Source organism: Sphaerotilus uruguayifluvii, from assembly GCF_013294065.1.
In the GTDB taxonomy this organism is placed as follows: domain Bacteria; phylum Pseudomonadota; class Gammaproteobacteria; order Burkholderiales; family Burkholderiaceae_C; genus Sphaerotilus; species Sphaerotilus uruguayifluvii.
This window is the reverse complement of sequence record NZ_JABSNM010000026.1, coordinates 1-52162: the sequence shown is the minus strand read 5'-3', so window position 1 is coordinate 52162 and position 52162 is coordinate 1. Positions and strand designations below refer to the sequence as shown.

Genomic DNA, 52162 nt, shown 5'->3' with positions numbered 1-52162 from the left:
CGCAAGCTCGTGACCATGCTCAACGCCATGGTCAAAACCAACAAACCTTGGGACACATCGCTTCACGGCGCTTGACTCGAAAGACGGTTACTCAGTCGCAACGGCCTGCACCAGCTGCTCGACGAGCGGCTCGAGCCCGCGGCCGGCGTGGCCGAAGCCGATTCCGGCGCCCAGGCCGCCGAGCCGGCGCTGGCGGTGCTGTTCATCGATCTCGACAACTTCAAGTCGGTCAACGACAGCCTCGGCCACGGGCTCGGCGACGAGCTGCTGCGCCAGGCGGCCGACCGGCTCGAGGGCTGCGCGCCGGTGCGCTCGCCGGTGGCGCGGCCCGGCGGCGACGAGTTCGTCATCGTGCTGCCGGGGGCCGGGGCCGAGCAGGCCGTCGAGGTGGCGGCGGCGGTGTGCCGGCGCATGGCGGTGCCCTTCCAGGTCGGCGGGCGCGAGCATTTCCTCGGCGCCAGCGTCGGCATCGCGCTGGCGCCCGAGCACGGCCGCAGCCGCAGCGCGCTGCTGCGCCATGCCGACATGGCGATGTACATCGCCAAGGAGGGCGGCCGCGGTCGCCACGTGATGTTCGAGGCGCCGCTCGACGCACGGCTGAGCGAGCGCAGCGCGCTGCTGGCCGACCTGCGCCAGGCGGTGGCGCGCGACGAGCTGGTGCTGCACTTCCAGCCGCGGGTCGGCGTCCACGCCGGCCGCATCGTCTCGGCCGAGGCGCTGGTGCGCTGGCAGCATCCGGTGCGCGGGCTGGTGCCGCCGGGCGTGTTCATCCCGCTGGCGGAGGAGTCGGACCTGATCGCGGCGATCGGCCTGTGGGTGCTCGATCGCACCTGCGCGCAGCTGGCGCGCTGGCGCCGCGACGGGCTGGCGATCCAGCGGGTGTCGGTGAACGTCTCGCCGCGCCAGCTGCAGTCGGGCCGGCTGGTCGAGGAGGTCGAGGCGGCGCTGGTGCGCCACGGCGTGCCGTGGCAGCAGCTCGAGCTGGAGGTGACCGAGAGCCTGCTGGTCGGCGACGCACGCCAGGCCAGCGCGCAGCTGACCGAGCTGCGCCAGCGCGGCGTGCTGGTCGCGCTGGACGACTTCGGCACCGGCTACTCGTCGATGGCGACGCTGCGCGACCTGCCGGTCGACGTGATGAAGGTCGACCGCGCCTTCGTGCGCGACCTGGGCAGCGACGCCTCGGCGCTGGCGATCACCCGGGCGATCCTGACGCTGGCGCAGTCGCTGGGCAAGCACACGGTCGCCGAGGGCATCGAGGTGCCGGCGCAGGCCGAGGCGCTGCAGCGCCTCGGCTGCGACGAGCTGCAGGGCTATCTGTTCGGGCGACCGATGCCGGCGGCGGAGTTCGAGCGGCTGTGCCGCGCCGGCCTGGGCGCGCCGGCTTCGATCCGGCCGGCGACCGACGCCGCGCTGCCGGCCTGAGCGCCGCTGCGTCGTGCGGCGGCAGGGCCGCGGGCTGTGGGCTTGTGGGCTGCAGCATGTGCTTGATGTTTCTCAATTCCGGCTGCGCCGGCTGCCCCGATGCTGTCTGCGGTCAGCGGGGTCGCTGACCGACCCGCCCCTGCCGGAGAGAACCGCCGATGCCCCCGTTGCTGCCTGATCCCGCCGATGCTCCGCCCGCCTGGCATGCGCTGCCGCCCGACGAGGTGCTGAGGCGGCTGCAGGTGGATGCCGACCGTGGCCTGGACGAGGCGGAGGTCGCGCGCCGGCGCGCCCGCCACGGCGACAACCGCCTGCCCCAGCCGGCGCCGTCGCCGGCCTGGCGGCGCTGGCTGCGGCCCTTCGCCAGTCCGCTGGTGCTGATCCTGGTCGCGGCGGCCGCGCTGGCGCTGCTGCTCGGCCACCGCGGCGACGCCGGCGTCATCGCGCTGGTCATCGTCGTCAATGCGCTGATCGGCCAGCTGCAGGAGGGGCGCGCCGAGCGCTCGATGGCCGCGCTGCGCCGGCTCTCGGCGCTGCAGGCGAGCGTGCTGCGCGACGGCCGGGCGCAGTCGGTCGCGGCCGCGGCGCTGGTGCCCGGCGACATCCTGCTGCTGGCCGCCGGCGATGCGGTCGGGGCCGATGCGCGGCTGCTCGAGGCGGTGCGGCTGCAGGCGGCCGAGGCGGCGCTGACCGGCGAGTCGGTGCCGGTGGCCAAGTCGGTGCTGGCGGTGGCGGCCGAGGCGGCGCCTGCCGAGCGGGCGTCGATGCTGCATTCGGGCACGCACCTGAGCGCGGGGCGGGCCCGCGCGGTGGTGGTGGCCACCGGCGCGGCCACCGAGGTCGGCCGGATCGCCGGGCTGACCGCCGCGGCGGTCGAGCCGGCCACGCCGCTGGAGCGGCGCATCGCGCGCTTCGGCCGTGCGCTGGCCTGGGCGGCGCTGGGGCTGTTCCTGCTGGTGCTGGCGCTGGGGCTGCTGCGCGGCCTGCCGGCGGGCGAGCTGCTGATGGTGGCGGTCAGCCAGATGGTGTCGATGGTGCCCGAGGGCCTGCCGGTCGCGGTCACGCTGGCGCTGGCGGCGGGCATGCAGCGCATGGCGGCCCAGGGCGCGATCATCCGCCGGCTGTCGGCGGTCGAGACGCTGGGCGCGACCACGGTGATCTGCACCGACAAGACCGGCACGCTGACCCGCAACGAGATGACGGTGCAGGCGCTGTGGTGCGCGCCGCAGCCGGACGGGGCGGCGCTCGCGCCCCGGGATCTGCTCGAGGCGGCGGTGCTGTGCAGCGATGCCGAGGCGGCCAGCGGCGACCCGACCGAGGTGGCGCTGGTCGTCGCCGCGGCGCGGCAGGGCCTGGAGGCGCAGGCGCTGCGCCGGCAGTGGCCGCGTCTGGCCGAGCAGCCCTTCGACGCGCAGGTCCAGCGCATGGCGACGCTGCACCGGCCGCTGGCTCCCGGGGAGGGGGCGCGGCTGATCGTCAAGGGCGCGCCGGAGGCGGTGCTCGCGCGCTGCCGCCCGGGGCCGGCGCTGCACGCCGCCCGCGCGCAGGCCGAGGCGATGGCCGCGCAGGCGCTGCGGGTGCTGGCGGTGGCCGAGCGCAGGCTGGCGCCCGACGAGGCCGCCGCCGGCCTGCCGGCCGAGCCCGCGGACCTGGGGCTGCTCGGTCTGGTCGGCCAGATCGATCCGCCGCGCGAGGAGGCGCGCGACGCGGTCGCCGCCTGCCGCGCCGCCGGCATCCGCACGGTGATGATCACCGGCGACCACGCGCTGACCGGGCTGGCGATCGCGCGCCGGCTCGACATCGCCCGCGACGGCGACCAGGTGATGGACGGCGCGGCGCTGGAACGGCTCGACGCGGCGGGGCTGCGCGAGGCGCTGCCGCGGGTGGCGGTGTTCGCGCGGGTGCAGCCGGCGCAGAAGCTGCGGATCGTCGAGGCGCTGCAGGCCGGCGGCGAGGTGGTCGCGATGACCGGCGACGGCGTCAACGACGCGCCGGCGCTGGCGCAGGCCGATGTCGGCGTGGCCATGGGGCGCACCGGCACCGAGGTCGCCAAGGGCGCCGCGAAGGTGGTGCTGACCGACGACCGCTTCACGACGCTGGTCGAGGCGGTGCGTCAGGGCCGGGCGGTGAGCGCGAACCTGAAGAAGGTGATCCTGTTCCTGTTCGCGACCTCGCTCGACGAGGTGGCGCTGCTGCTGCTGGCGCTGCTGGCGGGCTGGCCGATGCCGCTGGACGCGGTGCAGATCCTGTGGATCAACCTGGTCACCGAGGCGACGCTGACGCTGGCGCTGGTGCTCGATCCGCCCGAGGCGGCGCTGATGCGGCGCCCGCCGCGACCACGCGACGATGCGCTGGTCGGCCGCGAGGCGATCGGGCGCATCGCGCTGATGGCGCTGGCGACCGTCTGCCTGTGCACCGGCTGGATGGCCTGGCGCCAGGCGCAGGGCGTGCCGGCCGGGGTGCTGCGCACCGAGGTCTTCACGCTGCTGGTGCTGTGCCAGTGGTTCAACCTGCTGAACTGCCGCTCGGCGCAGGCCAGCGCGCTGAGCGGGCTGACGGGCGCCGCGGGCAACCGCTGGCTGCTGGCCGGACTGGGCCTGAGCGTGGTGCTGCAGGCGCTGGTGCTGGCGTGGCCGCCGCTGGCGGCGATGTTCCACACCGTGCCGCTGCCGGCCGGCACGCTGGCGGCGCTGACCGGGCTGGCCGCCGGCGTGATGCTGGTCGAGGAGCTCCGCAAGGCCCGGGTGCGCCGGCGCGCCCGCGGGCCCCGCCGAGCCGGCGGCTGATCAGCCCTCGACGACCGGGATCTTGCCGATCCTGGCCTGCCAGACCTTCGGCCCCTCGATGTGGGCCGAGGTGCCGCCGGCGTCCACCGCCACCGTCACCGGCATGTCGACGACGTCGAACTCGTAGATCGCTTCCATGCCCAGGTCGGCGAAGCCGACGACCTTGGCCGCCTTGATCGCCTTCGACACCAGGTAGGCCGAGCCGCCGACGGCCATCAGGTAGGCGCTCTTGGCGTCCTTGATGGCCTCGATGGCGACCGGGCCGCGCTCGGCCTTGCCCACCATCGCGATCAGGCCGGTCTTCTCCAGCATCATGCGGGTGAACTTGTCCATGCGGGTGGCGGTGGTCGGGCCGGCCGGGCCGACGACCTCGTCGCGCACCGGATCGACCGGGCCGACGTAGTAGATGACGCGGTTGGTGAAGTCGACCGGCAGCTCCTCGCCCTTGGCCAGCATGTCCTGGATGCGCTTGTGCGCGGCGTCGCGGCCGGTGAGCATCTTGCCGTTGAGCAGCAGCGTGTCGCCCGGCTTCCAGCTGGCGACCTCGGCGGGCGTGAGCGTGTTCAGGTCGACGCGCTTGCTCTTGTTGTAGTCCGGCGCCCAGTTGACGTTCGGCCACAGGTCCAGGCTCGGCGGGTCCATGTAGACCGGGCCCGAGCCGTCCATCACGAAGTGCGCGTGGCGGGTGGCGGCGCAGTTCGGGATCATCGCGATCGGCTTGGAGGCGGCGTGCGTCGGGTAGGTCTTGATCTTGACGTCCAGCACGGTCGTCAGGCCGCCCAGGCCTTGAGCGCCGATGCCCAGCGCGTTGACCTTCTCGTACAGCTCGATGCGCAGCTCTTCGAGCTTGTTCTGCGGGCCGCGCTCGAGCAGCTCGTACATGTCGATGTCGTCCATCAGCGCTTCCTTGGCCAGCAGCGCGGCCTTCTCCGCGGTGCCGCCGACGCCGATGCCCAGCATGCCCGGCGGGCACCAGCCCGCGCCCATCGTCGGCACGGTCTTCAGCACCCAGTCGACGATGTTGTCCGAGGGGTTGAGCATGTAGACCTTGGACTTGTTCTCCGAGCCGCCGCCCTTGGCCGCGACCGTGATGTCGAGCTTGTCGCCCGGCACGACCTCCATGAAGACCACCGCCGGCGTGTTGTCCTTGGTGTTCTTGCGCTCGAAGATCGGGTCGGAGAGCACCGAGGCGCGCAGCTTGTTGTCGGGGTTGTTGTAGCCGCGGCGCACGCCTTCGTCGATCGCGTCCTGGATCGAGCCGGTGAAGCCCTGCCACTTCACGTCCATGCCGATCTTCAGGAACACGTTGACGATGCCGGTGTCCTGGCAGATCGGGCGGCGGCCCTCGGCGCACATGCGCGAGTTGGTCAGGATCTGCGCGATCGCGTCCTTGGCGGCCGGGCTTTCCTCGCGCTCGTAGGCGCGCGCCAGATGGGCGATGTAGTCGGCCGGGTGGTAGTAGCTGATGTACTGGAGTGCGGCGGCGACCGATTCGATCAGGTCGTCCTGGCGGATGATGGTCATGGCGGGCTGGGGCTTTCGAGGGTCGATGACGCTTCGCCCTGAGGCGAAGTCGTCGGGGTCGCGATGGTGCGCCGGCCGACTTGCATCAATCTGGCACAGCCGGCTCGGCGCTGCCGACAGAGCGGCGAGTGTACCGAAGGCGCTCCGTGGCGGCGCCTGTCGGGCCGAAGGCGCGATATTGCGCGTCTGCCTGTGCTGAAGCCTGTCTTTCGGGGGGTTCTTCAGCCCCTGGTCCCGAAGGGTATTCAGTTAAGCTCGACTCGCGTGTCCTGGTTCACGGATTGCGCGGAGCGGGGCTCTTGTCCCGGTAACAGTTTTGTGAAAGCACAGGTCGGGCCGACATGAATCCTGGCGACGACAACTCCCATCCTTCCACGAACGAGGCCGGCCCGGCGCCGGCGCCCGAGGCGGGAGCCACCGCCGCGGCGCCCGCCCCCGCGGCGGCGCCGGCGCCGAGGCGCTGGCCGGGCATCCTGGCGCGCTGGGGCACCGCCGCGGTGGTGCTCGCCGGCCTGACGCATGTGGCGATGTGGGAGATGCGCACCTCGACGCTGCAGGCGCGCTTCTTCGCCGAATGGTCGGCGAAGCTGCGCCACGAGACCCGTCCTGGGCCGGCCACCGCGAGCCGCTATCCGAAGACCGGCCCGAGCGACATCCGCATGGGCTACACCCGCATTCCCGAGTTCCTCGCGTCGCTGCAGCCGCGCGGCTACGCGGTGACCTCGCAGGCGCAGCAGTCGCCGGCGCTGCAGGAGTTCATGGACCGCGGCTTCTTCCCGCCGTATCCGGAGCGGGTGCAGGCGGGCCTGCGGGTGCTGGACTGCCGCGGCGAGCCGCTGTTCCGCTCGCGCTTTCCGCTGCACACCTACGCGACCGAGGAGGAGGTGCCGCCGGTGGTGGCGCGCATGCTCGGCTTCATCGAGAACCGCGAGGTGCTCGACACCGCCGAGCCGCTGCACAACCCGGCCATCGAGTGGACGCGCCTGGGCAAGGCGGTGGTCGACCAGGTCGTCGCGCTCGCCGACGACGACCATGCCGCCGCCGGCGGCAGCACGCTGGCGACGCAGACCGAGAAGTTCCGCCATTCGCCCGAAGGGCGCACCGCTTCGGCGCATGACAAGTACCTGCAGATGGTCTCGGCCTCGGTGCGTGCCTACCGCGACGGCGAGAACACGGTGGCGGCGCGCCGGCGCATCCTGCTCGACTACCTCAACAGCCTGCCGCTGGGCGCGCAGCGCGGCTGGGGCGAGGTGCACGGCGTCAACGACGGCCTGCAGGCCTGGTACGGCGCGGACGTCGCGGCCAGCAACCGGCTGCTGGTCCAGCCCTCCGATCAGGCCGAGGGCCTGGCCGAGCGCGGCCTGGCGCTGCGGCGCGTGCTCAGCCTGCTGATCGCGCAGCGCCGCCCGGCGCACTTCTTCGGGCCGGGCCACGAGCAGCTGATGGGCATGACCGCCAGCTACCTGCGCCTGCTCGCCGCCGAGGGCGTCATCGGGCCGGCCCTGCGCGACGCGGCGCTGGCCGCGCCGCTGGACGTGCGCCCGGCCCATGCCGGCGCCATCCCGAACCTGGACTTCGGCGAGCACAACGCCGCCTCGCTGCTGCGGGTGCAGCTGTCGTCGCTGCTGAGCACGCCCCGCCTGTACGAGCTCGACCGCTTCGACCTGAGCGCGTCGAGCCCGCTCGACGGCCGGCTGCAGCGCGAGATCACCGCGCTGCTGCACCGGCTGCGCGATCCGGCCGCCGCGCGCGAGGCCGGGCTGATCGGCTTCCAGCTGCTCGAGAAGGGCGACCCGTCGAAGCTGCTCTACAGCTTCACGCTCTACGAGCGCGGCGAGGGCGCCAACCTGGTCCGGGTGCAGACGGACAACATGGACCAGCCCTTCGACATCAACGGCGGCGCCAAGCTCGAGCTGGGCTCGACCGCCAAGCTGCGCACGCTGGCGACCTATCTCGACATCGTCGCCGGGCTGCACCGCCAGCACGCCGGCATGAGCCGTGCGCAGCTCGCCGCGGTCGAGGTCGGCTCGAAGGACCGGCTGACGCGCTGGGCGATCGACTGGCTGTCGGCCCCGGGCGACCATTCGCTCGAGGCGATGCTGGACGCGGCGATGCAGCGCCGCTACTCGGCCAGCCCCGGCGAGAGCTTCTTCACCGGCGGCGGCGCGCATGTCTTCGCCAACTTCCACTCGGCCGACAACGGCCGGCTGCCGACGATGTACGAGTCGCTGCGCGACTCGCTGAACCTGCCGTTCATCCGGCTGATGCGCGACATCGTCTACCACCACATGTACCACGCCTCGAGCGATGCCAGCGACATCCTCGAGGGCGACGACGACAACCCGCGCCGCCAGGAACTGCTCAAGCTCTTCATCAACAAGGAAGGGCGGCAGTTCATGCGCAAGTTCTACCAGCGCCACCACGGCAAGGAGCCGGCCGAGGTGCTCGACCGGCTGGCCGAGAGCGTCAACCGCACCGCGCCGCGGCTGGCGGTGATCTACCGCTCGGTCGAGCCGGAGGGCTCGCAGGCCGACTTCTCCGCCTACGTCCGCCGCCACCTGCCAGGCGCGGCGCTGGCCGACGATTACCTCGAGACGCTCTACAAGCGCCATGCGCCGGGCAACTACTCGCTGGCCGACCGCGGCTACCTGGCGCGGCTGCATCCGCTGGAGCTGTGGGTCGCGGCCTATCTGCGCCAGCATCCGGAGGCGCCGCTGGAGAAGGTGCTCGACGCCGGCGCGACCGAGCGCGAGCAGTCCTACGCCTGGCTGATGCGCAGCAAGGCCAGGCGGGGCCAGAACAGCCGCATCCTGCAGCTGCTCGAGGTCGAGGCCTTCGCGAAGATCCACACGCAGTGGAAGAAGGTCGGCTTCCCGTTCGAGACGCTGGTGCCGTCCTACGCGACGGCCATCGGCAGCTCCGGCGACCGGCCGGCGGCGCTGGCCGAGCTGATGGGCATCATCGTCAACGACGGCCGCCGGCTGCCGACCGTGCAGGTCGACCGCCTGCACTTCGCGGCGGGCTCGCCCTACGAGGTGGGCCTGCGGCGCATGCCGGCCGAGGGCGAGCAGGCGATGGCGCCCGAGGTCGCCACGACGCTGCGCAAGGCGCTGGGCCTGGTGGTCAGCGAGGGCACCGCGCGGCGCCTGAAGGGCGTGCTCGACGCGCCGGGGCAGGAGCCTCTCGTCATCGGCGGCAAGACCGGCACCGGCGACAACCGCCTCAACACCTATGCCCGCGGCGGCGGCCTGGCCGGCTCGAAGGTCACCAGCCGCACCGCGACCTTCGTGTTCTATCTCGGACCGCGCCATTTCGGCACGCTCACCGCCTTCGTGCTGGGGCCCGAGGCGGCCGAGTACAAGTTCACCAGCGCGCTGCCGACGCAGATCCTGAAGTCGATGGTGCCGCTGCTGAAGCCGGTGCTGACCGCCGGCGGCGATGCGCACTGCCCGGCGGGCCAGCGTCCGGAGCTGACCGCGGCGACCGCGGTGGCCCCGGCGCAGCAGTCGCACTGAGGCGCGGCGTCTCAGTGGCCGGCGTCGCCGGCCGGCGCGGCCGGGTGGATCAGCCGGTCGGTCGCCGCGATGGCCATCGCCGAGGCGAGAAAGGCGACGTGGATGATCGTCTGCCACAGCAGCGTCTTGTCGCTGTAGTTCTCGGCGTTGATGAAGGTCTTGAGCAGGTGGATCGAGCTGATGCCGATGATCGCCATGCCCAGCTTGACCTTCAGCACCGAGGCGTTGACATGGTCGAGCCACTCGGGCTGATCCGGGTGGCCTTCCAGGTTCAGCCGCGACACGAAGGTCTCGTAGCCGCCGACGATCACCATGATCAGCAGGTTGGAGATCATCACCACGTCGATCAGCCCGAGCACCACCAGCATGATGACGGTCTCGTTGAGCGCGGTGATCGGCGTCGTGCTCTTGTAGCCGATGCTCTGCACCAGGATCTCGAGCGCATGCTGGTCGCCCAGCGCCGCCTCGATCAGGTGGACCAGCTCCTTCCAGAACTGCAGCACGTAGACGCCCTGCGCAAGGATCAGGCCGAGGTAGAGCGGCAGCTGCAGCCAGCGGCTGGCGAAGATCAGGCGCGACAGCACCGGGGCGGACGAGGCGCCGGACGTGCGGCCAGGGGTATTGCGAGATTCCATGAGCGAGCGTTCTGGTGAATGAATGTGACGGGGAGATGAAGGCGGCATCCTGGCGGGTCAGGTCCGCGGATCAGGGTTTTCCATTATCTTTTCCGAAAAGGATTGTTGCAGCGCAATTGTCCATGGCTGCGGCATGCGAACGACGATCAAGGGAAAACCAGCGGATGACAGCGTTTGCAGCGTGTCAGGATGAAGCGTGTGTCGGGCCGGATACGGTTTGCACGACCGGGAACGGAATTTGCGAAGTAAGGGCTTCGTAAGAGCCCCTGCCTACTGTCAGGTCCGGCACTTTTCCACCGCAGGAGACACGCGTGACCCAAGCCGAGAATACCCCCGATACCAAGCTCTATATGCCTTCCGAGGCCTTCATGGCCAATGCAGCGGTTTCCGGCATGGCGGCCTACGAGGCGCTGTGCGCCAAGGCCGAAGCGGATTACGAAGGTTACTGGGCGGATCTCGCCCGCGAGCTGATCAGCTGGAAGACGCCGTTCACCAAGACGCTGAACCAGTCCGAGGCACCGTTCTTCAAGTGGTTCGAGGACGGCACGCTCAACGCCTCCTACAACTGCCTGGATCGCAACGTCGAGCGCGGCCTGGGCGACAAGACCGCCATCATCTTCGAGGCCGACGGCGGCGAGGTCACCAAGGTCACCTACAGCGAGCTGCTGGCCAAGACCTGCCAGATCGCCAACGGCCTGAAGAGCCTGGGCATCGGCAAGGGCGACCGCGTCATCATCTACATCGCGATGTCGATCGACGGCGTGGCGGCGATGCAGGCCTGCGCCCGCATCGGCGCGACGCACTCGGTGGTGTTCGGCGGCTTCTCGGCGCAGTCGCTGCGCGACCGCATCGAGGACACCGGCGCCAAGGCCGTCATCACCGCCGACTGCCAGGTCCGCGGCGGCAAGAAGCTGCCGCTGAAGGCGATCGTCGACGAGGCGCTGGCGATGCCGGGCTGCGAGAAGATCGAGAAGGTGCTGGTGGTCAACCGCGCCGACGCCGCCGTCACGATGAAGGAAGGCCGCGACGTCTGGATGGCCGACGTCACGGCAGGCCAGCCCGACACCTGCGAGCCGGAATGGGTCGGTGCCGAGCACCCGCTGTTCCTGCTCTACACCTCGGGCTCGACCGGCAAGCCCAAGGGCGTGCAGCACTGCACCGGCGGCTACCTGCTGCACGCTGCGCTGACCTGCAAGTGGACCTTCGACCTGAAGCAGGACGATGTCTTCTGGTGCACCGCCGACATCGGCTGGGTCACCGGCCACACCTACATCACCTACGGCCCGCTGGCGCTGGGCGGCACCGAGATCGTGTTCGAGGGCGTGCCGACCTACCCGGACGCCGGCCGCTTCTGGAAGATGATCCAGGACCACAAGGTCTCGATCTTCTACACCGCGCCGACCGCGATCCGCTCGCTGATCAAGGCAGCCGAGTCGAACGACGCGGTGCATCCGAAGAGCTACGACCTGTCGTCGCTGCGTCTGCTGGGCTCGGTGGGCGAGCCGATCAACCCGGCCGCCTGGGAGTGGTACTACCAGCACGTCGGCGGCAGCCGCTGCCCGATCGTCGACACCTTCTGGCAGACCGAGACCGGCGGCCACATGATCACCCCGCTGCCGGGCGCCACGCCGATGGTGCCGGGTTCGTGCACGCTGCCGTTCCCGGGCATCCAGTTCGCCGTCGTCGACGAGACCGGCACCGAGCTGCCGTGGGGCAAGGGCGGCATCCTGGTCTGCAAGAAGCCGTGGCCGTCGATGATCCGCACGATCTGGGGCGACCCGGAGCGATTCAAGAAGTCCTACTACCCCGAGGACTTCAAGGGCCAGCTGTATCTCGCCGGCGACGGCGCGATCCGTGACGCCAAGACCGGCTACTTCACCATCACCGGCCGCATCGACGACGTGCTGAACGTCTCCGGCCACCGCATGGGCACGATGGAGATCGAGTCGGCGCTGGTGAGCTGCACCGACCTGGTCGCCGAGGCCGCGGTCGTCGGTCGTCCGGACGAGACCACCGGCGAGGCCGTCTGCGCCTTCGTCGTGCTGAAGCGTCCGCTGCCGGCAGGCGACGAGGCCAAGGCCATCGCCAAGCAGCTGCGCGATCACGTCGGTCGCGAGATCGGCCCGATCGCCAAGCCCAAGGACATCCGCTTCGGCGAGAACCTGCCCAAGACCCGCTCGGGCAAGATCATGCGCCGCCTGCTGCGCTCGATCGCCAAGGGCGAGGACATCACGCAGGACACCTCGACGCTGGAGAACCCGGCGATCCTGGGTCAGCTGGGCCAGGCCTACTGATCCCGGACGGTGTCTGTCCGGCCCGCGTGATGCGGGCCGGAAAGAACGAAGCCCCGCGGTGCGGGGCTTTTTTCTTGTCGGGTGGCCGCTGCGTCAGCGCGTCGGTCCGACCCGCGATCCGGCGAGTCCGCCGGACGCCATCACTTCTGGCTCAGCACCCAGGCGACCAGCGTCTTGGCTTCTTCCGGCGTGACGTTGTTGGCCGGCATCGGCACCGGGCCCCAGACGCCGGAGCCGCCCTTGACGACCTTGTCGGCCAGCTTGGCCGCGACTTCCTGGTAGGCCGGGCCGACCAGCTTCTTGTCGATGGCGTGGCAGGCCAGGCAGCCCTTCTTGGAGGCCAGGTCGGCGGGCGCGTCGGCGGCGAAGGCCGGGGCGGCCAGCGTGGCGGCGGCGGTCAGGGCGGCGAGTGCGAGCAGGGATTTCATCGCGTGGACTTCCGTTGCGGTGGGTTGAGGAAACATGCAGTGCAACGATTGTAGGAGCCGGCGCGTTGACCTTCCTTGATGCAGACACGCCCCGCACCGGCCAGGGCGGGTTATGCTCTTCGGGGACTGGACAGACAGGGCCGGAGGCACCGGCCGCGCAAGGGGGATTCGCGATGGGACTCGTCGTGCTGGGGCTGCTGGGCATCGTGCTGAAGGCGGCCGGAATCGGGGCGGTGGCGAACTGGAGCTGGTGGGTGGTGCTGCTGCCGCTGGCGCTGGCGCCGCTGTGGTGGCATCTGTCGGACCTGACCGGGCGCACCCGGCGCCTGCAGGAGGCGCGCCACGACGCGCGCCGCCGCGAGCGCCGTCGCGCCACGATCGACGCGCTCGGCCGCCGCGCACCGCCGCGCTGAACGCCGCGGCGCGGGATCGGCGGGATGCAAGGCGGCGGGCAGGGCCGCCCCTTATCATCCGCTCCCATGCTGATCCATCCCCAGTTCGATCCGGTCGCGCTTGCGCTCGGCCCCGTCCAGGTCCACTGGTACGGTCTGACCTATCTGGCCGCCTTCGGCCTGTTCTACTGGCTGGCCACCCGCCGCATCCTGCAGCCGGTCTATGCCGCGCGCGGCTGGACGCCGCGCGAGGTCGAGGACCTGCTGTTCTACGGCATCGTCGGCGTCATCCTGGGCGGGCGTCTGGGCTATGTGCTGTTCTACAAGCCGGCCTACTACCTGGCCCATCCGGCCGAGATCGTCGCGGTCTGGAAGGGCGGCATGGCCTTCCACGGCGGGCTGCTGGGCGTGATCGTGGCGCTGGCGGTGTTCGCCTGGGTGCGCAAGCGCCGCTTTCTCGAGGTGACCGATCTGGTCGCCCCCTGCGTGCCCACCGGCCTGGCCTGCGGGCGCGTCGGCAACTTCATCAACGGCGAGCTCTGGGGCCGGGCGGCCGACGCGTCGCTGCCCTGGGCGATGGTCTTCCCGCAGTCGGGCACCGACCTGCCGCGCCACCCCTCGCAGGTCTACCAGTTCCTGATGGAGGGGCTGCTGCTCTTCGCCATCCTGTGGCTGTACGGCCGCAGCCGCGGCGCCCATCACCGCGCCGACGGCACGGTGGTCTGGGGTCGCGTCTCGGGCCTGTTCCTCGTCGGCTACGGGATGTTCCGCTTCATCGCCGAGTATTTCCGCGAGCCTGACAGCTTCCTGGGCCTGCTGGCGCTGAACCTCAGCATGGGCCAGTGGCTTTGCGTGCCGATGGTCGTCGCCGGCGCCCTGATCTGGGTCTGGGCCGGGAGGCGCGCATGAGCACGGCTCCGCTTCGCGTGCTGGGCATCGAGTCCTCCTGCGACGAGACCGGCGTGGCGCTGGTCGAGCTGCCCGAGGGGGCGGCCGGCGCGGCCGCGCCGCGGCTGCTGGCGCATGCGCTGCACAGCCAGATCGACATGCACCAGGCCTACGGCGGCGTGGTGCCGGAGCTGGCCTCGCGCGACCACATCCGCCGCGTCGTGCCGCTGCTGCGCGAGACGCTGGCCGGCGCCGGCCTGGGGCTGGAGGCGGTCGATGTCGTCGCGCACACCCGCGGGCCCGGCCTGGCCGGGGCGCTGCTGGTGGGCGCCGGCGCGGCCTGCGCGCTGGCGATGGCGCTGGACCGGCCGGTGCTGGGCGTGCATCACCTCGAGGGTCACCTGCTGTCGCCCTTCCTCTCGGCCGATCCGCCGGAGTTTCCCTTCGTCGCGCTGCTGGTCTCGGGCGGGCACACCCAGCTGATGCGGGTCGACGGCGTCGGCCGCTACCAGCTGCTCGGCGAGACCATCGACGACGCGGCCGGCGAGGCCTTCGACAAGTCGGCCAAGATGCTCGGCCTGGGCTATCCGGGCGGGCCGGCGCTGGCGCGGCTGGCCGAGCAGGGCAATCCGCAGGCCTACCGGCTGCCGCGGCCGCTGCTGCGCGGCGATCTGCTCGACTTCTCCTTCGCCGGGCTGAAGACGGCCGTGTGGACCCAGCTGGCGAAGATCGACGCCGGCGAGGACATGGCCGGCGACGGCCATGCGCAGGAACGCGCCGATCTGGCCGCCTCGACCCAGGCGGCGATCGTCGAGGTGCTGGTGGCCAAGTCGATGCTGGCGCTGAAGCAGACCGGGCTGAAGCGCCTGGTGGTGGCCGGCGGCGTCGGCGCCAACCGCCAGCTGCGCGCCGATCTGGACGCGCAGTGCCGCCGCCGCGGCGTGCGGGTGCACTATCCCGAGCTGCACCTGTGCACCGACAACGGCGCGATGATCGCGCTGGCCGCGGCGATGCGGCTGCAGTCCGGCCAGGCCGAGGCGCGGCGCCAGTACGACTTCGATGTCCGCCCGCGCTGGGATCTGGCCAGCGTCTGATCCGCATCCGAGGTCCGAGATGAACTTCCGTCTGAATGTCGTCGCGCGCGCCGCTCTGGCCGGTGCGCTGCTCGGCCTGTGTGCTGCGGCCCAGGCCGCCGAGCCGGTGCGGCTGGCGCTGATCGAGGGCCTGTCGGGCCCGTTCGCCAACGCCGGCGAGGCGGTGGCGCGCAACCTGGGCTGGGCGATCGAGCGGGTCAATGCCCGCGGCGGCGTGAAGCTGCCCGGCGGCGCGCGCCCGCTCGAGCTGGTGCGCATGGACAGCAAGGGCTCGACCGAGGAGGCGCTGGCGCTGCTGCGCGCGGCCACCGACCAGGCCGTGCCGGTGGTGATGCAGGGCAACAGCTCGGCGGTGGCGGCCGCGCTGGTCGAGGCGCTCAACCGCCACAACGCCCGCGAGCCGCAGCGCCGCGCGCTGTTCCTGAACTACTCGGCGGTCGATCCGGTGCTGACGAACGAGAAATGCAGTCCGTGGCATTTCCGCTTCGACGCGCATGCCGACATGCGCCTGTCGGCGCTGGTCGACGTGCTGCAGCAGGACAGCGCGCTGCGCCGGGTCTATCTGATCGGCCAGGACTACAGCTTCGGCCAGCATGTGCTGAAGAAGGGGCGCGAGATGATCGCTGCGCGCCGGCCCGACATCCAGATCGTCGGCGAGGAACTGCATCCGGTCGGCCGCATCAAGGACTTCCTGCCCTACGCGACCAAGATCCGGGCCAGCGGCGCGCAGGCGGTGCTGACCGGCAACTGGGGCAACGACCTGACGCTGCTGATCAAGGCGGCGCGCGAGGTCGGCTTCGAGGGGCGCTTCTACACCTTCTACGGCAACGCGCTGGGCGTGCCGGCCACGCTGGGCGAGAGCGGGGTGGGGCGGGTGGTCGCGGTGGCCGAATGGCATCCGAACGTCGGCGACAAGGCCTCCGACGCGCTGGTGCGCGCTTTCCACCAGCGCTTCCCGAAGCCCGAGGACGACTACCTGCACCTGCGCATGCAGGTGATGGTCGAGATGCTGGCGCAGGCGATCGAGCGCGCGGGCTCGCTGGACGCGACCGCGATCGGCAAGGCACTGGCGGGCGCGCGCTTCGACGGCCGCTCGCTGGGCGGCCTGGGCGCGGGTCAGATGCGCGCCGCCGACCACCAGTTCATCCAGCCGCTCTACGTCAGCACGATGCAGAAGGCCGGCAGCGAGGGCGTGCGCTTCGATGTCGAGGGCAGCGGCTACGGCTTCCGCACCGTGCGCTACCTCGCGCCGGAGCAGACGGCGCAGCCGCATTCGTGCAAGATGGCCTCTTGGTGAAATTGCCAGAACGGGAGCCCTGATGCGCGCGCTGATCGCCGACCTTCCCGCCTCGCGCATCCGCGAGGTCGCCGACGCGGCGATGGGCCGCAGCGACGTGCTGGCCTTCTGGTTCGGCGAGAGCGACGAGATCACGCCGATGGCGGTGCGCGACGCCGCCGTCACCTCGATCGAGGCCGGCGAGACCTTCTACTCGCCCAACCTCGGCCTGCCGGAGCTGCGCTCGGCGCTGGCCGCGCAGGTCTCGCGGCTGCACGCGCCGCCGGCGCCGATCGGGCCGGAGCGGGTCGCGGTGACGTCGTCGGGCGTCAGCGCGCTGATGCTGGCGCAGCAGGCGCTGGTCGAGGCCGGCGACGAGGTGGTGGTGGTCGTGCCGGTCTGGCCCAATCTGGCCGCGCAGCCGGCGATCCTGGGCGCGCGGGTGCGCCGGGTGAGCCTGCGGCCGGGCGCGGGCGGCGTCTGGTCGCTCGATCTGGACGAATTGCTCGCCGCCGTCACGCCGGCCACGCGGGTGCTGATCGTCAACGCGCCGAACAACCCGACCGGCTGGACGATGAGCCGGGCCGATCAGCAGACGCTGCTGGCGCACTGCCGCCGCACCGGCACCTGGATCGTCGCCGACGAGGTCTACGAGCGGCTCTACTACCCGCAGGATCCGCCGCCCGCTGGCTCGACCGAGGCGGCGCGGCTGTGCGCGCCGAGCTTTCTCGACATCGCCGCGCCCGACGACCGGCTTATCGTCATCCACAGCTTCTCGAAGAGCTTCCTGATGACCGGCTGGCGCCTGGGCAGCCTGATCGCGCCCGAGGCGCTGATGCCGCACGTCGCCAAGCTGATCGAGTTCAACACCTCCTGCGCCCCGGTCTTCGTGCAGCGCGCCGGGCTGGCGGCGCTGGCGGCCGCGCCCGAGGCGGTGCCGGCGCTGCAGTCGCGGCTGCGGCTGTGCCGCGACACGCTGGTCGACGCGCTGCAGGCGCTGCCGCGCGTCGAGGTCGCCCGGCCCGAGGGGGCGATGTATGCCTTCCTGCGCATCGAGGGCGAGCCCGACTCGCTGGCGCTGGCGCGCCGCCTGGTCGCCGAGCACGGACTGGGCCTGGCGCCGGGCTCGGCCTTCGGGGCGGAGGGTGAAGGCTGGCTGAGATGGTGCTTCGCGTCACGCCAGCCGCAGCGGCTGCTGGCCGGGGTCGATCGGCTCGCGCGTGCCTTGACGCTATAATGGCGGGCTTCGCCGGTTCCAGACTGGCGGGGACCACACGGCGCGGATCGGTTCCATTCGCGACCGCAAGTCAAACCATCAATCCGGAACCGAAGGAAACGCACATGTCCGAGATCAACAAGGCCGAGATCGTCGCCTCCAACGCCCGTGGCGTCGCCGACACCGGTTCTCCTGAAGTCCAGGTCGCGCTGCTGACCGCGCGCATCAACCACCTGACCCCGCACTTCAAGGCCAACAAGAAGGACCACCACGGTCGTCGCGGCCTGCTGCGCATGGTCAGCCGCCGCCGCAAGCTGCTGGACTACCTGAAGGCCAAGGACGCCGACCGCTACGTCGCGCTGATCCAGAAGCTGGGCCTGCGCAAGTAATCTGCGCATGCATGCGAAGAGCCTGTCTGGATCGGCCAGCACAGGCTCTTTGTCTTTCTGAATTCCTCTTCCTCCCTTTCGGTCGCGCGTGGGCGCTGCTGTGTCATTCCACCGGGGTCGCGCCAGCGGCTGGCGGTCCCGGTGGAATGGCATCCCAGCCGCGGTGACCGGGACGAACACACGGAGCATCCATCCATGAGCCTGTTCAACAAGATCACCAAGACCTTCCAGTGGGGCCAGAACACCGTTCGCCTCGAGACCGGCGAGATCTCGCGCCAGGCCTCCGGCGCGGTCGTCGTCGACATCGACGGCACCGTGGTGCTGGCCACCGTCGTCGGCGCCAAGAGCGCCAAGCCGGGCCAGGACTTCTTCCCGCTGACCGTCGACTACATCGAGAAGGCCTACGCCGCCGGCAAGATCCCGGGCAGCTTCTTCAAGCGCGAGGCCAAGCCCTCCGAGCTGGAAGTGCTGACCAGCCGCCTGATCGACCGCCCGCTGCGCCCGCTGTTCCCGGAAGGCTTCTACAACGACGTGCACGTGGTCATCCACCTGCTGTCGCTGAACCCGGAAGCCCCGGCCGACATCGCCGCGCTGATCGGCTCGTCGGCCGCGCTGGCCATCTCGGGCATTCCGTTCAACGGCCCGGTCGGCGCCGCGCGCGTGGGCTATGTCAACGGCGAGTACGTGCTGAACCCCGGCCCGACGCAGCTGAAGTCCTCCAAGCTGGACCTGGTCGTCGCCGGCACCGAAGCGGCCGTGCTGATGGTCGAGTCCGAGGCCGACCAGCTGTCGGAAGAGGTGATGCTGGGCGGCGTGAGCTTCGGTCACGAGCAGGCCCGCGTCGCCATCGCCGCGATCAACGAGCTGGTGCGTGACGCCGGCAAGCCCGACTGGGTCGAGGCCGGCCTGTGGACGCCGCCGACCAAGAACGAGCCGCTGATCGCCAAGGTCGAGGAATTCGGTCTGGCCAAGATCCAGGCGGCCTACCAGATCCGCTCCAAGCAGGCCCGCACCCAGGCCTGCCGCACCGCCTACGCCGAGACCAAGGCCGCGCTGGCCGAGGCGGGCGTCGAGTTCGACGGCGTCGAGGTCGACAACCTGCTGTTCGAGCTGGAAGCCAAGACCGTCCGTGGCCAGATCCTGGCCGGCGAGCCGCGCATCGACGGCCGCGACACCCGCACCGTGCGCCCGATCGAGATCCGCACCGGCGTGCTGCCGCGCACCCACGGCTCGGCGCTGTTCACCCGCGGCGAGACGCAGGCGCTGGTCGTCGCCACCCTGGGCACCGACCAGGACGCGCAGCGCATCGACGCGCTGGCCGGCGAGTTCCAGGACAAGTTCCTGTTCCACTACAACATGCCCCCGTTCGCCACCGGCGAAGTGGGCCGCATGGGCTCGACCAAGCGCCGCGAGACCGGCCACGGTCGTCTGGCCAAGCGTGCCCTGGTGCCGCTGCTGCCGAACAAGGAAGACTTCGCCTACACCATCCGCGTCGTCTCGGAGATCACCGAGTCGAACGGCTCGTCGTCGATGGCCTCCGTCTGCGGCGGCTGCCTGGCGATGATGGACGCCGGCGTGCCGATGAAGGCGCACGTCGCCGGCATCGCCATGGGCCTGATCAAGGAAGGCAACCGCTTCGCGGTGCTGACCGACATCCTGGGTGACGAGGATCACCTGGGCGACATGGACTTCAAGGTGGCCGGCACGACCGCGGGCGTCACCGCCCTGCAGATGGACATCAAGATCCAGGGCATCACCAAGGAGATCATGCAGGTCGCGCTGGCGCAGGCCAAGGAAGCGCGTCTGCACATCCTGGGCAAGATGACCGAGGCCGTGTCCGGCGCCAACACCGAGGTGTCCGAGTTCGCGCCCCGCCTCTACACGATGAAGATCAATCCGGAGAAGATCCGCGACGTCATCGGCAAGGGCGGCTCGGTCATCCGCGGCCTGTGCGAGGAGACCGGCTGCCAGATCGACATCGGCGAAGACGGCACCATCACCATCGCCTCGACCGATGCCGAGAAGGCCGAGCTGGCCAAGAAGCGCATCGCCGACATCACCGCCGAGGCCGAGATCGGCAAGGTCTACGAAGGCCCGGTCACCAAGATCCTGGACTTCGGTGCGCTGATCAACATCCTGCCGGGCAAGGACGGCCTGCTGCACATCAGCCAGATCGCCCACCAGCGCGTCGAGAAGGTCACCGACTTCCTGACCGAAGGCCAGATCGTCAAGGTCAAGGTGCTCGAGACCGACGAGAAGGGCCGCATCAAGCTGTCGATGAAGGCGCTGCTCGAGCGTCCGGAAGGCATGGAGGACGAGCCGCGCTTCGAGCGTCCGCGCCGCGAGTACGGCGACCGTCCGGAGCGTGGCGATCGCGGTCCGCGCCGTGACCGTGGCGACCGCGCTGATCGTGGCGACCGTGGTGACCGCGCCGAGCGTCCGCCGCGCGGCGAGCAGGGTGCCGCGCCGGGCGCCGCCGATGCGCCGGCCGAGCAGCAACAGCAGCAACAGCAGCAACAGCAGCAGTGATGCGGGCCTGAGGCGCCGCAGCCGAACGCACGGAGGATGACGCGATGAAGGCCATCGAGATCACGCGCCCCGGCGCCCCCGAGGTGCTGGTGCAGGGCCTGCGCCCCGACCCGGTGCCGGGCGCGGGTGAGGTGCTGATCCGCGTGGCCGCCAGCGGCGTCAACCGGCCGGACGTGCTGCAGCGCAAGGGCGCGTATCCGCCGCCGCCGGGCGCCTCCGACCTGCCGGGTCTGGAGGTGGCCGGCGTCATCGTGGACGGCGACGCCGCCGCGATGGCCGCGGCCGGCCTGTCGATCGGCCAGCGCGTGTGCGCGCTGACGCCGGGCGGCGGCTATGCCGAGCTGTGCGTGACGCCGGCGGTGCAGTGCCTGCCGGTGCCGGACGGCCTGTCCGACCTGGAGGCGGCCAGCCTGCCGGAGACCTTCTTCACCGTCTGGTCGAACGTCTTCATGCGCGGCGGGCTGCAGCCCGGCGAGACCTTCCTGGTCCAGGGCGGCACCAGCGGCATCGGCGTGACCGCGATCCAGCTGGCCAAGGCCTTCGGGGCCACGGTCATCGCCACCGCCGGCAGCGACGACAAGTGCCAGGCCTGCCTGGCGCTGGGCGCCGACCATGCGATCAACTACCGCACGGCCGACTTCCAGGCCGAGGCGCTGCGCCTGACGGACGGGCGCGGCGTCGACGTGATCCTCGACATGGTCGCGGGCGACTACGTCGCGCGCGAGGTGGCCTGCCTGGCCGAGGACGGTCGCCTGGTCATCATCGCGGTGCAGGGCGGCACGAAGGCGCAGCTCGACGCCGGCCTGGTGCTGCGCCGTCGGCTGACGGTGACCGGCTCCACGCTGCGTCCGCGCTCGGTCGCCTTCAAGGGCGGGATCGCCGCGGCGCTGCGCCAGCAGGTCTGGCCGCTGCTGGCCTCGCGCCGCATCCACCCGGTCATTCATGCGGTGATGCCGGCGGCCGAGGCCGCCGCTGCCCATGCGCTGATGGAGTCGAACCAGCATGTCGGCAAGATCGTGCTGCGCTGGGACGCGCTCCCGGCCTGACGCATTCCGGATTTCTCAACTCGATATCGATAGGGACTGAAGATGACGACACGTCGCAAACTGGTGGTGGGCAACTGGAAGATGCACGGCAGCCATGCCGCCAACGCCGAGCTGCTGCAGGGCATCCTGGCCGCGCGTCCGTTCGCGGCCGCCGATGTGGCGGTCTGCGCGCCGTTCCCCTACCTGTCCGAAGTCGCGGTGACGCTGGCCAACAGCGGCGTGGCCTGGGGCGCGCAGGATGTCTCGGCGCACGCGCAGGGCGCCTACACCGGCGAGGTCTCGGCGGCGATGCTGCAGGAGTTCGGCTGCCGCTACGCGATCGTCGGCCACTCGGAGCGTCGCGCCTACCATGGCGAGACCGACCAGCAGGTCGCCGACAAGGCCCAGGCCGCGCTCTCCAAGGGCCTGACCCCGATCGTCTGCGTCGGCGAGACGCTCGAGCAGCGCGAGGCCGGCGAGACCGAGGCGGTCGTCAAGCGCCAGCTCTCGGCGGTGATCCACACGCTGGGCCAGTGCATCGGCGAGATCGTCGTCGCCTACGAGCCGGTCTGGGCGATCGGCACCGGCCGCACCGCCACGCCCGAGCAGGCACAGGCCGTCCACGCCGTGCTGCGTGCCCAGCTGGCGGCCGCGACCTCGCGTGCCGCCGAGATGAAGCTGCTCTACGGCGGCAGCGTCAAGCCGGACAACGCCACGATCCTCTTTTCTCAGGCCGACATCGATGGCGGCCTGATCGGCGGTGCAGCGCTGAAGGCGGCGGATTTCGTCGCCATCGCGCGCGCCGCAGGCTGATCCTGCGCGCAGGGCGCAGGCAGCGGTCTTTCTCGGAGTCTTCTCGATGCAAGTGTTGATGAATCTCGTGCTGCTGCTGCAGATGGTGGCGGCGGTGGCGATGATCGGTCTGGTGCTGGTGCAGCACGGCAAGGGGGCCGACATGGGCGCGTCGTTCGGCGGCGGCGCCTCCGGCAGCCTGTTCGGTGCGACCGGCAGCGCCAACTTCCTGTCGAGATCGACGGCGGTGGCGGCGACCGTGTTCTTCGTGTGCACGCTGGCGCTGGCCTATTTCGGCAACCTGCGTTCGAGCGGCAACGAGGGCAGCATCCTGGACCGCGCCGCCGCTCCGGCGGCGGCCAGCGCTCCGGCTGCGGCTTCGGCGGCTGCACAGATCCCGGGCCTGGTCGCTCCGGCCGCCTCGGCCGAGGCAGCGTCGCGCTGACGCAACGCTGCGGCGTGACGATCGGGTGCGCCCGGATTCACTGAAGTTGTGGATTCGATACAGCGCGGCGATCGTCACGCTTCAAGTGACAGAAAGGCTTGAGATAAACCCTGGGTCACGTTAGAATTCATGTCTGTGCTGACGAGCAAACCTCAAGCAGATCAGCGACAGAAGCCGGCAGAGTTTGATTCGCAATGATGTGAGCCAACCTGCCGAGATCGAGAGAGACGATCAACAACCCGATGCCGTCGTGGTGAAATTGGTAGACACGCTATCTTGAGGGGGTAGTGGCGAAAGCTGTGCGAGTTCGAGTCTCGCCGACGGCACCAGAGATCAAGTGACACGTGGATCGATTTCTCATACGGTGATCGATCCGGCGCCCTGGCAAGGCACAGGGAACAGGTGGGCGCGCTGAACATTCGGTAGGACACTCCGGTGTCTTCCATGGCAGCGCGCTTTATTTTTGCCGTACGAGGATCTGGCGAGCCGACCGACATGAACCTGGAACAATACCTCCCCGTCATTATGTTCATCCTCGTCGGCGTCGGTGTCGGCGTCGCGCCCCAGGTCCTGGGTGCGCTGCTGGGTCCGCACCGGCCGGACCCGGCCAAGAACTCCCCCTACGAGTGCGGTTTCGAGGCCTTCGAGGACGCGCGCATGAAGTTCGACGTGCGCTACTACCTCGTCGCCATTCTCTTCATCCTGTTCGATCTCGAGATCGCGTTCCTGTTCCCCTGGGCGGTGTCGCTGCGTGAAATCGGTGCGACAGGTTTCTGGGCGATGATGATCTTCCTCGGCATCCTGGTCGTCGGGTTTGCCTACGAGTGGAAGAAGGGCGCCCTCGACTGGGAATGATCGCTCCGCACCGGAAAACCGATCACCGCAAGAGCCACGGAAGAACACGATGGGCATTGAAGGCGTTTTGAAAGAAGGCTTCGTCACGACGAGTGTCGATGCTCTGATCAACTGGTCGAAGACTGGTTCCCTCTGGCCGATGACCTTCGGTCTGGCGTGCTGCGCGGTCGAGATGATGCATGCGGGTGCGTCCCGCTACGACATCGACCGCTTCGGCATGCTGTTCCGGCCGAGTCCGCGGCAGTCCGACCTGATGATCGTCGCCGGCACGCTGTGCAACAAGATGGCGCCGGCGCTGCGCAAGGTCTACGACCAGATGGCCGAACCGCGCTGGGTGCTGTCGATGGGGTCCTGCGCCAACGGCGGCGGCTACTACCACTACAGCTATTCGGTCGTGCGCGGCTGCGACCGGGTCGTGCCGGTCGACGTCTACGTCCCGGGCTGCCCGCCGACCGCCGAGGCCCTGCTCTACGGCATCCTGCAGCTGCAGGCCAAGATCCGTCGCGAGAACACCATCGCGCGCTGAAACGCCGGGAGGACGACATGACCCAGAAACTCGATACCCTGCAGGCGGCGCTCGAGCGCATCCTCGGCGAGCGTGTCTCGAAGATCGTGCGCGCACGCGGCGAGATCACGATCACCGTGAAGGCCGCCGACTACTTCGGCGTCTGCAAGACGCTGCGCGACCATCCGGACCTGTCGTTCGAGATGCTGATCGACCTCTGCGGCGTGGACTACAGCACCTACCGCGATGGCGAATACGACGGCCTGCGCTATGCGGTGGTCTCGCACCTGCTGTCGGTCAGCAAGAACTGGCGCCTGCGCATCAAGGTGTTCGCGACCGACGACGACTTTCCGGTCGTGGCCGCGGTCACGCCGCTGTGGACGGCCGCCAACTGGTTCGAGCGCGAGGCCTTCGACCTGTACGGCATCGTCTTCGAAGGTCATGAAGACCTGCGCCGCATCCTGACCGACTACGGTTTCATCGGCCATCCGATGCGCAAGGACTTCCCGGTCACCGGCCATGTCGAGATGCGCTACGACCCCGAGCAGAAGCGCGTGATCTACCAGCCGGTGACGATCGAGCCGCGCGAGATCACTCCGCGCGTCATCCGCGAAGACAACTACGGCGGTCTGCACTGAGCGGCGCGGCACCAGAGGTTTGATGAGCCATGGCTGAGATCAAGAACTACACCCTGAACTTCGGTCCGCAGCACCCGGCGGCCCACGGCGTGCTGCGCCTGGTGCTGGAGCTCGACGGCGAAGTCATCCAGCGTGCGGACCCGCACATCGGTCTGCTGCACCGCGCCACCGAGAAGCTGGCCGAACACAAGACCTTCATCCAGTCGCTGCCGTACATGGACCGTCTCGACTACGTGTCGATGATGTGCAACGAGCATGCGTACTGCCTGGCGATCGAGAAGCTGCTCGGCATCGAGGTGCCGGAGCGCGCGCAGTACATCCGCGTGATGTTCAGCGAGATCACCCGCCTGCTGAACCATCTGCTGTGGCTGGGCTGCCACGGCATGGACTGCGGCGCGATGAACATGCTGATCTACTGCTTCCGCGAGCGCGAGGACCTCTTCGACATGTACGAGGCGGTGTCGGGCGCGCGCATGCATGCGGCCTATTTCCGTCCGGGCGGCGTCTACCGCGACCTGCCGGACTCGATGCCGCAGTACAAGCACAGCAAGATCCGCAACGCCAAGGCGATGGCCCAGCTCAACGAGAACCGCCAGGGCTCGCTGCTGGACTTCATCGAGGACTTCGTCAAGCGCTTCCCGAAGCTGGTCGACGAGTACGAGACGCTGCTGACCGACAACCGCATCTGGAAGCAGCGCACCGTCGGCATCGGCGTCGTCACGCCGGAGCGTGCGCTCAACCTGGGCCTGACGGGCGCGATGCTGCGCGGCTCGGGCATCGCCTGGGATCTGCGCAAGACGCAGCCCTACGATGTCTACGACCGCATGCAGTTCGACATCCCGGTGGGCGTGAACGGAGACACCTACGACCGCTACCTGGTTCGCGTCGAGGAAATGCGGCAAAGCAACCGCATCATCCAGCAGTGCGTCGACTGGCTGCGCAAGAACCCCGGCCCGGTCATCACCGACAACCACAAGGTGGCGCCGCCCTCGCGCGTCGAGATGAAGACCTCGATGGAGGAGCTGATCCACCACTTCAAGCTCTTCTCCGAAGGCTTCCACGTCCCCGAGGGCGAGGCCTACGCGGCGGTCGAGCACCCGAAGGGCGAGTTCGGCATCTACCTGATCAGCGACGGGGCCAACAAGCCCTACCGCATGAAGATCCGCCCGCCCGGCTACGTGCATCTGGCAGCGCTCGACGAGATGTCGCGCGGCCACATGATCGCCGACGCGGTCGCCATCATCGGCACGATGGACGTCGTGTTCGGCGAGATCGACCGCTGAGCTGGACGATCACTGAAGACCGCTGAAGACCGCTGAGAATCATCCATGTTCAGTGAAGCCACCCTGGCGCGGTTCGCGCGCGAAGTTGCCAAGTACCCGGCCGACCAGAAGCAGTCGGCCGTGATGGCGTGTCTGTCGATCGCCCAGCAGGAGCAGGGCTGGGTCTCGCCGGAGGCCGAGAAGGCCATCGCCGACTATCTGGGCATGGCCCCGATCGCGGTGCGCGAGGTCACGACCTTCTACAACATGTACAACCAGCGGCCGGTCGGGCAGTTCAAGCTGAACGTCTGCACCAACCTGCCGTGCCAGCTGCGCGACGGCCAGAAGGCGCTGGAGAAGCTGTGCAAGGAGCTCGGCGTCGAGGACGGCGGCACCACGCCGGACGGCGTGTTCACCGTGCAGAAGTGCGAGTGCCTGGGCGCCTGCGCCGATGCGCCGGTGATGCTGGTCAATGACCGCCAGATGCTCAGCTACATGAGCGACGACCGCCTGAAGGAGCTGGTGAAGGTGCTGCGCGCCAGCGCCAAGCCCGCCGCCGCGGCCGGCAAGAAGAACTGAACGGAGTGGACAGGCCCATGACGCTCTCGCTCGATCTCTCGAAGTTCCAGGCCACCGGCCTGGAAACCTGTTTCCACGACCGCCACATCAACCCGCAGATCTACGCGGGTCTGGACGGCACGAACTGGCGCCTGAAGGACTACGAGGCGCGCGGTGGCTACCAGGCGCTGAAGAAGATCCTGGCCAAGGACGGCGGCGCCGGCCTGACCCAGGACCAGGTCATCGCCGAGGTCAAGGCCTCCGGCCTGCGCGGCCGCGGCGGTGCGGGCTTCCCGACCGGCCTGAAGTGGAGCTTCATGCCGCGCGCGCTGCCGGTGCAGAAGTACCTGGTCTGCAACACCGACGAAGGTGAGCCGGGGACCTGCAAGGACCGCGACATCATGCGGTACAACCCGCACATCGTCATCGAGGGCATGATCATCGCGGCCTACGCGATGGGCATCTCGGTCGGCTACAACTACGTGCACGGCGAGATCTTCGAGGTCTACGAGCGCTTCGAGGAAGCCCTGGAAGAGGCCCGCGCGGCCGGCTACCTGGGCAACAACATCCTGGGCTCGAGCCACAGCTTCCAGCTGCACGCGCACCACGGCTTCGGCGCCTACATCTGCGGCGAAGAGACCGCGCTGATCGAGTCGATCGAGGGCAAGAAGGGCCAGCCGCGCTTCAAGCCGCCGTTCCCGGCCAGCTTCGGCGTCTACGGCAAGCCGACGACGATCAACAACACCGAGACCTTCGCGGCGGTGCCCTGGATCATCCGCAACGGCGGCCAGGCCTACCTCGAGTGCGGCAAGCCGAACAACGGCGGCACGAAGATCTTCTCGATGGTCGGCGACGTGCAGCGTCCGGGCAACTACGAGATCCCGATGGGCACGCCCTTCAGCAAGCTGCTGGAACTGGCGGGTGGCGTCAAGGGCGGCAGGAAGCTCAAGGCGGTGATCCCGGGCGGCTCGTCCTCGCCGGTGCTGCCGGCCGACATCATGATGGCCTGCACGATGGACTATGACTCCATCAGCAAGGCCGGCTCGATGCTGGGCTCGGGCGCGGTCATCGTGATGGACGAGACCCGCTGCATGGTCAAGAGCCTGCTGCGCCTGTCGTACTTCTACGCGCACGAGTCCTGCGGCCAGTGCACGCCGTGCCGCGAAGGCACCGGCTGGCTGTACAAGATGGTCGAGCGCATCGAGCACGGCCATGGCCGCCCGGACGATCTGGCGCTGCTCGACAACGTGGCCGAGAACATCATGGGCCGCACGATCTGCGCGCTCGGTGACGCCGCCGCGATGCCGGTGCGCGGCATGCTCAAGCACTTCCGTGCCGAGTTTGCCCACCACATCGAACACAAGACCTGCATGGTCCCGGCGTACATCTGATCGGGGCAGACGAACATGGTTGAAATCGAACTCGACGGCAAGAAGGTGGAAGTGGCCGAAGGCAGCATGGTCATGCATGCGGCCGAGAAGGCCGGCACGCTGATCCCGCACTTCTGCTATCACAAGAAGCTCTCGATCGCGGCGAACTGCCGCATGTGCCTGGTCGACGTGGAGAAGGCTCCGAAGCCGATGCCCGCCTGCGCCACCCCGGTGACGCAGGGCATGATCGTGCGCACCAAGAGCGACAAGGCGATCAAGGCCCAGCAGTCGGTGATGGAGTTCCTCCTCATCAACCACCCGCTGGACTGCCCGATCTGCGACCAGGGCGGCGAATGCCAGCTCCAGGACATGGCGGTCGGCTACGGCAAGGGCGCCTCGCGCTACGAGGAAGAGAAGCGCGTCGTCTTCCACAAGGAAGTCGGCCCGCTGATCTCGATGGAGGAGATGAGCCGCTGCATCCAGTGCACCCGCTGCGTGCGCTTCGGCCAGGAGATCGCCGGCCAGATGGAGCTGGGCATGGTCAACCGGGGCGAGCACTCGGAGATCACCACCTTCGTCAACGGCACCGTCGACTCCGAGCTGTCGGGCAACATGATCGACATCTGCCCGGTCGGCGCGCTCACCAGCAAGCCCTTCCGCTACTCGGCCCGCACCTGGGAGCTGTCGCGTCGCAAGAGCGTCAGCCCGCATGACTCGACGGGTGCCAACCTGATCGTGCAGGTCAAGAACCACAAGGTGCTGCGCGTCGTTCCGTACGAGAACGAGGCCGTCAACGAATGCTGGATCGCCGACCGCGACCGCTTCAGCTACGAGGCCCTGAACGGCGAGGCCCGCCTGACCCAGCCGATGGTCAAGCAGGGCGGCCAGTGGAAGACCGTCGACTGGACGGTCGCGCTGGAATATGTCGCCAACGGCCTGAAGAACATCAAGTCGCAGCACGGCGCCGCCACGATCGGTGCGCTGGCCTCGGCCACCAGCACCAGCGAGGAGCTCTTCCTGCTGGGCGAGCTGGTGCGCGGCCTGGGCAGCCAGAACGTCGACCACCGCCTGCGCCAGAGCGACTTCCGCACGGAAGCCGGCGCGGTGCGCTGGCTGGGCCTGCCGATCGCCGAGCTGTCGTCGGTCGACCGTGCGCTGGTCATCGGCTCCTTCCTGCGCAAGGATCACCCGCTGTTCGCGCAGCGTCTGCGCCAGGCGGCCCGCCACGGCGCGCAGATCATGCGTGTCGGTGCGCAGGCCGAGGACTGGGCGCTGCCGGTGGGTGCCGAGATCGTCGCGGCGCCGTCGCAATGGCTGTCGGTGCTGATCGAAGTCGCCGCTGCGGTGGCCACGGCCAAGGGCGTGACCGCACCGCTGGCGGTGCAGCCGGGCGAGCAGGCCCAGGCCATCGCCGAGGCGCTGCTGTCGGGCTCGAAGGGCGCGGTGCTGCTGGGTCAGGCGGCGTCCGCCCACCCGCAGGCGGCCGAGCTGCTGTCCATCGCCAACTGGATCGCTGCGCAGACCGGCGCGTCCTGCGGCTTCCTGGGTGACGCCGGCAACAGCGTCGGCGCCCAGCTGGTCGGCGCGCTGCCGGGCCAGGGTGGCCTGAACGCCGGCGAGATGCTGGCCAAGCCGCTCAAGGCCTACCTGCTGTTCAACACCGAGCCGGTGCTGGACGCGGCCAACGCCGCGCAGGCCGCCAAGGCGCTGGCCGCGGCCGAGATGGTCGTCGCCTTCAGCCCCTTCCAGGCCAATGTCGAGTTCGCCGACGTGATCCTGCCGGTCGCGCCGTTCACCGAGACGGGCGGCAGCTTCGTCAACGCCGAGGGCCGCGTACAGTCCTTCCACGGCGTGGTGCGTCCGCTGGGCGACACCCGTCCGGGCTGGAAGGTGCTGCGCGTGTTGGGCAACCTGCTGGGCCTGAACGGCTTCGCGCAGGAAACGGTCGAGGACGTGCGTGCCGCGGCGGGCCTGAACGATGCCGCCAAGGTGTCGGCGCGCCTGTCCAACGCCAGCAGCGCCACGCCGCAGCTCGCTGCGGCGCCGGCCGGCCTGCAGCGCATCGCCGACGTGCCGCTGTACGCCACCGATTCGATCGTGCGCCGCGCGCCCTCGCTGCAGGCGACCACCGATGCCGGCCGCCCGCGCGTGGCCATCGGCACCGCGCTGGCCGCCCGGCTGGGCGTGCAGGCCGGTGGCAAGGTCCGCGTCAAGCAGGGCGAGGGCGCCGTCGTGCTGCCGGTCGCCATCGACGCGACGCTGGCTGCCGACACCGTGCGCGTCAGCGCCGGTTGCCCTGAAACCGCCGCGCTTGGTGCCGTCTTCGGCGCCGTGAGCCTCGAGCGCGCCTGAGTCGCCGTCGCAGAAAAGAGCTGATGATGCTGGATACCCTGCAAACCACCGGCGCCGCGACCCTGGGAGGTGCGTGGCCTGTCGTCTGGACCCTGCTGAAGATCGTCGCGGTGCTGCTGCCGCTGCTGGGCTGCGTGGCCTACCTGACGCTGTGGGAGCGCAAGGCCATCGGTCGCACCCAGGTGCGTCCGGGCCCGAACCGCGTCGGTCCGATGGGTCTGCTGACCCCGATCGCCGATGCGGTCAAGCTGATCTTCAAGGAGATCATCGCCCCGACGGCGGCGAACAAGGGCCTGTTCTTCCTCGGCCCGATCATGACGATCATGCCGGCGCTGGCCGCCTGGGCGGTCGTGCCCTTCGGTCCGGAAGTGGCGCTGTCGAACGTCAACGCCGGCCTGCTGTTCCTGATGGCGATCACCTCGATGGAAGTCTACGGCGTGATCATCGCCGGCTGGGCCTCCAACTCGAAGTACGCCTTCCTGGGCGCGATGCGCGCCTCGGCGCAGATGGTCAGCTACGAGATCGCGATGGGCTTCTGCTTCGTCGTCGTGCTGATGGTCGCCGGCAGCCTGAACATGAGCGACATCGTCGTCAGCCAGACCAAGGGCCAGTTCGCCTCGATGGGCCTGAACTTCCTGTCCTGGAATTGGCTGCCGCTGCTGCCGATCTTCATCGTCTACTTCATCTCGGGTCTGGCCGAGACCAACCGCCACCCGTTCGACGTGGTGGAAGGCGAGGCGGAAATCGTCGCCGGTCACATGATCGAGTACTCGGGCATGTCGTTCGCGATGTTCTTCCTGGCCGAGTACGCCAACATGATCCTGGTGTCGATGCTGGCCGTGCTGATGTTCCTGGGCGGCTGGGATGCTCCGCTGGGCTTCCTGTCCTTCATCCCGGGCTGGATCTGGCTGGGCATCAAGACCTTCTGCGTCGTGACCATGTTCCTGTGGGTCCGCGCGACCTTCCCGCGCTACCGCTATGACCAGATCATGCGCCTGGGCTGGAAGATCTTCATTCCGGTCACGCTGGTGTGGCTGCTGGTGGTGGGTCTGTGGATCCAGTCGCCGCTGAACATCTGGAAGTAAATCGAGCCAGCAAGGAAGCACACCGTGTCTGCTGTCAAGGATTTTGTCTCCAGCTTCATGCTGCTGGAGCTGCTCAAGGGAATGAAGCTGACGGGACGTCACTTCTTCCAGAAAACGGTCACCGTCCAGTTCCCGGAGGAGAAGACCCCGCTGAGTCCGCGCTTCCGCGGCCTGCATGCGCTGCGTCGCTACGAGAACGGCGAGGAGCGCTGCATCGCCTGCAAGCTGTGCGAGGCGGTCTGCCCGGCGATGGCCATCACGATCGAGGCCGGCGAGCGCGCCGACGACGGCAGCCGCCGCACGACGCGCTACGACATCGACCTGACCAAGTGCATCTTCTGCGGTTTCTGCGAAGAGAGCTGCCCGGTCGACTCGATCGTCGAGACGCACATCTTCGAATACCACGGCGAGAAGCGCGGCGACCTGTACTTCACGAAGGACATGCTGCTGGCCGTCGGTGATCGCTACGAGAAAGAGATTGCAGCCAACAAGGAGGCGGACGCCAAGTACCGGTAAGCCTTTCCGTCCAGACTCGCCGATGCCGTCACGATGACGGCCACGGCGGGTCTCGGCCTGCGCCACCGAGTACCCGACATCGACATGGATACCAATACCGCGCTCTTCTACGTCTTCTCCGCCGTGCTGCTGTTCGCGGGCTTCCGCGTCATCACGGCCCGCAGCCCGGTGCATTCGGCGCTGTTCCTCGTGCTGGCCTTCTTCAGCGCCTCGTGCGTCTGGATGATGCTGCACGCCGAGTTCCTCGCGATCTCCCTCGTCCTGGTGTACGTCGGCGCCGTCATGGTGCTGTTCCTCTTCGTCGTGATGATGCTCGACATCAATCTCGACGTGCTGCGTCAGGGTTTCTGGAAGCATTTCCCGGTCGCCGGCCTGGTCGGCGTGATCATCGCGCTCGAGATGGCCTGGGTGCTGCAGCGCGGCTTCAACATGCCGAGCCCGAAGCCGATGGAAGGCGCCGCCGGCATGCCCAACACCAAGCTGCTGGGCATCGAGATCTACACCGACTACCTCTACCCGCTGGAACTGGCCGCGGTGCTGCTGCTCGTGGCGATCATCGCCGCGATCGCGCTGACGCTGCGTCGCCGCAAGGACGTGCGTGGGCAGAACCCGTCGGAGCAGGTCAAGGCGAAGAAGGCCGACCGCCTGCGCATCGTCAAGATGGACGCCGTGCGCGAGCTGCCGTCGCAGCCTGCCGCCGCCGCGACCGCACCGGCCGCTGACGCCGCGAAAGGAAAGGCATGATCACCCTCGGACACTATCTGACGCTGGGCGCGATCCTGTTCGCGCTGTCGGTGATCGGCATCTTCCTGAACCGCAAGAACCTGATCGTGCTGCTGATGGCCATCGAGCTGATGCTGCTGTCGGTCAACCTGAACTTCGTGGCCTTCTCCCACTACCTGGGTGACATGGCCGGCCAGGTCTTCGTGTTCTTCATCCTGACGGTGGCCGCGGCCGAGTCCGCGATCGGTCTGGCCATCCTGGTCGTGCTGTTCCGCAACCGCTCGACGATCAACGTCGACGAGCTCGATTCGCTGAAGGGCTGACGCCAAGGGGAAAACCAGAAAATGTCTCAGCTCTCGCAATCGACCCTGCTGGCGGTGCCGCTGGCGCCCCTGGCGGGCGCCATCATCGCCGGCTTCTTCGGCAAGGCCGTCGGCCGCGCCGGCGCGCATGTCGCGACCATCCTCGGCGTGCTCGTCGCCTTCATCCTGTCGGCGATGACGCTCGTCGACGTGATCGGCGGCGCCCGCTTCAACCAGACCGTCTACGAGTGGATGGTGCTGGGCGACCTGAAGATGGAAGTCGGCTTCATGATCGACGGTCTGACCGCGATGATGATGTGCGTGGTGACCTTCGTGTCGCTGATGGTGCACCTGTACACCATCGGCTACATGGAAGAGGACCCCGGCTACCAGCGCTTCTTCAGCTACATCTCGCTGTTCACCTTCTCGATGCTCATGCTGGTCATGAGCAACAACTTCCTGCAGCTGTTCTTCGGCTGGGAAGCGGTGGGCCTGGTGTCGTACCTGCTGATCGGCTTCTGGTTCAAGAAGCCGACGGCGATCTTCGCCAACATGAAGGCCTTCCTGGTCAACCGGGTCGGCGACTTCGGCTTCATCCTGGGCATCGGCCTGATCGTCGGCTACACCGGCTCGCTGAACTACACCGAAGTGTTCGGCAAGGCGGACGAGTACGCCAAGCTCGGCTTCGCCAACCCCTTCGGCGGCGAGCCGTGGATGCTGATCACCGTGACCTGCATCTGCCTGTTCATCGGCGCGATGGGCAAGTCGGCGCAGTTCCCGCTGCACGTCTGGCTGCCGGACTCGATGGAAGGCCCGACCCCGATCTCGGCGCTGATCCACGCGGCGACCATGGTGACGGCCGGCATCTTCATGGTGACGCGCATGTCGCCGCTGTTCGAGCTGTCGGACACCGCGCTGAACTTCATCCTGGTCATCGGCTCGATCACCGCGCTGTTCATGGGCTTCCTGGGCATCATCCAGAACGACATCAAGCGCGTGGTCGCCTACTCGACGCTGTCGCAGCTCGGCTACATGACGATCGCGCTGGGCGCCTCGGCCTACTCGGTCGCGGTGTTCCACCTGATGACGCACGCGTTCTTCAAGGCGCTGCTGTTCCTGGGCGCCGGCTCGGTGATCATGGGCATGCACCATGACCAGGACATCCGCAACATGGGCGGCCTGCGCAAGTACATGCCCATCACCTGGATCACGTCGCTGCTGGGCTCGCTCGCGCTGATCGGCACGCCGTTCTTCTCGGGCTTCTACTCGAAGGACTCGATCATCGAGGCGCTGGCCGCCAGCCACCTGCCGGCCGCGCCGATCGCGCACGCCGCGGCGATCATCGGCGTCTTCGTGACGGCCTTCTACTCGTTCCGGATGTACTTCCTGGTCTTCCACGGCAAGGAACACTTCCATCACAAGCCCTTCCCCGGCGAGCACGACCATCACGACGACGACGAGCACGGCCACGGCCATGCGCACACGCCGCACGAGTCGCCGTGGGTGGTGACGGTGCCGCTGCTGCTGCTGGCGATCCCCTCGGTCGTGATCGGCTACCTGACGATCCAGCCGATGCTGTACGGCGACTTCCTGAAGGACGCGATCTTCGTCGACCTGCACCGCCATCCGGCGATGGAGGAACTGGCGAGCGAGTTCCATGGCGCCGCGGCGATGGCGATGCACGCCGTGTCCACGCTGCCGTTCTGGCTGGCCCTGGGCGGCGTCGTGACGGCCTTCGTGTTCTACATGCTGGTTCCGGCCGTGCCCGCGTTCTTCGCGCGCTCGCTGGCTCCGCTGGTGACGCTGATGGAAAACAAGTACTACATGGACTGGATCAACGAGCACATCTTCGCCGCTGGTGCGCGCCTGCTGGGCCGTGGCCTGTGGAAGGTGGGTGACGTGACCCTGATCGACGGCGCCGCCGTCAACGGGTCGGCTCGCCTGGTCGGCTGGATCGGTTCGCTGGTCCGGCTGTTCCAGACCGGCTACATCTACCACTACGCACTGGTCATGCTCGTCGGCGTCTTCGCGCTGATGACGTGGTTCGTCTGGCTGCAGCGCTGAGCGGGGAGGCATCAGAACATGGCATACCTCTCCCTTGCGATCTGGATCCCGATCCTCTTCGGCGTGATCCTGCTGGCCATCGGCCGTGACGACCAGCCCGGCACCTCGCGCTGGATCGCGCTGGCGGGCTCGATCATCAGCTTCCTGGTGACGATTCCGCTGATCACCGGCTTCGACACGAGCACTGCCGCGATGCAGTTCGTCGAGAAGATCAGCTGGATCCCGCGCTTCAACGTCAACTACCACCTCGGCGTCGACGGCATCTCCGTCTGGTTCGTGCTGCTGACCGCCTTCATCACCGTGCTGGTGGTGGGCGCGGGCTGGGAGGTCATCACCGACCGCCCGCACCAGTACCTGGGCGCCTTCCTGATCATGTCCGGCCTGACGGTCGGCGTGTTCTCGGCGGTCGACGGCCTGCTGTTCTACATCTTCTTCGAGGCGACCCTGATCCCGATGTACATCCTCATCGGCATCTGGGGCGGTCCGCGCCGCGTCTACGCCGCGATCAAGTTCTTCCTGTACACGCTGGCGGGCTCGCTGCTGACGCTGATCGCGCTGGTCTACCTGTACTACAAGTCGGGCGGCAGCTTCGACATCCTGGCGTGGCACAAGCTGCCGCTGCCGATGGACGTGCAGACGCTGATCTTCTTCGCCTTCCTGGCCGCCTTCGCGGTGAAGGTGCCGATGTGGCCGGTGCACACCTGGCTGCCGGACGCCCACGTCGAGGCGCCCACCGGCGGCTCGATGGTGCTGGCCGCGATCATGCTGAAGCTGGGCTGCTACGGCTTCCTGCGCTTCTCGCTGCCGATCGCTCCGGACGCGTCGCACCACTGGTCCTGGCTGATCATCACGATGTCGCTGATCGCCGTGATCTACATCGGTCTGGTCGCGCTGGTCCAGCACGACATGAAGAAGCTGGTGGCGTACTCGTCGATCGCCCACATGGGCTTCGTCACGCTGGGCTTCTTCTACTTCAGCGAGCTGGGCATCTCCGGCGGCCTGGTGCAGATGATCAGCCACGGCTTCGTGTCGGGCGCGATGTTCTTCTCGATCGGCGTGCTGTACGACCGCGTGCACTCCCGCGAGATCGCCAGCTACGGCGGCGTCGTCAACGTGATGCCCAAGTTCGCGGCCTTCGCGGTGTTCTTCGGCATGGCCAACTGCGGTCTGCCGGGCACGGCCGGCTTCATCGGAGAGTGGATGGTCATCCTGGGTGGCGTGAAGTACAACTTCTGGATCGGCCTGCTGTCGGCCACCGCGCTGATCTTCGGCGCCGCCTACACGCTGTGGATGGTCAAGCGCGTCTACTTCGGTGACGTCACCAACGACCACGTCCGCGAACTCACCGACATCAACGCCCGCGAATTCACGATCCTGGCGGTCCTGGCGATCTGCACGCTGGTGATGGGCCTGTATCCGAAGCCCTTCACCGACGTGATGCATGTCTCGGTGACCGAGCTGATCCGCCACGTCGGCGTCTCGAAACTGTGATCACGGAGCGCTGCACCCCATGACTGCAATGAACTGGCTCGCGGTGTATCCCGAGATCCTCCTGCTGGTGATGGCCTGCGTGGTCGCGCTGGCCGACCTCTTCGTCACCGATCCGAAGCGCACCCCGACGCACCTGCTGTCTCTGCTGTCGCTGGCTGCCGTCGGCGCGATGCACTGGGTCTACCTGAACGACGGGCAGACCTACTATGCGATGAACCGCATGGTGGTCTCCGACCCGATGGGCCATCTGCTGGCCCTGTTCGCGGTGATCGCCGTCGGCGTCACGCTGGTCTACGCGCGCCCCTATGCCGAGAGCCGCGACATGCTCAAGGGCGAGCTCTACACCCTGAGCCTGCTGTCGCTGCTGGGCATCTCGGTGATGGTGTCGGGCAACAACTTCCTGATGCTGTACCTCGGCCTGGAGCTGATGAGCCTGTCGCTGTACGCGCTGGTGGCGCTGCGCCGCGACCATGCCCAGTCGACCGAGGCGGCGATGAAGTACTTCGTGCTCGGCGCGATGGCTTCCGGCTTCCTGCTGTACGGCATGTCGATGCTGTACGGGGCGACCGGCACGCTCGACATCGGCCAGGTCTTCCAGGTCATCGCCAAGGGCGAGGCCAACCGCCAGGTGCTGACCTTCGGTCTGGTGTTCATCGTCTCCGGCCTGGCCTTCAAGCTCGGCGCCGTGCCCTTCCACATGTGGGTGCCGGACGTCTACCAGGGCGCACCGACGGCCGCGACGCTGCTGATCGCCGGCGCGCCGAAGATCGCCTCGTTCGGCATGGCCATGCGCCTGCTGGTCGACGGCATGCTGGGCCTCGCGGTGGACTGGCAGCAGATGCTGGGCGTGCTGGCGGTGTGCTCGCTGGCGGTGGGCAACCTGGCGGCGATCGCGCAGACCAACCTCAAGCGCATGCTGGCCTACTCGACCATCGCGCAGATGGGCTTCCTGCTGCTCGGCCTGATCTCGGGCGTGGTCAACGGCAACACGCTGTCGGCCGCCAACGCCTACAGCTCGGCGATGTTCTACATCCTGACCTACGTGGTCACGACGCTGGGCACCTTCGGCCTGATCATGCTGATGGCGCGCGACGGCTTCGAGGCCGAGGAGATCGCCGACCTGGCCGGCCTGCACAAGCGCAGCCCGATGCTGGCGGCCGTGATGGCCATCTTCATGTTCTCGCTGGCGGGCGTGCCGCCGATGGTCGGCTTCTACGCCAAGCTCGCGGTGCTGCAGGCGCTGGTCTCGACCAACGACCCGGTGCTGCTGCAGCTGGCGATCTTCGCGGTGGTGATGTCGCTGATCGGCGCCTTCTACTACATCCGCGTCGTCAAGGTCATGTACTTCGACGAGCCGAAGGACAGCAGCGCGATCGTCACCGCCGGTGGCGCGCGTGCGGTGCTGTCGCTCAACGGCGCGGCGGTGCTGGTGCTGGGCATCGTGCCCGGCGGCCTGATGACGGTCTGCGCGCAGGCCATCGTCAAGGCGCTGGCGACCTGAGCCGCGTGTCGACCGAGGTGACCCAGAGGTGATTTCCTCCGCCTCCGTGTGGCTGGTGCTGCTGCTTGCGGCAGTGCTGGCCAACCTGCCGTTCCTCAACGAACGGCTTTTTGCTTTCGGCCCGCGGCGCGAGCCCAAGGGCGTCGCGTGGCGGCTGGTCGAGCTGATGCTCTACACCGGCGTGGTGATCGGCATCGGCCGGGCGCTGGAGGCCAGCGGCAGCCAGGCTGCGCCGCAGGGCTGGCAGTTCTACGCGGTGCTGCTGTGCATGATGCTGACGCTGGCCTTTCCGGGCTTCGTCTGGCGCTACCTGCGCCGCCATCGCTGATCCTTCCCGGCGCCGCCGTCAACCGACCGATCCCATGCTGCCCGAGCTTGCCGACCTGCCCGAGGGCGACGACCACCTGCGCGAGCAGCGCCTGAGCTCGACGCTGGCCCATTCGGGCCGCTTCCTGCAGGTGATGCACGACGAGGTGCGGCTGCCTGACGGCTCGGCCTCCTACCGCGAATACATCGTCCACCCGGGCGCGGTCATGGTGGTGCCGATCCTCGACGACGGCCGCCTGCTGCTCGAGCGCCAGTACCGCTATCCGCACCACCGCGCCTTCATCGAGTTCCCCGCGGGCAAGATCGATGCCGGCGAGGCCGGCATCACCTGCGGCGTGCGCGAGCTCTTCGAGGAGACCGGCTGCACCGCGACCGAGTGGGCCTGCGCCGGCGAGCTGCGCAACGCGATCGCCTATTCCGACGAGCGCATCGAGATCTGGTTCGCGCGCGGCCTGACGGTCGGCGAGCGCCGGCTCGACGAGGGCGAGTTCCTCGACGTCTTCGCCGCCAGCGAGCAGCAGCTCTCCGACTGGATCCGCGACGGCGAGGTGACCGACGCCAAGACGATGATCGCGCTGCTGTGGATCCAGCAATGGCGCGCCGGCCGCTGGGACTTGAGCTGGAAGAGCGCGGACGACTGGGGCGCGGTCCGATAATTCCGCTGCCATGAAAGTATTCGATCTGCAGTGCGTGGCCGGACACGGCTTCGAGGGCTGGTTCGGGTCCGAGGAGGACTATCAGTCCCAGTGCGCGCGCGGCCTGCTGAGCTGTCCGCTGTGCGGCACGGCCGAGGTGGTGCGCCTGCCCTCGGCTCCCCGACTCAACCTGTCGACCTCGACCTCGGCCTCCTCGTCCCGCACCGAGGGCAGGGCGCCCGCATCCCGGCCCGCCGTCGCGCCGGCCTCGCATCCCGCGCCGGCGCCGACGCCGGAGCAGCAGCAGGCCGAGGCGATCTTCCTGCAGGCCGTGCGTCATGTGCTCGCGCACACCGAGGACGTCGGCAGCCGCTTCGCCGAGGAGGCGCGGCGCATCCACCACGGCGATGCCGAGACCCGCGGCATCCGCGGTCAGGCCACGCCCGAGGAGCGCCGCGAGCTGCGCGAGGAGGGCATCGAGGTCTTCGCGCTGTCGGTGCCCGAGGGCCTGAAGGGGCCGCTGCAGTAGCCGTCAGGCCGGCGGCCCCGCCACCGGCAGCATCCGGTCCGGGTTCATCCGGCCGTCCGGGTCCAGTGCCTGCTTGATCGAGCGCATCAGCGCCAGCGCCACCGGCGACTTGCGCCGCTGCAGCTCGTCGCGCTTGAGCCGGCCGATGCCGTGCTCGGCCGAGATCGTGCCACGGTGTGCCTGCACCGCGTCGTGCACCAGCGCGTTGACCGCTTCCTCCTGCTCGGCCAGGAAGCGCTTCGGATCCTCGCCCTCGGGGGCCTGCACGTTGTAGTGCAGGTTGCCGTCGCCGAGGTGGCCGAAGGTGACCGGGCGCACGCCGGGCCAGCGCGCGCGCAGCGCCGCGTCCGTGCGGGCCACGAACTCGGGAATCGCCGACACCGGCAGCCCGATGTCGTGCTTGATGTTGAGGCCCTCGGCCGACTGCGCCGCCGACACCGACTCGCGCAGCTGCCACATCGCGCGCGACTGCGCCAGCGACTGCGCCACCGCCGCGTCGCCGATCGTGCCGGCCGCCAGCGCGCGCGCCAGCAGCGCCTCGAGCAGGCCCTGCGCATGGGCCTCGCCCTCGCTGTCGGAGAGTTCCAGCAGCACCGTCCAGGCGCAGGCCGGCAGCGGCTGCGCGATCTGCGGGAAATGCCGTGCCACCAGCGACAGCGCATGCCGGCCGATCACCTCGAAGCCGGTCAGCGCATCGCCCGCCTGGCCGCGCGCCAGGCGCAGCAGCGCCACGCAGGCCTCGAGCGAGTCGCAGGCCGCCAGCGCGGTGCGGGTGGCCGCCGGCTGGGGCTGCAGCTTCATGACCGCGGCGGTGATCACGCCCAGCGTGCCCTCGCTGCCGATGTAGAGATGGCGCAGGTCGTAGCCGGTGTTGTCCTTGCGCAGGCCGGACAGCCCGTCCCAGATCTCGCCGGCCGGCGTCACCACCTCCAGCCCCAGGCACAGCTCGCGTGCATTGCCGTGGCGCAGCACCTGGGTGCCGCCGGCGTTGGTCGCCAGGTTGCCGCCGACGGTGCAGCTGCCCTCCGAGGCCAGGCTCAGCGGCAGCCACAGCCCTTCGGCCTCGGCGGCCTGCTGCGCGGCCTGCAGCACGCAGCCGGCCTCGACCGTCATCGTCAGGTTGGCAGCATCGATCGCGCGCACCCGCTCGAGCCGGCGCAGGCTCAGCAGCAGCTGCGTGCCGCTGGCGTCGGGCACCGAGGCGCCGACCAGGCCGGTGTTGCCGCCCTGCGGCACGACCGCGACGCGGTGCTCGGCGCACAGGCGCATCACCTGCGCGACCTCCTCGGTCGTGCCGGGCCGGGCCACCGCCAGCGCGCGGCCCGGCCAGCGCCGGCGCCAGTCCACCGTCCAGGCCGACAGATCGCCCTCGCGCAGCACCTGCGCCGCACCGATCCGAGCGGCGAGATGCGCGAGGAACTGCGAGGTGTCCAGGCTCATGCGGCGGGCTCGGCCGCCTTCTCTGCGACCTGCAGGCGACCGGCTGCCAGCCGGGCACGCACATGCCAGGCGCAGGCCGCGAACAGCAGCACGGCCAGCACGATCTCCGACAGCGCCAGCGCCGGGCCGGCCGGAGCGCGCTCGCCCAGGACCCGCACGCCTCCCTCGGCGGCGTAGAGCCAGACCGCCAGGCTCAGCCAGCGGTAGGTGTACAGGCGCATGCGCCACAGGCCGGGCAGGGCCAGCAGCAGCGGCAGCACCTTCAGCGCCAGCGTGCCGCGGCCGGTCGGTGCGATCAGCAGCTCCCAGAGCAGGCCATGCGCGATCAGCGCCAGCGCCAGAGCCAGCGCCGTCCAGCGGCTGTGGCGCACCGGCGCGGTCGGGGCACGGGGAACATCGTCGGGAGCGGGAGTGTCGTTCTTCATCTCGGGTGATCGGCGGGGCCGCAGGGCTTTGGCATGATAGCCGGCATGACATTTTCCCGATCCGCGGCCCACCCGCCGTGGCGCGAGACCCTGGCCGCGCTGCTGCAGCGCTTCCGCGAGGATCGCCTCGGCGTGATCGCCGGCAGCCTGACCTTCACCACCACCGTCTCGCTGGTGCCGCTGCTGACGGTCGCGTTCGCGATCTTCACCGTCTTTCCGATGTTCGCCAGCTTCCGGCGTGCGCTGGAGACCTATTTCCTGCAGAACCTGGTGCCCGACGCGATCGCGCGGCCGGTGCTGCAGCAGCTGACGCTGTTCTCGCTGAAGGCCACCCGGGTCGGCGCGGTCGGCCTCGTCGTGCTGGTCTTCACCGCGATCGCGCTGCTGCTGACCATCGACCGCGCGCTCAACGGCATCTGGCGGGTGCGCCAGCCGCGTCCGCTGGCCCGGCGCGTGCTCGTCTACTGGACGACGGCGACGCTCGGGCCGCTGATGCTGGGCTTCAGCCTGTCGCTGACCTCCTACGCGCTGAGCGCCTCGCGCGGCGTCGTCGAGACCCTGCCCGGGGGCGTGTCGCTGCTGCTGGGGCTGCTCGAGCTGGGCATGATGGCCGGCGGCATGGCGACGCTGTTCCGCTTCGTGCCCTTCACGCAGGTGCGCTGGCGCCATGCGCTGGCGGGCGGCTGCTTCGTCGCGGTCGCGCTGGAGATCGCCAAGCGGCTGCTGGCCTGGTATCTCGGCCTGACCTCGACCTACGCGACCATCTACGGCGCCTTCGCGACGCTGCCGATCCTGCTGGTGTGGATCTATCTCGGCTGGGTCATCGTGCTGCTGGGCGCGGTGATCGCCGCCTACGCGCCGAGCCTGGACCGCCGGGTGGTGCGCCGCGAGCACCGGCCGGGCTGGCGCTTCACGCTGGCGCTGGAGCTGCTGGGCGAGCTCGACCGCGCCCGCCGCGGCCCGGAGCGCGGCCTGGCGCTGCTGCCGCTGTGCACGCGGCTGCGCCTGGATCCGCTGCAGGCCGAGCCGGTGCTGGAGGTGCTGCAGCGGCTGGACTGGTGCGCCCTGCTGGCCGAGCCGGGCGAGCCGCGCCATGTGCTGCTGGTCGACCCGCAGGTCACGCCGCTGGCGCCGCTGGTCGAGCGGCTGCTGCTCGCCGACGACGGGCTGCTCGCCCCGCTGAAGCGGCACACCGGCCTGGCCCTGCTGAATCTGGCCGATGCGCTGGGCCCCGACCCGGGCGAAGGTCGGGGCGAGGCGGCTGATTCCGTTGGCTGAATTCGCGCCGACCTGAATCGAAGCAAGGCCGGAGGCCGGGCGGTTTTTGTGGTTTCGATCCTGGCCGGCACCCTCTAGTCTTGCGCAGTTCTCGCGTTGTCGCGCGAGGCACGTGTTCCTGTCGTTCCCCCAATCAGGCAGTCCGAGGGAAGGAAAACTGCATGCGCACCAACTTGCCGGTCACCCAGCGGGAATACCCCTTTCCTGCCGGACAGGCGCTGGTCTCGACCACCGATCTGCAGGGGCGGATCCTCTACTGCAACCCGGCCTTCATCGAGGTCAGCGGCTATGCCCGGGAGGAGCTGCTCGGTCAGCCGCACAACATGATCCGACACCCCGACATGCCGGAGGAGGCCTTCCGCGACATGTGGCAGACCATCGAGGCGGGCGAGCCCTGGTCGGGGCTGGTGAAGAACCGGCGCAAGAACGGCGACCACTACTGGGTGATGGCCAATGTCACCCCGCTGCTCGATGGCGACCGGCCGGTCGGCTACATGTCGGTGCGCACCGTCCCGGATCGCCAGCAGGTCAGTGCGGCCGAGGCGCTCTACCAGACGATGCGCGAGGCCGCCCGCCAGGGCGGGGGCGGGCCGCGCCTGAAGGCCGGCCGGCTGGCGCCGCAGGGGGCGCTGGCCCGCCTGGGCGAGCGGCTGAACGGGGAAGGGCACTGGCGGGTGCAGGCGCTGTGCCTGCTGGCCACGCTGGGCGGCTGGGGCTCGGCCTGGATGATGGCGAGCTGGCCAGGATCGGCATCCGCCGCGGGCGCGGCGCTGCTGTCGACCGCCAGCGTGCTGGGCGTGGCGGCCCTGATCCGGCGCCAGAGCGGCCAGCCGCTGCGCCGGCTGCTGCGCTTTGCCAACCGGCTCGCCGCCGGCGACCTGACCGGCCGGCTGCCCGCCAGCGGCGGCGGACTGAGCGGCCGGCTCGAGCGTGCGCTCAACCAGCTCTCGGTCAACCTGCTGGCCATCGTCGGCGACACCCGCGCCGGCGTCGAGCAGCTGCGGCACACCTCGAACGAACTGGCCGACGGCAACCGCAATCTGGCCGAACGCACCGAGTCGCAGGCGTCCAGCCTCGAGCAGACCTCGGCCTCGATGGCCGAGATCACCGAGACGGTCCGCCACAGCGCCGACACCGCCCGCGACGTGGCCGACGTGGCGCGCCAGGCCGCCGACGTGACCGCGCGCAGCACCGAGGCCGTGCGCGAGATGTCCTCGACGATGAGCGCGATCGCCGACGCCTCGCAGCGCATCCGCGAGATCACGCAGGTCATCGACGGCATCGCGCTGCAGACCAACCTGCTGGCGCTCAACGCGGCCGTCGAGGCGGCGCGGGCCGGCGAGCAGGGGCGCGGCTTCGGCGTCGTCGCCGGCGAGGTGCGCCAGCTGGCCCAGCGCACCTCGATGGCCGCGCGCGAGATCAAGGACCTGATCGAGGACGCGGGCCTGAAGGTCGAGGCCGGCTCGGAGCAGACGCACCGGGCCTGCAGCACGATGGAGGAGGCACAGTCGGCGGTGCATCGCATGAGCGAGCTGGTGGCCGGCATCAGCGCCGGCACCTCCGAGCAGCTCAACGGCATCTCGCAGATCAACGAGGCCGTCTCCCACATGGACCAGCTGACGCAGAAGAACGCCGCGCTGGTCGACGAGCTGTCCTCGGCCGCGGAGTCGGTCACCGTGCAGGCCCAGGTCGTCACCGAGGCGGTCGCGGTGTTCCGGCTGGACGCGCGGGGCGGTGCGTCGCCGGCCTCCGTCGACGCGGTCGCGCTGCGGCGCGAGATGAAAGCCCGGCGCGCCGCGGCGGCGACCTGAGCCGGCGTGCCTGCGCGTCAGCCGGCGTCGTCGCCCAGCGCCGCCTGCAGCGCCGCGGCGAAGCCGGCCGGATCGTCCTCCATCATCGTGTGACCGGCCTGCGGCAGCAGGTGCAGCCGCGCCTGCAGGCCCTCGAGCAGCAGCCCGGTGCGGCGCACCGGCGTCATGCGGTCCTGCTCGGCGCAGATCAGGTGGCAGCGCGGCCGCGCCGGCGCCTGCATCAGGCGCTGCATCGCGGCGGGCGCGCCCTCATGGCGGTCGCAGGCCGCCAGGTCGAGCTCGAGCAGCGTGCGGGAGCCCTCGGGCAGCCAGGCTGGCGGGCAGCCGTCCAGCACGCGGTGCATGCGCTCGACGCCGGCCTGCTGCCGCGCCGGCAGGCCCGCGGCCTCGCCCGCATGCGACAGCGAGGCGATCAGCCCGATCGCTTCGAGCGGCGCCTCGCCCGCCTGCTGCAGCAGCGCTGGCGCGACCCGCATCGGAAACGCGGTGCCGACCATCACCAGGCGTTCCACCCGCGGCGCCTCGCCGCTGTCCGCCAGCCGTGCCGCCGCGTCCAGCGCGATCAGCGAGCCCATGCTGTGGCCGACCAGCGTGACCCGCGCGAGGCCGGCGGCCTGCAGCAGCGCGACCAGCGTGCCGGCCATCGCGGCGACGTCGGTGTCGGCCGGACCCTCGCTGCCGCCATGGCCGGGCAGGTCCGGAGCCAGGACCGCCTGTCCCTGCCGCAGGCAGTCCTCGACGGCACCGGACCAGACGCCGTGGTCGTTCAGCGCGCCATGCACGAACACGACGCAGTGCGCGTCCGGGCCGACCGGAGCGGCGCCGGTCAGCGCGAGCAGCCGGCGACCGTTCACGGTGAAGGGGCGGAGGATGGTGTCGGTCATCTGCGGCACGGGCGGCATGGGGCGTGTCTCCTCGGGGTGAACTTGTGCACGTTGTGGGCTATATTGGCGCAACACCGCCGTTTCGCGCGTCCCGAATCCGACAACTCCAAGCCAAGGGCTCCCCCATGAAAGTCAGCGACATCCTGCGTGTCAAGGGAAACACGCTCTTCACCGTCACCCCGGACCAGCCTCTGGCCGACGCGATCACCGTGATGGCCGAGAACGACATCGGCTCGCTGGTCGTCATGGAGCATGGCGACCTGGCCGGCATGCTCACCTTCCGCGAGGTCATGCAGGCCGTGGTGCGCAACAAGGGCAGCGTCGGCTCGATGATGGTGCGCAGCGTGATGGACGATCATCCGCTGACCTGCACGCCGGGCACCGAGATGGACGAGGTGCGCCGGATGATGCTCGAGCGCCACGCGCGCTACATGCCGGTGATGAGCGCCCGCACGCTGATGGGCGTGATCTCGTTCTACGACGTCGCGAAGGCGGTCGTCGACAGCCAGGACTTCGAGAACCGCATGCTCAAGGCCTACATCCGCGACTGGCCGGCCGAGGCCGGCAGCGACGAGACCGCCTCGCGCGCCTGAGCAGCACGTCCGGCACGGGCGGCCGGTGCGCCGCCCCCGCGGGCCTGACGAGGCGCCGGTGACGGCCTCTCGTCAGGCCCGTCGTCTTCCTCGGTCGGCAGCACCACCGCCAGGTAGTCGCCCAGCTCGCGGATGCGCAGCAGCACGCGTCCGCTCTCGTCGAGCCGCGTCACCGGCACCCGGTGGTCGTAGTCGCCGCGCTGAAGCGCCTCAAGGGCCTTCTCGGCCTGCCGCAGTGGTCGGCTGATCTCCCGTGCGTGCAGATGCACCAGGGCCATCGCGCAGCCCAGCGCCCCGAGCAGCAGGGCACCGGCCAGCGGTGTGTCCGAGTTGCCGAAGTGACCCTGGGCCACCAGAACCGCGGCAGTGGCCAGGCCAAGCGGCAGCAGCGCGCACAGCAGCAGACGGGTCCTGATCGTCGGCGATGAGCGGTGGCGAGAGCGTGAGGTCATGGCTTGTGACTGTTTGTAACGGTCTTCACCATGCCATAAAAAAAGCACGGTGCCCTTAACACACCGTGCTGTGAACGAGTCTGACTGACTCGAGGCTGGAACCGAAAGGTGTTACATGTCGAGCATCGATCCGGTCAGTCCCATGTCGGAACTGCCCATCAGGGCTTCGATGTCGAGCAGGATCAGCATGCGTTCCTGCAGGCTCGCGATGCCGGTGATGTAGTGGGTGTCGACGCTGGCGTCCATGTCCGGAGTCGGCCGCACGGCTTCGCCGGGCAGCTCCAGCACGTCCGACACCGAATCCACCACCGCACCGACGACGCGGCCGTTGATGTTCAGCACGATCACGACGGTGAAGCTGTTGTATTCGGCCGAATCGCAGCCGAACTTCAGCCGCAGGTCGACGATCGGCACGATGACGCCGCGCAGGTTGACCACGCCCTTGAAGCAGGGCGCCGCATTGGCGATGCGCGTCGGGGCCTCGTAGGAGCGGATTTCCTGGACCTTGAGGATGTCGATGCCGTATTCCTCGTTGCCCAGGCGGAAGGTCAGGTACTCGCCGCGCAGGTGCGCCATGCTGGCGCCACCGCCGGCATCCTGTCCGCGCTGCTGGGACTTGCTCGAGGCGCCGGAGGAGGAGCGGGTCGCGGTGGGGGTGTCGAAGGCCGTGCTCATGGGGGGTCCCTGGTGACGATGGGTGGATTTTCGGCATCGACGGGGCCGGGGAAGTCCTGAGCAGCAGGGCATTCGCCGGACAATTCGCGCCGTCGCCGCCGGCAGGGACCGGGCGCCTACAATCGCCGCCATTTCCTCGAACTCTGAGCGCGTCCTCCCACCATGTCCGGCAGCACCTTCGGCCTCCTGTTCCGCGTCACCAACTTCGGCGAGAGCCACGGCCCGGCGATCGGCTGCGTCATCGACGGCTGCCCGCCGGGACTCGAGCTCTCCGAGGCCGACATCCAGCCCGACCTGGACCGCCGCCGCCCCGGCACCAGCCGCCATGTCACGCAGCGCAACGAGCCCGACGCGGTCGAGATCCTCTCCGGCGTCTACGAGGGCAAGACGACCGGCACGCCGATCTGCCTGCTGATCCGCAACACCGACCAGCGCAGCAAGGACTACGGCAACATCCTCGACACCTTCCGTCCCGGCCACGCCGACTACACCTACTGGCGCCGCTACGGCCTGCGCGATCCGCGCGGTGGCGGGCGCTCTTCGGCGCGGCTGACGGCGCCGATGGTGGCCGCCGGTGCGGTGGCGAAGAAATGGCTGCAGCAGCGCCACGGCACCACCTTCGCCGGCTGGATGACCCAGCTCGGCGACGTGGTGATCCCGTTCGAGGACGAGGCGCAGATCCCGGTCAATCCCTTCTTCGCGCCGGCGGGCGAGGCCAAGGTGGCCGAGCTCGAGGCCTACATGGACGCGCTGCGCAAGTCCGGCGACTCGGTGGGGGCGCGGCTGAAGGTGGTGGCGCGCGGCGTGCCGGTCGGTCTGGGCGAGCCGCTGTTCGACAAGCTCGACGCCGACATCGCGCACGCGATGATGGGCATCAACGCGGTCAAGGGCGTGGAGATCGGCGACGGCTTCGGCGTGGTCACGCAGCGAGGGAGCGAGCACGGCGACGAGATGCTGCCGGCCGGCTTCGCCAGCAACCATGCCGGCGGCGTGCTGGGCGGCCTCTCGACCGGCCAGGACCTGGAAGTCTCGATCGCGATCAAGCCGACCAGCTCGATCCGCCTGCCGAAGGCCTCGGTCAACCGGGCGGGCGAGCCGACGACGGTCGAGACCTTCGGCCGTCACGACCCGTGCGTGGGCATCCGTGCCACGCCGATCGCCGAGGCGATGCTGGCGCTGGTGGTGATGGACCATGTGCTGCGCTGGCGCGCGCAGTGCGCGGATGTCGCGCTGCCGGTGCCGCCGCTGGCCGGCCAGATCGCACCGCAGGCCTGAGCGCGCGCTCACACGCGCTCCTGAGCAGCCCGGCGGCAGGCCCTCACGCAGCCGCCGTTGCCAGACCTCCCTCTCGCCGCGGGCCCGCAGACGGGCCTGCCGCACGCGCTCGATCGCAGCGCGTTCCCGGGTCTCGGGCGAAAACCCCGCCGTCTTCCTTGTGCTTCCGTCCTCTCGAAGGTTCGAGGCCGCCCGCTTCAAAATCCGAAGCGCTTCGGTTTCGAGATAAGAGTGCCGTTGCGGGTGTACTTCGGTAATTGCGTTTCGTCGACAAAAATATAATTACCCCGATTGCGTTGATTATCTGCGTCGGTTCTCCTGATCACGTTTTTTCTCGGGTCGGCTCATCCAGCAGATTCGAGAAAAGGGTGGAGGTGCGGGAGCGTCAGCTTGTCGTCCTCATCGAGCACTCCATGGCCTACACGTACGTTCCTGACCAGAAACCGTCCCTGGGCGTTCTTGGCGACAAGACTCTGCTGATCGCCATCGGCATCAGCGCCGTGGTGGCCGTCATCCTCGGGGGGCAGTTCATCGAGCCCAGAGCGGCGATTCTCTCGACGCTGGCCTTGCTGGCCGTGACGGGACTGGGCTACTCGATGAGCCGAGGATCATTCGCCAGCCGAATGATCCTGACGTTCGTGATGGTCACGTTCGTCACCCTGCACATCCATCTCTCCCGGGGGATGGCCGAGTTCCACTCCGGCGCCTGCCTGCTGCTGGCGCTGCTGCTGGTGTACCGGGACTGGCGACCCATCGTGATGGCGACGGTGCTGTTCATCGTCTATCAGTTTGCGATCGACCGCATGCAGGCGGCCGGCTGGCCGGTGTTCTGTCTGGAAAAGCCGAGCTTCTGGCGCATCGTGCTGCATGCGCTGCTGCTGGGGGCCCAGGGCTTCGCCGAGGTGGTGCTGGCGCGCGGCATGGCCCGCATGGCCGCCGAAGGCGAGGAGCTTCAGTTGCTGGTGGCCCAGGTCAACCAGGGTGAAAGCATCGCGCTGGACGTCTCGGACGTGGCGGTGCGCACGCCTGCTGGACGCACGCTCAAGAACACGCTCCACAAGATGGACGCGGTGGTCTCGCTGCTGCGCAGCGGAGCCCATCGCATCCATGTGGCCTGTGCGGAGATTGCCGCGGGCAACCAGGACCTGAGCGCACGCACCGAGACCACGGCCGCCAACCTGCAGCGCGCGAACGCCGGCATGACCGATCTGGCCCGCACGGCCCGCCATGCCGATGACAACGCCTGTCAGGCCAACGACCTGGCGCAGACCGCCAGCCGCGTGGCCGGCGACGGCGGCGCCGTGATCACCGAGGTGATCGACACCATGAAGGGCATCGCCGAGAGCTCGACCAGGATCGCCGACATCATCGGCATGATCGACGGCATCGCCTTCCAGACCAACATCCTGGCGCTGAATGCGGCGGTCGAAGCCGCGCGGGCCGGCGAGCAGGGCCGCGGCTTCGCGGTCGTCGCGTCCGAGGTCCGCATCTTGGCCAGCCGTTCGGCCGAAGCCGCAAGAGAGATCCGCGCGCTCATCGGAGAAAGCGTGGAGCGTGCCGAGCACGGCTCCTCGCTGATGGACCGGGCCGACACGACGATGCGCGAGATCACGCAGTCGGTGACCCGTGTCACCCAGATCATGAGCGAACTCAGCGAGAGCAGCCGCCGCCAGGCCTCCGAGGTCGTGGAGATGGGCGGCGTGATGTCGCAGATGGATCAGGCCACCCAGCAGAACGCCGCCATGGTCGAGCAGATGGCGGCGGCGGCGGGGAGCTTGAAGTCGCAGGCGGACGAGTTGGTGCAGACCGTGTCGGTCTTCCAGTCCCGCGTGGCCGCCTAGGGAGACCGACATGACCTCCTCCGTGAAGACGGATCCTTCGCACGCCAGGGAAGATGCGCTGCGCGACGACCTCTCGGTCATCCAGGCCGGAGCCACCGTCAGGTCGGTCTACGTCTACGAGCTGCCGGTGCGCATCTGGCACTGGGTCAATGCCTTGTCCATCGTCGTCCTGATCATCACGGGCTATCTGATCGCCAGGCCTCTGCCCACGCCGATGGGCGAGGCCAGCGACCATTACATGATGGGCTACATCCGCTTCGCGCATTTCACGGCCGGCTACCTCATGGGCGTGGGCTTCCTCGGCCGGGTGTACTGGGCCTGCGTGGGCAACATCTACTCGAAGGAGCTGTTCTGGGTGCCGCTGTTCCAGCTGGAGTACTGGAAGGACGTCTGGGCGATGTTCCTGTGGTACGCCTTCGTCGTGGATCGCCCTGCACAGTTCATCGGCCACAACCCGCTGGCGCGGGTGTCGATGTTCTTCGTCTACATGGCCGTGTCGGTGTTCATGATGCTCTCCGGCTTCGCCATGTACTCGGAAGGGCAGCAGCCCGGCGCCTGGTACGAGCAGCTGTTCGGCTGGGTCATCACGCTGATGGGGCAGTCGCAGGACGTGCATACCTGGCATCACATGGGCATGTGGGCCACGATCATCTTCATCATGCTGCACATCTATGCGGCGATCCGGGAAGAGATCACGAGCCGCCAGAGCATGGTCAGCACCATGGTCTCCGGCTACCGGACCTTCAAGGACTGACCCGGCGCCGGGGATCCGCGCGACCGAGCCCGGGCACTCCTCCCGTCAACGCACCTTCACGCTGGTCATTTCCTGGCCGTCGGGGCTCATGACGTGCGTCGAGCAGGCCAGGCAGGGGTCGAAGCTGTGCAGGGTGCGCAGGATCTCGACCGGCTGCTCCGGGTTGACCATCGGGGTGTTCAGCAGCGAGGCCTCGAAGGCGCCGATCTGGCCCTTGGCGTCGCGTGGCGAGCCGTTCCATGTCGTCGGCACCACGCACTGGTAGTTCTCGATCCTGCCGTCCTTGATGCGGATCCAGTGGCCGAGCATGCCGCGCGGCGCGGCGACGGTTCCCACGCCCTTGGCCTCCTTCGGCCAGGTGCTCGGGTCCCACTTCTCGATGTTGGCGGTGGCGGTGTCGCCGGCCCTGATGTTGGCGACGAGTTCCTTGAAGTCGTCGTGCATCATCTCGCTGCAGTACTGGCTCTCGAGTGCGCGCGCCAGCGTGCGGCCGATGGTGGTCGGCAGCAGCTGCTTGAGCGTGTACTGCGTCTCGGGCAGACCCAGCGCCTTGGGGAGGTCGCTGTTGATCATGCGGGCCGCAAGGTCCACCTGCTCCTTCGGACGCTGGCAGTGCTTGTTGCCCTTGGATGCGTGCGCATAGGCCAGGATGTAGCGCGACAGCGGGCCGACCTCGACCGCGTGGCCACGCCAGCGCGGCGACTTGATCCACGAGTACTTGGCCGACTCGTCGAGCTGCTCGATGTGGGTGCGCGTGCCTTTGAACTTCGGTCCCTCGGGCCTGTAGTTCGGCTCGGTCACGCCATCCCAGGGATGCAGGCCCCGGGTCTCGTCGGCGTACTGGTACCAGCTGTGGGTCACGAACTCCTGCACCTGCTCGGGGTCGCGAGGATCGATCGGCAGGATCTCGTCCCAGTTGCCGTTCAGGATCACGCCGCCGGGCAGCTGGTGCGTGGCGTGGTCGTAGGGCACCTTCTCGTAGGTGCCGTAGTCGGCCACGTTGGTGGCGCTCAGGCCGCCGCCATGCAGCCAGCCGGCCTGCTTGTAGATCGTGCCGATCGCCAGCACGTCCGGGATGTAGACGTTGTTGTTGAACTCGATCATCTCCCGGATGCGGGCCTCGACGAAGTTCAGGCGCTCCATGTTGATCGGCGCGCCCGAGGCCCCCAGGCCGTCGATGTTGATCGCGCAGGGCATGCCGCCGACCAGGTAGTTCGGGTGCGGGTTCTTGCCGCCGAAGATGGTGTGGACCTTGACCCATTCCTTCTGCAGGTCGAGCGCCTCCAGGTAGTGGGTCACCGCCATCAGGTTGGCCTCGGGCGGCAGCACATAGGCCTTCGAGCCCCAGTAGCCGTTCATGAAGGGGCCGAG

46 protein-coding genes and 1 tRNA gene are annotated in these 52162 nt (G+C 69.1%); 38 read left to right on the top strand and 9 right to left on the bottom strand.

From position 1 onward, the window contains the following. The first annotated feature begins 147 nt into the window (after nt 1-147). Nucleotides 148-1422: a putative bifunctional diguanylate cyclase/phosphodiesterase gene (locus HNQ01_RS20370; RefSeq protein WP_173807348.1), complete on the top strand. Its 1275-nt coding sequence runs from the start codon at nt 148-150 to the stop codon at nt 1420-1422. A gap of 158 nt (nt 1423-1580) precedes the next feature. After that, nucleotides 1581-4208 carry a cation-translocating P-type ATPase gene (locus HNQ01_RS20365; RefSeq protein ID WP_173807347.1) on the top strand — a complete coding sequence of 876 codons (2628 nt, stop codon included), beginning with the start codon at nt 1581-1583 and terminating at the stop codon, nt 4206-4208. Here HNQ01_RS20365 and HNQ01_RS20360 read toward each other — a convergent pair whose 3' ends face one another. After that, the gene (locus HNQ01_RS20360; RefSeq protein ID WP_173807346.1) at nt 4209-5732 is read right to left on the bottom strand and encodes a fumarate hydratase; all 1524 of its coding nucleotides are present in this window, start codon (nt 5730-5732) and stop codon (nt 4209-4211) included. A gap of 341 nt (nt 5733-6073) precedes the next feature. Between HNQ01_RS20360 and HNQ01_RS20355 the strand changes: the two genes are divergently transcribed. Further along, nucleotides 6074-9247 (top strand): transglycosylase domain-containing protein, encoded by a 3174-nt coding sequence (locus HNQ01_RS20355; protein ID WP_217427632.1) that lies wholly within the window; start codon nt 6074-6076, stop codon nt 9245-9247. A gap of 11 nt (nt 9248-9258) precedes the next feature. Here HNQ01_RS20355 and HNQ01_RS20350 read toward each other — a convergent pair whose 3' ends face one another. Continuing rightward, nucleotides 9259-9882, bottom strand: coding sequence for a TIGR00645 family protein (locus HNQ01_RS20350; protein ID WP_173807345.1), 624 nt, complete (start codon nt 9880-9882; stop codon nt 9259-9261). A gap of 350 nt (nt 9883-10232) precedes the next feature. Between HNQ01_RS20350 and acs the strand changes: the two genes are divergently transcribed. After that, nucleotides 10233-12176 (top strand): acetate--CoA ligase, encoded by a 1944-nt coding sequence (gene acs / locus HNQ01_RS20345; RefSeq protein ID WP_217427634.1) that lies wholly within the window; start codon nt 10233-10235, stop codon nt 12174-12176. 140 nt (nt 12177-12316) lie between these two features. On the opposite strand, the gene HNQ01_RS20340 is transcribed toward acs, so the two are convergent. Continuing rightward, nucleotides 12317-12604 carry a c-type cytochrome gene (locus HNQ01_RS20340; RefSeq protein ID WP_173807343.1) on the bottom strand — a complete coding sequence of 96 codons (288 nt, stop codon included), beginning with the start codon at nt 12602-12604 and terminating at the stop codon, nt 12317-12319. Nucleotides 12605-12777: 173 nt separating this feature from the next. Between HNQ01_RS20340 and HNQ01_RS20335 the strand changes: the two genes are divergently transcribed. The 28 genes from HNQ01_RS20335 (at nt 12778) to HNQ01_RS20200 (ending at nt 39363) form a co-directional block, all read left to right on the top strand. Then, nucleotides 12778-13017, top strand: coding sequence for a TIGR04438 family Trp-rich protein (locus HNQ01_RS20335; protein ID WP_173807342.1), 240 nt, complete (start codon nt 12778-12780; stop codon nt 13015-13017). Nucleotides 13018-13083: 66 nt separating this feature from the next. Beyond that, nucleotides 13084-13905, top strand: coding sequence for a prolipoprotein diacylglyceryl transferase (lgt, locus tag HNQ01_RS20330; RefSeq protein ID WP_173807341.1), 822 nt, complete (start codon nt 13084-13086; stop codon nt 13903-13905). After that, nucleotides 13902-14978 carry a tRNA (adenosine(37)-N6)-threonylcarbamoyltransferase complex transferase subunit TsaD gene (gene tsaD / locus HNQ01_RS20325; RefSeq protein WP_173807340.1) on the top strand — a complete coding sequence of 359 codons (1077 nt, stop codon included), beginning with the start codon at nt 13902-13904 and terminating at the stop codon, nt 14976-14978. Before lgt ends, tsaD begins: the two co-directional genes overlap by 4 nt. A gap of 19 nt (nt 14979-14997) precedes the next feature. After that, nucleotides 14998-16275, top strand: coding sequence for a branched-chain amino acid ABC transporter substrate-binding protein (locus HNQ01_RS20320; protein WP_217427631.1), 1278 nt, complete (start codon nt 14998-15000; stop codon nt 16273-16275). Nucleotides 16276-16297: 22 nt separating this feature from the next. Next, nucleotides 16298-17491, top strand: coding sequence for a pyridoxal phosphate-dependent aminotransferase (locus HNQ01_RS20315; RefSeq protein ID WP_173807338.1), 1194 nt, complete (start codon nt 16298-16300; stop codon nt 17489-17491). 104 nt (nt 17492-17595) lie between these two features. Further along, on the top strand, nt 17596-17859 hold the full coding sequence (gene rpsO / locus HNQ01_RS20310) for a 30S ribosomal protein S15 (RefSeq protein ID WP_173807337.1): 264 nt from the start codon (nt 17596-17598) through the stop codon (nt 17857-17859). 195 nt (nt 17860-18054) lie between these two features. Beyond that, nucleotides 18055-20388 (top strand): polyribonucleotide nucleotidyltransferase, encoded by a 2334-nt coding sequence (pnp, locus tag HNQ01_RS20305; protein WP_173807336.1) that lies wholly within the window; start codon nt 18055-18057, stop codon nt 20386-20388. Between the two features lie 44 nt (nt 20389-20432). After that, nucleotides 20433-21434 (top strand): NAD(P)H-quinone oxidoreductase, encoded by a 1002-nt coding sequence (locus HNQ01_RS20300; RefSeq protein ID WP_173807335.1) that lies wholly within the window; start codon nt 20433-20435, stop codon nt 21432-21434. Nucleotides 21435-21476: 42 nt separating this feature from the next. Further along, complete coding sequence (gene tpiA, locus HNQ01_RS20295; protein ID WP_173807334.1) at nt 21477-22226, top strand: triose-phosphate isomerase; 750 nt, start codon at nt 21477-21479, stop codon at nt 22224-22226. Nucleotides 22227-22272: 46 nt separating this feature from the next. Further along, nucleotides 22273-22650: a preprotein translocase subunit SecG gene (secG, locus tag HNQ01_RS20290; RefSeq protein ID WP_173807333.1), complete on the top strand. Its 378-nt coding sequence runs from the start codon at nt 22273-22275 to the stop codon at nt 22648-22650. Nucleotides 22651-22894: 244 nt separating this feature from the next. After that, nucleotides 22895-22979, top strand: a tRNA-Leu gene (locus HNQ01_RS20285). 166 nt (nt 22980-23145) lie between these two features. After that, nucleotides 23146-23505 carry an NADH-quinone oxidoreductase subunit A gene (locus HNQ01_RS20280; RefSeq protein ID WP_173807332.1) on the top strand — a complete coding sequence of 120 codons (360 nt, stop codon included), beginning with the start codon at nt 23146-23148 and terminating at the stop codon, nt 23503-23505. A gap of 49 nt (nt 23506-23554) precedes the next feature. Then, nucleotides 23555-24031 (top strand): NuoB/complex I 20 kDa subunit family protein, encoded by a 477-nt coding sequence (locus HNQ01_RS20275; RefSeq protein ID WP_037482740.1) that lies wholly within the window; start codon nt 23555-23557, stop codon nt 24029-24031. A gap of 17 nt (nt 24032-24048) precedes the next feature. Beyond that, nucleotides 24049-24648: an NADH-quinone oxidoreductase subunit C gene (locus HNQ01_RS20270; protein WP_173807331.1), complete on the top strand. Its 600-nt coding sequence runs from the start codon at nt 24049-24051 to the stop codon at nt 24646-24648. A 29-nt stretch (nt 24649-24677) separates the two neighbouring features. Beyond that, nucleotides 24678-25931: an NADH-quinone oxidoreductase subunit D gene (locus HNQ01_RS20265; protein ID WP_173807330.1), complete on the top strand. Its 1254-nt coding sequence runs from the start codon at nt 24678-24680 to the stop codon at nt 25929-25931. A 45-nt stretch (nt 25932-25976) separates the two neighbouring features. Beyond that, nucleotides 25977-26489 (top strand): NADH-quinone oxidoreductase subunit NuoE, encoded by a 513-nt coding sequence (gene nuoE, locus HNQ01_RS20260; RefSeq protein ID WP_173807329.1) that lies wholly within the window; start codon nt 25977-25979, stop codon nt 26487-26489. A gap of 17 nt (nt 26490-26506) precedes the next feature. After that, nucleotides 26507-27859 (top strand): NADH-quinone oxidoreductase subunit NuoF, encoded by a 1353-nt coding sequence (gene nuoF / locus HNQ01_RS20255; RefSeq protein ID WP_173807328.1) that lies wholly within the window; start codon nt 26507-26509, stop codon nt 27857-27859. Between the two features lie 15 nt (nt 27860-27874). Continuing rightward, nucleotides 27875-30190, top strand: a complete 2316-nt coding sequence (gene nuoG / locus HNQ01_RS20250; RefSeq protein ID WP_173807327.1) for an NADH-quinone oxidoreductase subunit NuoG — start codon at nt 27875-27877, stop codon at nt 30188-30190. A 26-nt stretch (nt 30191-30216) separates the two neighbouring features. Next, nucleotides 30217-31275 carry an NADH-quinone oxidoreductase subunit NuoH gene (nuoH, locus tag HNQ01_RS20245; RefSeq protein WP_173807326.1) on the top strand — a complete coding sequence of 353 codons (1059 nt, stop codon included), beginning with the start codon at nt 30217-30219 and terminating at the stop codon, nt 31273-31275. Nucleotides 31276-31299: 24 nt separating this feature from the next. After that, nucleotides 31300-31791 carry an NADH-quinone oxidoreductase subunit NuoI gene (gene nuoI, locus HNQ01_RS20240; protein ID WP_353621747.1) on the top strand — a complete coding sequence of 164 codons (492 nt, stop codon included), beginning with the start codon at nt 31300-31302 and terminating at the stop codon, nt 31789-31791. An 84-nt stretch (nt 31792-31875) separates the two neighbouring features. Continuing rightward, nucleotides 31876-32535: an NADH-quinone oxidoreductase subunit J gene (locus tag HNQ01_RS20235; protein WP_173807325.1), complete on the top strand. Its 660-nt coding sequence runs from the start codon at nt 31876-31878 to the stop codon at nt 32533-32535. After that, nucleotides 32532-32837 (top strand): NADH-quinone oxidoreductase subunit NuoK, encoded by a 306-nt coding sequence (gene nuoK, locus HNQ01_RS20230; protein ID WP_037482719.1) that lies wholly within the window; start codon nt 32532-32534, stop codon nt 32835-32837. The genes HNQ01_RS20235 and nuoK overlap by 4 nt, the downstream gene beginning before the upstream one ends. A gap of 21 nt (nt 32838-32858) precedes the next feature. Beyond that, nucleotides 32859-34880: an NADH-quinone oxidoreductase subunit L gene (gene nuoL / locus HNQ01_RS20225; RefSeq protein ID WP_173807324.1), complete on the top strand. Its 2022-nt coding sequence runs from the start codon at nt 32859-32861 to the stop codon at nt 34878-34880. Nucleotides 34881-34898: 18 nt separating this feature from the next. Beyond that, nucleotides 34899-36371: an NADH-quinone oxidoreductase subunit M gene (locus tag HNQ01_RS20220; RefSeq protein WP_173807323.1), complete on the top strand. Its 1473-nt coding sequence runs from the start codon at nt 34899-34901 to the stop codon at nt 36369-36371. Between the two features lie 19 nt (nt 36372-36390). After that, nucleotides 36391-37872, top strand: coding sequence for an NADH-quinone oxidoreductase subunit NuoN (gene nuoN / locus HNQ01_RS20215; protein WP_173807322.1), 1482 nt, complete (start codon nt 36391-36393; stop codon nt 37870-37872). Between the two features lie 28 nt (nt 37873-37900). Beyond that, on the top strand, nt 37901-38200 hold the full coding sequence (locus HNQ01_RS20210; RefSeq protein WP_173807321.1) for a DUF2818 family protein: 300 nt from the start codon (nt 37901-37903) through the stop codon (nt 38198-38200). Between the two features lie 34 nt (nt 38201-38234). Continuing rightward, the gene (locus HNQ01_RS20205) at nt 38235-38855 is read left to right on the top strand and encodes an NUDIX domain-containing protein (protein ID WP_173807320.1); all 621 of its coding nucleotides are present in this window, start codon (nt 38235-38237) and stop codon (nt 38853-38855) included. Between the two features lie 10 nt (nt 38856-38865). Next, entirely contained in the window at nt 38866-39363 is a 498-nt protein-coding gene (locus HNQ01_RS20200; RefSeq protein ID WP_173807319.1) for a DUF1178 family protein, read from the top strand. Nucleotides 39364-39366: 3 nt separating this feature from the next. Here the strand turns inward: HNQ01_RS20200 and HNQ01_RS20195 are convergent, their stop codons facing one another. Both HNQ01_RS20195 and HNQ01_RS20190 read right to left on the bottom strand, forming a co-directional pair. Continuing rightward, entirely contained in the window at nt 39367-40803 is a 1437-nt protein-coding gene (locus HNQ01_RS20195) for an FAD-binding oxidoreductase (RefSeq protein ID WP_173807318.1), read from the bottom strand. Further along, nucleotides 40800-41228: a DUF2069 domain-containing protein gene (locus tag HNQ01_RS20190; protein ID WP_173807317.1), complete on the bottom strand. Its 429-nt coding sequence runs from the start codon at nt 41226-41228 to the stop codon at nt 40800-40802. Before HNQ01_RS20190 ends, HNQ01_RS20195 begins: the two co-directional genes overlap by 4 nt. 45 nt (nt 41229-41273) lie before the next feature. Between HNQ01_RS20190 and HNQ01_RS20185 the strand changes: the two genes are divergently transcribed. Beyond that, on the top strand, nt 41274-42506 hold the full coding sequence (locus tag HNQ01_RS20185) for a YihY family inner membrane protein (protein WP_286181026.1): 1233 nt from the start codon (nt 41274-41276) through the stop codon (nt 42504-42506). A gap of 161 nt (nt 42507-42667) precedes the next feature. Continuing rightward, nucleotides 42668-44317 (top strand): methyl-accepting chemotaxis protein, encoded by a 1650-nt coding sequence (locus HNQ01_RS20180; RefSeq protein WP_173807315.1) that lies wholly within the window; start codon nt 42668-42670, stop codon nt 44315-44317. 17 nt (nt 44318-44334) lie between these two features. Here HNQ01_RS20180 and HNQ01_RS20175 read toward each other — a convergent pair whose 3' ends face one another. Beyond that, nucleotides 44335-45219, bottom strand: coding sequence for an alpha/beta fold hydrolase (locus HNQ01_RS20175; protein WP_173807314.1), 885 nt, complete (start codon nt 45217-45219; stop codon nt 44335-44337). Between the two features lie 107 nt (nt 45220-45326). On the opposite strand from HNQ01_RS20175, the gene HNQ01_RS20170 reads away from it, so the two are divergent. After that, nucleotides 45327-45794 (top strand): CBS domain-containing protein, encoded by a 468-nt coding sequence (locus HNQ01_RS20170; protein WP_173807313.1) that lies wholly within the window; start codon nt 45327-45329, stop codon nt 45792-45794. Here HNQ01_RS20170 and HNQ01_RS20165 read toward each other — a convergent pair. Beyond that, the gene (locus HNQ01_RS20165) at nt 45737-46246 is read right to left on the bottom strand and encodes a HAMP domain-containing protein (RefSeq protein WP_173807312.1); all 510 of its coding nucleotides are present in this window, start codon (nt 46244-46246) and stop codon (nt 45737-45739) included. The genes HNQ01_RS20170 and HNQ01_RS20165 overlap by 58 nt on opposite strands. 111 nt (nt 46247-46357) lie before the next feature. Then, nucleotides 46358-46921, bottom strand: coding sequence for a chemotaxis protein CheW (locus HNQ01_RS20160; protein ID WP_173807311.1), 564 nt, complete (start codon nt 46919-46921; stop codon nt 46358-46360). A 162-nt stretch (nt 46922-47083) separates the two neighbouring features. Here HNQ01_RS20160 and aroC point away from each other — a divergent pair, with 162 nt between their 5' ends. From aroC to cybH, 3 genes are all read left to right on the top strand, one after another. Beyond that, nucleotides 47084-48196, top strand: coding sequence for a chorismate synthase (gene aroC / locus HNQ01_RS20155; RefSeq protein WP_173807310.1), 1113 nt, complete (start codon nt 47084-47086; stop codon nt 48194-48196). A gap of 257 nt (nt 48197-48453) precedes the next feature. Further along, nucleotides 48454-50037, top strand: coding sequence for a methyl-accepting chemotaxis protein (locus HNQ01_RS20150; protein ID WP_286181023.1), 1584 nt, complete (start codon nt 48454-48456; stop codon nt 50035-50037). A 10-nt stretch (nt 50038-50047) separates the two neighbouring features. Continuing rightward, nucleotides 50048-50791 (top strand): Ni/Fe-hydrogenase, b-type cytochrome subunit, encoded by a 744-nt coding sequence (gene cybH / locus HNQ01_RS20145; RefSeq protein WP_173807309.1) that lies wholly within the window; start codon nt 50048-50050, stop codon nt 50789-50791. Between the two features lie 45 nt (nt 50792-50836). On the opposite strand, the gene HNQ01_RS20140 is transcribed toward cybH, so the two are convergent. After that, nucleotides 50837-52162, bottom strand: a 1326-nt coding sequence (locus HNQ01_RS20140) for a nickel-dependent hydrogenase large subunit (RefSeq protein WP_173807308.1), incomplete at its 5' end; no start/stop codon positions are given.

Bases quoted from the DNA above. Each gene is read 5' to 3' on its own strand.
- HNQ01_RS20365 (WP_173807347.1), top strand. From the start codon at position 1,581: ATGCCCCCGTTGCTGCCTGATCCCGCCGATGCTCCGCCCGCCTGGCAT.
- HNQ01_RS20360 (WP_173807346.1), bottom strand. From the start codon at position 5,732: ATGACCATCATCCGCCAGGACGACCTGATCGAATCGGTCGCCGCCGCA.
- HNQ01_RS20355 (WP_217427632.1), top strand. From the start codon at position 6,074: ATGAATCCTGGCGACGACAACTCCCATCCTTCCACGAACGAGGCCGGC.
- HNQ01_RS20350 (WP_173807345.1), bottom strand. From the start codon at position 9,882: ATGGAATCTCGCAATACCCCTGGCCGCACGTCCGGCGCCTCGTCCGCC.
- acs (WP_217427634.1), top strand. From the start codon at position 10,233: ATGCCTTCCGAGGCCTTCATGGCCAATGCAGCGGTTTCCGGCATGGCG.
- HNQ01_RS20340 (WP_173807343.1), bottom strand. From the start codon at position 12,604: ATGAAATCCCTGCTCGCACTCGCCGCCCTGACCGCCGCCGCCACGCTG.
- HNQ01_RS20335 (WP_173807342.1), top strand. From the start codon at position 12,778: ATGGGACTCGTCGTGCTGGGGCTGCTGGGCATCGTGCTGAAGGCGGCC.
- lgt (WP_173807341.1), top strand. From the start codon at position 13,084: ATGCTGATCCATCCCCAGTTCGATCCGGTCGCGCTTGCGCTCGGCCCC.
- tsaD (WP_173807340.1), top strand. From the start codon at position 13,902: ATGAGCACGGCTCCGCTTCGCGTGCTGGGCATCGAGTCCTCCTGCGAC.
- HNQ01_RS20320 (WP_217427631.1), top strand. From the start codon at position 14,998: ATGAACTTCCGTCTGAATGTCGTCGCGCGCGCCGCTCTGGCCGGTGCG.
- HNQ01_RS20315 (WP_173807338.1), top strand. From the start codon at position 16,298: ATGCGCGCGCTGATCGCCGACCTTCCCGCCTCGCGCATCCGCGAGGTC.
- rpsO (WP_173807337.1), top strand. From the start codon at position 17,596: ATGTCCGAGATCAACAAGGCCGAGATCGTCGCCTCCAACGCCCGTGGC.
- pnp (WP_173807336.1), top strand. From the start codon at position 18,055: ATGAGCCTGTTCAACAAGATCACCAAGACCTTCCAGTGGGGCCAGAAC.
- HNQ01_RS20300 (WP_173807335.1), top strand. From the start codon at position 20,433: ATGAAGGCCATCGAGATCACGCGCCCCGGCGCCCCCGAGGTGCTGGTG.
- tpiA (WP_173807334.1), top strand. From the start codon at position 21,477: ATGACGACACGTCGCAAACTGGTGGTGGGCAACTGGAAGATGCACGGC.
- secG (WP_173807333.1), top strand. From the start codon at position 22,273: ATGCAAGTGTTGATGAATCTCGTGCTGCTGCTGCAGATGGTGGCGGCG.
- HNQ01_RS20280 (WP_173807332.1), top strand. From the start codon at position 23,146: ATGAACCTGGAACAATACCTCCCCGTCATTATGTTCATCCTCGTCGGC.
- HNQ01_RS20275 (WP_037482740.1), top strand. From the start codon at position 23,555: ATGGGCATTGAAGGCGTTTTGAAAGAAGGCTTCGTCACGACGAGTGTC.
- HNQ01_RS20270 (WP_173807331.1), top strand. From the start codon at position 24,049: ATGACCCAGAAACTCGATACCCTGCAGGCGGCGCTCGAGCGCATCCTC.
- HNQ01_RS20265 (WP_173807330.1), top strand. From the start codon at position 24,678: ATGGCTGAGATCAAGAACTACACCCTGAACTTCGGTCCGCAGCACCCG.
- nuoE (WP_173807329.1), top strand. From the start codon at position 25,977: ATGTTCAGTGAAGCCACCCTGGCGCGGTTCGCGCGCGAAGTTGCCAAG.
- nuoF (WP_173807328.1), top strand. From the start codon at position 26,507: ATGACGCTCTCGCTCGATCTCTCGAAGTTCCAGGCCACCGGCCTGGAA.
- nuoG (WP_173807327.1), top strand. From the start codon at position 27,875: ATGGTTGAAATCGAACTCGACGGCAAGAAGGTGGAAGTGGCCGAAGGC.
- nuoH (WP_173807326.1), top strand. From the start codon at position 30,217: ATGCTGGATACCCTGCAAACCACCGGCGCCGCGACCCTGGGAGGTGCG.
- HNQ01_RS20235 (WP_173807325.1), top strand. From the start codon at position 31,876: ATGGATACCAATACCGCGCTCTTCTACGTCTTCTCCGCCGTGCTGCTG.
- nuoK (WP_037482719.1), top strand. From the start codon at position 32,532: ATGATCACCCTCGGACACTATCTGACGCTGGGCGCGATCCTGTTCGCG.
- nuoL (WP_173807324.1), top strand. From the start codon at position 32,859: ATGTCTCAGCTCTCGCAATCGACCCTGCTGGCGGTGCCGCTGGCGCCC.
- HNQ01_RS20220 (WP_173807323.1), top strand. From the start codon at position 34,899: ATGGCATACCTCTCCCTTGCGATCTGGATCCCGATCCTCTTCGGCGTG.
- nuoN (WP_173807322.1), top strand. From the start codon at position 36,391: ATGACTGCAATGAACTGGCTCGCGGTGTATCCCGAGATCCTCCTGCTG.
- HNQ01_RS20205 (WP_173807320.1), top strand. From the start codon at position 38,235: ATGCTGCCCGAGCTTGCCGACCTGCCCGAGGGCGACGACCACCTGCGC.
- HNQ01_RS20200 (WP_173807319.1), top strand. From the start codon at position 38,866: ATGAAAGTATTCGATCTGCAGTGCGTGGCCGGACACGGCTTCGAGGGC.
- HNQ01_RS20195 (WP_173807318.1), bottom strand. From the start codon at position 40,803: ATGAGCCTGGACACCTCGCAGTTCCTCGCGCATCTCGCCGCTCGGATC.
- HNQ01_RS20190 (WP_173807317.1), bottom strand. From the start codon at position 41,228: ATGAAGAACGACACTCCCGCTCCCGACGATGTTCCCCGTGCCCCGACC.
- HNQ01_RS20185 (WP_286181026.1), top strand. From the start codon at position 41,274: ATGACATTTTCCCGATCCGCGGCCCACCCGCCGTGGCGCGAGACCCTG.
- HNQ01_RS20180 (WP_173807315.1), top strand. From the start codon at position 42,668: ATGCGCACCAACTTGCCGGTCACCCAGCGGGAATACCCCTTTCCTGCC.
- HNQ01_RS20175 (WP_173807314.1), bottom strand. From the start codon at position 45,219: ATGCCGCCCGTGCCGCAGATGACCGACACCATCCTCCGCCCCTTCACC.
- HNQ01_RS20170 (WP_173807313.1), top strand. From the start codon at position 45,327: ATGAAAGTCAGCGACATCCTGCGTGTCAAGGGAAACACGCTCTTCACC.
- HNQ01_RS20165 (WP_173807312.1), bottom strand. From the start codon at position 46,246: ATGACCTCACGCTCTCGCCACCGCTCATCGCCGACGATCAGGACCCGT.
- HNQ01_RS20160 (WP_173807311.1), bottom strand. From the start codon at position 46,921: ATGAGCACGGCCTTCGACACCCCCACCGCGACCCGCTCCTCCTCCGGC.
- aroC (WP_173807310.1), top strand. From the start codon at position 47,084: ATGTCCGGCAGCACCTTCGGCCTCCTGTTCCGCGTCACCAACTTCGGC.
- cybH (WP_173807309.1), top strand. From the start codon at position 50,048: ATGACCTCCTCCGTGAAGACGGATCCTTCGCACGCCAGGGAAGATGCG.